The organism is Bradyrhizobium sp. LTSP857 (assembly GCF_000938285.1).
GTDB lineage: Bacteria > Pseudomonadota > Alphaproteobacteria > Rhizobiales > Xanthobacteraceae > Bradyrhizobium.
Genome location: NZ_JYMS01000026.1, coordinates 115,344 through 173,014, shown reverse-complemented (window position 1 = coordinate 173,014; position 57,671 = coordinate 115,344). Strand labels below are relative to the sequence as shown.

Below are 57,671 nucleotides of genomic sequence, written 5' to 3'. Positions count from 1 at the left end.
ATTCGGCCTGCCATGCGTTTCGGTTGTCTTGTGCTGATATCGATCGTTTCCGCTGTGCCCGCGAAACAACGCGCGATGGCTGGATGAGACGGTTTCTGTCGGGGGCGTTGCCGTTTTACGCGCTGGCTGGATTGGCCATGTGCATGTACCTCGTCCTGTACAAGACGAATCTCTTCGACTTGAACGCCATCGTCCAGGATGCGACCGGTTCATCATGGTTTCCGGTTTTCATGTTCGTCTGCGTGCTCCTGGAGTCGGTCTTCCCGTATTTTGGCTATTTTCCCGGAACCGCCCTCATCTTGATGTCCGTGGCGCTGAATCCGAAGCCCGCGGATGTCTCCGTTTTTATCGTGGCGTGGCTGGCCATCATCGCGGGCGCCGTCTTAAGTTACGGACAGGCTCGTTTTTTCAGACCGCTCTTGCAGCGGGTTGCTTCGAAAGCGGCGCTGAACCGGTGTGAGTCCCTCCTCGACGCCTACGGTCCTTACGCGCGCGTTGCCTTGTTCGTTCATCCTAACGCTTGCGCGATGTATTTCACGGCACTCGGACTTCTCGGCCGCAACCTGACGCGAGAGCTCGCCTATCTCTGCGTCGGTGCAGCAGCCTCAGTGGGCATCTTGTTCGTCGTCGTGACCAGGCTTGTGTCGTCCGTGGGCGCCACCGATGACGGGGAATTGCAGGTGCTTCTGGCGGCAGCGCTGGTGGCCATCGGGACCCTCGTCGGCCTCTACGCGGCCTTGCGGCCGGATCGGGCTGCTTGAAGGTTGAGGGATCAAACCTTGGACCTCTCCCGTGTGAACCTCAATCCGTGGCTACCTGAGGCTCACTGCTGTGGCGAATTGCTTGGACACGATCTGGTCCGCTGCCGTTCGCCTCGGACATGTCGCGGTGATCTCGTGACGTAGCTCGCTGACGCCACGCGCGAGAAGTGCATCGCGTGGTGGCGCGCCCTCGCGCAGCGCAAACGCGTTTATGGCAACCGGACCTTTGCCAAGCCCATCGCCTTCGCCGATCTGACGAATCGCTGATCGAACGTCAGGAAGGCATCGCAGGATGCCGCCCGCCCAAGGTGGAGCGAATCGGCAAAATCCATGCCGTCGTCCATCCGATCCAGAGCAAATGCGACCAGCCCGGGATCCTCGAGCACGACGTTGGGAAGCCCGCCGAAACCCCGGAGCGCCTTGCACACGCGATTGGCGTCAAAACCATACGCACTGCGCAGTACCCATTCAGTTTCCAGCATCACAGTCGTGCAGACGAAGACCTCCTCTCCGTCGATGACGGCTTTGGCTTTCGCCGATTGCTGGGAATGATCGCCCGTCAGGTAGCGAACGACTAGATTGGTATCAATCGCGAGCATGACGTCGTCGCGCCTCTGCGGCGATGCCCGCCTCCATCTCTTTCACGCTCTTCGGCTTGCCTCGATAGGGTAGCGACGCGAAGACGTCCCCCGGCTTGGCCGTCGGGAACGGCGAGGACGGCTTCAGAAGCACTCCGTCCGGTGTGCTCTCGATCGTGAGCCGCGTACCCACCCTCCAGCGCTGCTCTTCGCGAATCGCCTTCGGCAGGACGACCTGGCCCTTGGTTGAGACGGTCGTTGTCAACTTGTCGGCAGCCATCAGACATCCTCGGTAAGACGCAAGTAAGATAGGCCGAGCTCACGCGTCGGGCAAGGGCGGAGCTAACTCCGATCGCCGCAGATGATGCCATCCTGCCCCTGTTTTGCCCGACGGAGCAAAGGGATTCGGAAAAGGCGCAACCCATTGATCCGGCTCGCGACGGCTACTGTGCATGGGGTTGTTTTCGACATTTTTGATCGGACATTCTCGAACGCCGACAAGGCGTCGATGACTATCCGCAACTGGTCCAGGTTCAGGAAGATGAATGGTGGGCGCACAAGGGATCGAACCTTGGACCTCTCCCGTGTGAACCACAACCCGTAGACCCGAGTCAACCAAATCCAGCCATAGTTGAAATGTAAAAACCCCTGTAATTGATGGTGGTTATGGCCTTGTGCGGCCATAAGAGCCCATAGGCGACCTTGCTACATTTCGTATGCCCCCGTTGTGCCCGCCGAGGATTTTCCCTCGGGGCACAAAAACGGGGGGCGGTCTGAGACCCGGTTCTGTTCGAGGTTGGCCGCCCTTGTTGCGGGGCACATCAGGGCACAGAGAGAGGGAATGGATCATGACGGAGCCGGCCAACCAGCTGACACTCACCGATGCGGTGATCCGCAACGCAACGCTGCCGCCGGGTAAGGCGCAGCATTATCTCCACGACGACAAGCTGCCCGGCCTTGCCTTGCGCATGCGCGCCACCGGCGGCCGAACCTGGGTCTACCTCTTCACCAAGCCGGGGGTGAGGGGGACCCAGCGCAAGACCCTCGGCGCGTGGCCCAAATATAATGAGAAGGCCGCGCGCAAGGCCGCCACCATCGCCGCAGGCGAGGTCGTCAAGGGCTTGGACCCAAACGACGCGAAGCGCGAGGCGAGGCGGCAACAGGCAGCCGATAAGCAGCGCACAACGCTCGCGGCCCTCATTGTTGAAGATGGTCCCTACCAGACGTCCTTGACCGAACGTCAAGTCGTCAACTGGAAGCCAGCGATGTCGGCGCTGCGGCGCGGGCTCAAGGATCACGCCGAGAGCGGGGTGGGAGACCTGACGCGACGTCAGATCATGGCTGCGGTCGACAAGATTGCCAAGACCGGCAAGCGCGGTGCAGCCAAGGACTTGCGCAAGCACGTGCATACCTTGCTCGAATGGTGCGTCGGTGAGGGCTATGTCGAGTACAACGTGCTCGCCGGCTATCGCGCGCCCAAGGAAACGCGCGCGCAAAGAGTCGGACGCCGAACAAAAGGCCGCGCGCTGACCGATGAGGAAATCATCAAAGTCTGGGATGCGTCCTGCAAGCTCGGGGCTTTTGGTCTCCTGACACGCATATGCCTGCTCGGTGGCCCGCGCCGCAGCGAGCCCACCATGATCGAGTGGCGAAAGCACATCATGGATGACCGTATCACCTTCGATGCGGCGTGGACCAAGATGGGCCTGCACCACGACGTGCCGCGCACCCACCTCGTGGACGAGGTGCTCGCGGCCGCCAAACACTTCCAGCGCGCAACGTCAGACTATGTCTTCCCGTCACCAAAGACCGGCGGCCAGATGTCCGGCTTCACCAAGATGGTCAACCGACTGGTCAAGGAAGCTGGTGTTGCCAAGTTTACCATGCATGACCTAAGGCGCAGCTTACGAACCGTCATGTCTCGCTGCGGCTACGACAACGAAATCCAACGGCTGTGTGTCGGTCAAAAGCCAAGCGGAATCGATCAGGTCTACAATCACGACGAACAGTGGATCATTCGCAAGATGGCGTTCGAAGCGGCTCACGACTACATTGCCGAGTTGGTCGGCGCGAAAAGGGTCGGCAAAATCGTGCGCCTGCAGCGGACCAATCCGCTTGACCCGATCAAGGCCGAGCTCCTTGGACGTCTCCGTGAGCACTACGCGGCCGAGGCGTCCTAGTGGTCTTGTCGCACTTGGCCAGATAGTCGCGCACCGCATCGACACGATAAAGGGGCCGGCCATCGACGTAGCGCCATTTCAGCGGGTGGCTCGGATTGCGCCGCCACTGCTCCAGCGCTCCGGGCGTGCGCCGGATGACCGCAGCTGCCTCTAATGCCGTCAAATTAGAGCTGGCCGGCAACGTATCGATATCGAACGTCGCGGGCGGCGGCATGCGACGGTTCTTGCGATGGCGCTTCGTGGCGGCCGGCATTTCGGTATTATCTGGCGACCCGGACGCCTCGGTCCGGGTCTTTTCGTCCTTGCCGCTCATGCCTCCGCCCCGAACTGTGATCGGTCTGAGGCAACCAAATCGTAGGATGCCGCAGCAGGAAAGGAATCGAGCGCACAACTCTGGCTGTCGGATAGCTTTGGCGTACAAATGGGACGAACCGGTTTGGTTGGCTTAGGACGCGCCGGGAGCTCTTATGGAGTTCATTCCGAATTTGTGAGCCCTTCGGCTTGGGTGAGCTGGTGGAAAATTACGGATTGGCAAACCGGCGTATCCCCACCAAATTAGGACTTGTTCACAACTCAATAGCCATGCGCTCTAGAAATGACTCTTTCCATCCCTAGCCTGGCCTGCGAATCGTCTTGTTGCCATCAAACAGTGAGCCAGTCCGCGGATTTTTTGACCCTCTTCGCCAATGACCTGGAGGTGCAACGTGATCCAATTACGACGCCATAATTCTCACGACTATGCGGCCCTACCGGACATTGACCTTACGAGCGCAGGCCGCCTGTCTGAAGACGATTATATATGCCTCGACGAAGTCGGACGCCGCCTTGTGCAAGAACAAGCCAATAAACGATTTGGCGTCACGTTGTTGCACAGTCACTTCCCGGTCCGTGACGACGAAATCCTCGTCGAGAAGGCTCACACCGACCAGCAGCTCGTCACACTGCGCCCCTTGGCCGAAGAATATCCCGGCCTGGTGCCGACGAGCGTGTGCTTCGAGAAATCGGGCGAAGCTTTCGGGCTTGTCGGCCTGGAATTTACGTCCGAAGAAGCTCTCGCTGGCGTTCGCCCCTTGGGCGCGCACGATCGTGATCTGCTCGCTGATGTCCACGAAATCGTCCTGCGCCACGAAAAGATCGAGCGTTTCGGGATTCGTCTGCTGCACGATCCGCTTGGGTTGGGCGAACGCGTTCTACTCGAAACATGCGACCCGCAAGGCCGAGTTTTGACGTGCAGGACCACGACCGAAGCTGACCCCGATTTTGCCGAGGCAATTCCGACCCTGTTCCAGTGGGATGCTGTATTGTTAAACGGCAGTCTGTCGGCTGCTCAGGGGTGCATGCAGTTCTGCAAGAGCATCCGAAAATGCTCCATTGGGCGCAACGGCCACCAATCCAGCTCGAGTCACGAATCCAGCCATGACGACAGGTATTGATGGGCTTAGGCCATGATTCGCTTTTGGGCGGTTTTGGTCAGACCGCAAATCCGGCGTAACCTTGCGCTCATCGAGATGCTCCGAATTTGAAATGCGCATCAACATTGAGGCCACCCGGCGAGATGTGATCCCTGCCTTCGATTGGATCGGCGGATTGATCGGCAATGTGCTCGACACACGGATTGCAGCTATCCGGCAGCAAGAAGACAAGAACCCGCTTCTTGCGCAGCATTTTCGTGACCAATATTCGCTCGAATTCGCGCTTGCCGGCGCTAGGAAATACCGCAAGAACACGGGACGATTGCCCAAGGGCGATGAGTTCGATGCGCTCTATAGTTTTCTTATCTCCGCTTATCGAATTCATCAGGCTTTGCCGCAGCAGGCGATAAGCGCATTTGGGGGCCAACTCGCGAAAGCGGCCAACGACGCGAACGGCTTACGTCCATTTGCCTATGAACTCGCTATCGCCACCCATCTCATGGGCAAGGGCTGGGACGTCGAGATGACCGATTACGGCGGACTTGCCCAATTTGACTTCCTGGCCCGTAAGGATGACGTCGAGATTGAGATCGAATGCAAAGCGACCTCAAATGATCGGGGAAGGAAAATCCATCAGCAGGAGGTCAATCGGCTTGCGGACCTTCTTCTTGGCACCACCGAGCGGCTTGCCGAAACGCCGAGCTGCCATCTAATCCGCGTTACCGTTCCCGATCGGCTTGGCAGCTCCAATGAAGAACTCAACGGCATCGCCGCGTTAGTCGCGAACGCCGCCGAGCAGCGGAGTTCTGCCGCTGACCCGCTTGCAAACGTCGATTATATCCCTAACGACATTGCATCCTGGCCGGAGCCGACGAAGGACGCTGGCAGCCGTCTCTTCTTTGAACAGCAATTTGGGCTCGTGAATTGCCATCTCCTCTTTCACGGCCGCGTAGGAGCCTCGATTGTCGCTGTCGCCATTACAAGCGCCAAGCCCGATAGCGTCGTGAAATACATTGCCAGAGAAGCAAAAGACGCCGCTGACCAGTGCAGCGGAACACGCCCAGCGTTAATTGCGCTAAATCTGGTCGACCAGATACCGAACGATGAACTGGAAGAGATGCTGAGAACGCCAGGCGGCTTTCACAGGATCGCAGCCGCCGTATTCGAAAGTGATAAGCGCACGCATGTCGATTCGATCGCTTTCACGCTGCCCCAGCGTGTCCGGACTCACAACGGAGCGACATCGATGTCAGGAGGACTCGTCAGGCTGGATAACCCGCAGCCGAAATTCGAATGTCCGGCGGTCAAAGATATCTTTCGAAGCCCGTGACCCTACGAGCGTGGAACCGCAGTCCGTCTATCCCAGTCAGGCTCTATCGGGTGACGATTCTTCGCACAGGCAGGCGGCCTACCTGAAACCCTCGACTCCAAGTGGTACATTGGTGTCAACATAGATTCGACGATCTCCGCGCTTAGCGGGCCATCGCCACACATCGACGGAATTGGGCGGCAAGAAGATGACCGCGAAGGCCAAGGGAAACATCCTCGAGGATCTCGTCGCGATGCTGCACGAGGTGCCGGGCGTTCGCGTTGCAACCCGGAAGAAGCTTCCGGTTGTGAAGGGCAAAATAAAGCGAAGCAGAGAAGTGGATGTTGTGATCACATCCGATGTCGCGGGTTACCCGGTCGAAGTCGTGTTAGGATGTAAGAACGAAGCTAAAACACTCGATGTAACGGACGTCGACGTCTTCGCTGGCATCTTGAACGAAGTCGGCATCCCTTGGCAGAAGGGAATTCTTGTCAGCGTCAAGGGGTATACGCGCGATGCCCAAGACGCGGCCGACTGGCGTGGGATACGAACGCTCGTTTACGAAGGCCTCAGTCCTGACCGTCTCGGCCAAGAGATAAATGCTGCATTCCAGTCCGTTGTCTATTTGCTCATCTCGGAATACACGTTTAGCAGGTTTCCCTATGTTCCCGACGCTGAGGACGGCCCTCCGGATTTTATCAAAACTTTGCTTGATTTCGAGAACGAGCCATCGGCCGCACAGATATTGACGTGTTTGTGGCAGCTGTGGGTGTCAGACGGCATTCCAGCAACGATTGGCGAACACCACATCTTTATCAGATCAAAGAAGCCGGAAGCGACATGGCGTGTGATTGCTGATGTGAGCGTGACCGGATGGATCGCATCCGTGCCCGGCTCATTTACCCGCAGCGTCTTGACGAATACGGGAACGGGCGAAATTGATCGTCTGCACGTCTCAGCGAAGTTCGATGAGATCAAAGGTCCTTTGAACCTCGAACCCGTCACTTCAGAGGACGCCATGTCGCAGGTTCAGTCCAAAAAGCCGATGACGATCATGATGCGCGTTCGCGTCCCACGCATAGTATCCAACCTCGGTTACTGGCCTCTCACCAACCAAGCCGTGCAAAAAGCCAAGGCTCTTCTTGATGCCGGCAAGCCTGTGACCTTTGAAGATATTGAGAGCTCGAATCTTGCGGAGGCATGGCGTTCTGGTGAACGATCCAAATGAAACTTACTTGAGCGGTCGCCTACGAAAATCCTTGTTGTGGGATACGACGATCGGCACTCTAAAATGCAAAAATGCCGCAGGCCTTTACGCAATGACACCTGTGTCCGACTTCACTATCTTTCGCGATCTGCGCAACAACAGCCGGATCAAATTCACCTGCTTGATCTCGAGAACGCATAACTACAATCTCGGCGCGAATATAGATCGCCAGCATCTCAGCTATTGCTGAGGACGCTCACTGTCGGTTTCGTCAGTCTCCTTTCAGAGACCTCCCGAGAGGTGTGACCAGCGGCGACTTTTGATCTCCCGATGCTCTGGGAGTGAAGCATGCATTCGCCGCGCCAGAATCCCGCTTTCGGTTCAAACGTGTCCATGCCCATCTCGCCCGTTTGGTGATCTTGCTGGAGCTGTCACCTCTGAGCTTTCATATTACCAACTGGCGCGACCCGCTATGCCGGGTCGGGCTGTCGCGAGCCGAGCCCAGGGAGTCTCGGCCCTTCGGGCGTCCATCCCTCGCGCAAGATATAAGGCGCTCCTCGCCGGGGGCGCGATCGCTATCACTGCCCCGTTCCCGGGTGCCGCTAAAGCCGCGCGCTGATAGTCGAACTCCGGCCCGACCACGACCCATTCCAGCCATTGGCCATCACGGTCTCGGCGATCTTCTGGAGCTTGTCGCGGACGATCGGCACGAGCGGCCGTCACGATGGACCGATACGGGCACCTGCTTAAGTCGGACGATCATAAAAAGGCGATGGATGCGATTGCGGCGGATATGTACGGCTGACCGGCTAATTATCGTTAATTTTCGGAACATTGATGGAACAAATGAAAAGAGGAGTGCTTGAATCACAAGCTTCGATTGACGCGATGCGGATCTTGCACGTAGAAATAATGTGAGATTCGTGAATTTCCGCTTCGCTAATTTTTCCTGCTTCGCTAGTACAAGCGCTTCAGCTTTTGCATACCGATTTTACTGATGGAGCAGCATGCCTACTCGTGACCAACCCACGCCTCCAATTGCAGCGGTCCCTGATCTCTCCGCGAGACGTCAGTTCAATCCGACTGATGCGGGATTTTCCCTTCTTGCTGATGAAGACACATTGCTCGAGATCGAAAGTATTCAAGACGAAACAGTCAAAGCTGCGCACGAGACATTAAAGTTTGCTTGGCGCTAAGTAGGATCGCTGGGCACCATTCGTCTTGCCGCATAGGTAACCCCTTTTCATTGACCGGCGATGAATGTCACTTTTCAAATCGGAGCACTGTTAAACGACACGGACTGGAAGCAACTGGGCTCCGTGCTTGGTGGGCCGTCTACAGTTGTAAATAGCGTCATTCGTCATTTGATGCTGTCAAATGTGACTTCGTATCTTCTTGAAGACCGATACATCGACCGGGACTATTCTTCAGACTATCGCCACTTCTACGCTCAGACTTTCAAGACCTATGATCGTCACTGTAAGCGCATTCATTTCTTTGCTGAAGACATCAGCAAACTGTTTTCGCTCCCTCATTGGAGCAATCGTGTCAAGGCTCTCGAATATACGTCGCAACGGAGCTATTGCGGATTTTGCGTCATTCGTCCGCTGGCCAATGCTTCGATAGGGCGTACGGCCCTGAAGATGCGCGGCCCCGAAGGCAAAGATCTGGAAACGGTAATTACCTGTCGGGCCGATTTTCGCGCCAATCTCATGGGCGCGGAACTCGATGTATGCGGCGCTACATTCATGCAACAGGATTCTCGTATCGGTGCCTGCGCGCAGATTGCTATCTGGATGGGCGCGAGACATATGCACCAGCGCTACAGATACAATTGGCTTTCAGTCGCGGACATCACGAAGCTTGCGTCACCTACGACGTCGGACGAGTCGACGACTTTGCCCGCCGGCTCGGAATTTCTGACATCCGAACGGATGATCCGGGCGGTGCATGAGATGGGCTTTCAGCCGCTTTGCTTTAAAGGCCCAAACATCGGTGAGCAAATCTTGCCGTACGTGGAATCAGGCCTGCCAGTGATTTTAGGTCTCGATATTCCTGGAGCTAACATCGGGCACGCGGTTACGGTGATCGGCCGCGTATTCTCAAAATTAGACAAAGCAACGTCTCGGCCGATCGACTTTATCTCCGGTTTTATTGTACATGATGATCAGGCCGGACCGTACAAGGTAATTCCAGCCACACAAACGTCAGCCAAAGAAGTTGGCTTTGCACCGGAAGATACCGTGCTGTTGAAGACGCGTACGGGTAATCTCGAATTCAATATCAAGGAACATGGTGTTTTCGCTATTGCGCTCATGCCGATCAGAGCCTTTTCGACTGCGCGCGCTGCTGAAGTAACAGCGCATCGGCGTATCAATGATGCTTTCTTAAAGATCGATCTAATCAAGGCCGAGATTCAAAAGTCAGGCAATGTCAATCCATTACTCGACGAACTGATAGCGGCACACCAAGCTGGGGACATTGTTCTAAAAACTTACCTTACGTCAACCGACGGTTATCGGAGGCATATCGCGAATGGAACGGCCTGCGACGCTCTAAAGGACGTATTGCTTGGAATTCATCTTCCTCATTTTACTTGGATCACAGAGATTTCGAGCAAAGACTCCTACAACAATTCGTCTGCCGGACTCCGCAGGATATATGGACATAGCGTTATTGATGCGACTTCCTCCGGCCGCGATGCGGCGGGCCTTTTGATACTTCACCTTCCGGGCGTAATCTTCCTGCGTGATGTAAACACTCAATCCCAGACCGCAGTCATGATAGACAACGATAATCTTTATGAATGCAGGGAGAAGCGTTAGGCTATTTTGAGCGGGTCGGGAGCGGAAAGAAATCTCCTCGGCCCAGCCTGCTCTCGTCTACTCTAGAGCATTCAAGGCACATTGCATCACTTCTCGGGCGATCATACCCCGCCGTGCCTTTGCGTGAATTCCAGCGAAACCACTCCTCTTGCGCATCTGAGTTCTTGAGACCCGTGACGTGAAAGAGAAATTCATCGGCAGCATGAGCGCAAGCAATCGCGTTGAGCGTAATCACGCTCGGTGCTGCGACTTGAGGGTCGGCAACATAGGCAAACCCGCGCCGCGTTTCGTCCGACGTGGCCTCATCCTGCAAACGCGAAGGATTTATCAAGCCGTTGCACCATAAACAGCCCTGTCCTGGTGTAACCTTGCGCGCAACGCAGAACACGTCTCCCACTTCTCCAGTTGAGGAGACGGGAACTTTCGCACCGACCTGTACGCCCGGTATCCCATGCTGGTGGACGATGGCGTTGAAGAGTAATCGCGCGCCCATCGTATCTGCCGCTAGGAACAGATAGTCGCAGCCAACGAAGTGTTTGGCGACTTCGGGATCGAGAAAATTCGAATTCAGTGTAGTAGTTGTGGCAGACGGATTTGCACGACGAATGTTTCGTGCAGCCATGTCTACTTTGAAACGGGCAAAGCGCTGCTGAAGACCTCTAGGCAGCCACTCAATGATTGCGTCCGTTGTGCGTGCGCCAATGAGGCGAGGGAGGTTTGTCACCTCCGCACGATCGGGATCGGCGAGAACAAACTCGCCAACCCCAAGCCGACCAAGCAACTCCGCCAAAATTGATCCCGCGCCGCCGAGTCCAATAATGCCGATGCGGAGCGACCGCAGAATGTCTTGCCCTCGATCGCCGAACATTCTGGATTGCCGATCATATTCGGGCCTCTTGATATGCGCCTGCTTTGATGGTGCCGGATAGAGTAGTTCACGGCGCTGCCCGAGGACGATAGCTTCTTTGAGTGGTGCTCTTTGCCCTCCCTCAAACCATAAGTCGCCTGCTACGGCTGACTGGGCAAAGACAAGTGCGCCAACCGGCATGCCACGAGAGATGTCGACTAGTGAAGGGTAGCCGCGTTCATGCGACGCGAAATCATCTGACGAAAATCCGACCGAAGTCGTGCCGCCATGGTTATGGATGGCGAGATAGGCAAGCTTTAGATCCCGCGCGCGAAGAATGCGGCTCTGAATGAACTCGCCCTTCAGCATTCGGTAGCCGCGCCGTCCCGGTACATAATTCTTGCCGTCGATGGCCAGGTGGAGTTCTCGCGCGACCAACTTTAGCCCGCGGTCGGTCTGGCAAACCCCGGCTAGAATGATTGCGCCGTGCTCATCGTTATCGCCGGGAAATAAATGGCCAAACAGTTCGGCCTTCATTGCTTCCGTGAGCACCAACCGCCACGGAGTTACTGCGATCGAAGCCATTGCATCACCTTGAGAAGCTTGAGAACGGCCGTGTCCGTCGCGGGATTGAGCCTGTTCGATTTGCGAGAAATTTGGACGGCCGGCTGATTGCGAAACTGCGCCTGGCCAAAACCGACCCCAAGCGGTTGCCGATCCAGACGAGAAAGATCGGGTCGAACGAAGTGCGGATATACGTCTGCGTATGGATACTGAAACGTGATCTGAAAACTGATCCACGTATCTGCTTGCGCCCATGGCGGCCCAAGCGGGAGGTTTCTTAGCGTCACAAATGCGCCGCCGCTGCCATCCGGAGAGGTTTCAAGCGGGCAGTCCGGGAATGAAACCCTAATCTGCTCGATGGCCTTTTGAACGATGAGCGTGATCTCGCTCACGAGTTGTCATCGTCCGGAATCGCGAGAAACCGGTCGCCTTCCTTCACTTTAATCTTGTCATCGTTGCCGATGACCTCGGTTTTGCCGCCGCCAAGTTCGATGCTGAGAATGAAGTCAAGCTGGATCGGAACTTTTTGCTCTATGGCGGCCTGCTTGAGGCTGAGGCCCGTCTGTTTCTTGTCGTGGACTTTAACGGGATATTTCTCGTTAAAGATCACGTCGATAGCTTTCTTGTTCTCCAGCTCTTCAGCTTCTTCTTCGAGTTTCTTGGCCTCTGCTTCCAGCTCTTCGGCCGTTTTTTCGATTTCCTCGGCCTTCTTCTCAAGCTGTTCGGCTTCGGCTTCGAGCTTCTTGGCGTCCGCCTCAAGCCTTTTGGCCGAGTCTTCGTCATCTTTCTCGGGATTATGCTGCGACATCGCCAATTCTCCAGTTGCAATTTTGACTAGCAATTGCTAGAGTGAAATTAATATTGCACCATAGATGGAGAATTGCAAGAGTGAAATCGAAGAAAGTTGAGCCCCCTCAATTTGACGTTTCAGCCCTCCACGCCGCTTTGGACTCGGAGCGGGTATCGCGACGCCTAACCTGGAAGGATGTGTCGGCCGCGTCTGGCGTTAGTGCGTCAACCTTGACCCGCCTGTCGCAGGGCAAGCGGCCTGACGTTGACAGCCTCGCCGCACTTACGGGTTGGCTTGGAATGTCGGCTGATCGATTTATGGGGCAAAGAACGGTGGCATTCGGCAGTGCCAGCCCTCTCACTCAAATCTCATCCATTCTGAGGGATGATCCTGATTTGAACAAGGATGCCGCCGCCGCGCTCGACGAAATGATCAAAGCTACATATGCGCGATTACGCGGGACCAAAAAGACCAAGGCGTAATTTTAACACATCAAGGAATGACATCGATATGAAGAGCGGCATCGACAATTGAACGAGTACCTGGGCGGTATCTTCCCGGTCCGGGATGGTGCTGCCCTGATCCCAGTTGCGGGAGGCATTGCCGACAAGATTGACCTCCGGCAGAAGGCTGCCTTTGTTGGCATCGACATCGGCATCCGCCGCTTCGACGCGGAAACGGGCTGCCACCCCGGCCGGGTTCTCGGTTTCGGCGCGGTGAAACATCTCTTCCACCGTAGCTTAAGACAGCGTGCCAATTGTGCTTTGGAGCAAGGCTTCGTCGTCGAGGGTTGCGCCATAGTCCAGGACCGTTTGCATGAATTGGCGCGAGTAGCGTTCAAGTGGGCTCGTGTAGAGATATTCACCGAGGTTTGTGAGCTCAAGCCGGTCGAGCCGATCACTCGCGCGCGGGTGAGAATCCATCGCATCACGCAAACGAAGTTTTCCTTTTAGCCTTGTCTGCAGCAATTCCCCCGCCCGCTGAATGAAATCCATATAAACAAATAGTAGATAGACGCCCCCAAGCGAACTTTGGTAATCCCGCAGACCATCCGTGACGCGTTTTACGCGCGCATCGTCGGCGCGATCGGGCGCTTCCGTCGCGATCCGGGTGTTTGCAACGAGCTTTGATCGCATCAGGCCGAGCGCAAACGCATCCGCGGCGTATTCAAATTCGTGACGCACGATCTTGATGTTGAAACCGGAATCTCTTTCGGCTTTCAGCCGCCGCGGATGATCAAGCACGACGTGCCCGAGTTCGTGCATCATGATGAAGTCAAGCTGATCCACCGTAAGCCGATGCGCCATAGCCTCCATGGGCTCGTCGTAAAGCGTGGTTGTTGATTTGGTAATACGCGTCGCATCTACGTCTGACCAGAAATGAAGCACAGTGGGCACTCCAGTGGCGAAACTCGAGTCGAAGAAAGTCGTGGCCGCGATGGCGGCGGCCGTTTCCCTGATCGTCCCGTCGAATGCTCGGGCTCAGAATGCCGCGAGCATCGACGACGGCGATCGCCTTGTCGTTCCGTATGACTGGAAGGTCGAACATCGGGCCAGGAACGCGATCGATAATTTCGTCCATCAGCTGGGCACGCCCGAGGGGCGAGCGATCCGCGGAGCGGTCGGTGCGGCCGTCGGCTTCGATTCCGCCGTCGCTCGTATGGTTTCGGCGAATATTCCCCTGGCCGACAGTGAAGAGGCGAAGCCAAGCATGGCGGCAGCGGCTTTGACAGCCGGGAGTCGAAACACCCCATCATTCAGCCGCGCCACATGTACATGCCGGATTTGCATATCGATGCGTTGAGGGTGAAGATGCGGAATTCCGGTGAAGAACCGCCGCTAAGCCAATGTATATAAGAGACTTTAGCCCTCCGCACGAGCTCTGTCTCGACGGCTTGCCGCAATTGGGTTACAGCTTCCGGTAGCAAGGAAGCAATGACTAGTACCGAGTGATCCTTTCCCAATTTCGCCGTTTGGACCCGCATGGCCGTCCCACTTCGCAAGTTGAAAGACGGGGTCTTGTATCAGCGCAGGCTGCTGATTGAGAACGCGATTGATGATCTCGTGACGGTGTCGCGTTCGGATCGAGCAGATCGCTGTAAGATCGCCGACCCATCTGATCCCCGTTATATTCCGACGGAGTGCCTACTTCATTTGATCCGCGGGTGTCGCTCCGACAACTCCGACCATTTCTTTGCAATGATATTCCGCACACTAAAGCGACGAGTCCTCGCTCGATTACCGAACCCGGCGATAAAGGGGGGCAGTGAGGGTAAGTCGTTGGTTTCGCAGCGGAACATAGCGATCAACGAGTATGTGGTCGATCGATTTCAGGCGATGCTTGTCCAGGATCGGGCCGGATATGATGAGCGGCTCGATTATTACGAAGTAAATTTTGATGCCGCTTTGGCTACCCTTCGTCTGGACGGTCGAAAAAAGGCCTTAAGAGAAGAAAAGCGCTCGGAATCCATTGGCTACGACGATGAAACCAGTGAACTCAATGCTGAGGTGGAGAAAGCAGCGGCAGCCCAGAATCCAGTATCCGAGTCAAAACTTGATGATCCTGTTTACCGGTCACGGCTTTACGCCGCGATTGAATCATTACCGGACAATCAGCGCCGCGTGATCGAGCTATTGCTACGCGGAATCCAGATAGATTCTCAGGAACCCAACGTTCCTACGATCGTCCGATTCCTCGGTTGCACGGAAAAGACTGCCCGGAACCGCCGCGACCGAGCGTATGCAGCGATTCGGAAGGCTCTCGAAATGGAGGAAGACGCATGAGCACAGCAGATACGGACTCCCTTCTTGAGCATGTGCTGTTGGCGTTCGCCGTCGAGCCTTCTCACGATAAATCAACTCTTGAACGCTATCTTTCGCGTTATCCGCAATACGCGACCGATTTGGTTGATCTCTTGAGCGAGCTTAGGCTCTCTTCCGAAGGGATCGTTCATACCACAGATGATGAATCTGCAGCACAAAAGGCATGGGATGCGTTTACGGCCACGCCGCCTCGCGCCGAACGTCCCGGCTTAGTCAAGAATCCCTTCGCACTGTTTCAGGGGCCCGCCTTTGTTGCCTTAGCGACCGAGCTTCGTATTCGCCGTTCTATCCTGATTGCACTAAGGGACCGGATCGTGATTGCGACATCAATTCCCAAACCTTTCTTAAAGCGGCTAGCTATAGCGACCCGTTCAACGACCGAAGTCCTTCTTGAATATCTCGATCAACCCACGACCGTCGCTCCCGGAGCGAGCTATAAGTCGGACGGGAAGCCCGAAGCACCCGCCAAGATCGAATTCGAGCGACTCCTCATCAACTCAGGTGTCACCTCCGAGGAGAAAGACGATATTTTCGTATCGTCTACGTAGATGGACACGATCGAAATCACACGCCAGACAGCCGAACGGCTGCATTATGCGGCCGCGCAAAGGGGGGCCGATACCTGGCAGCCTTACGCCTTCGCCTGTGCCGAAGCTCTTCGCCGGTCGATTGCCGTCGAGAAGCTTCCCACGGGAGATCCCCGCTTGCGCGGCGCGCGTGCTTCATACGACCCAGGCGGACTGACCATTCTGCACGAAGATGCCGGCAACGATTTTATGAATGCGTTTCTTGTCGCGCATGAGATCGGGCATGTTGAATTTGGCGGGGCTGGAGAGAGCACGCTCTCCTATGAGGTGAGCCCAATGCGCCCGGCGGAGGCGGCGCCCATTGGTGTTGATCGGGTTATTGACTATGGACGCCGCGAACGCCGCGAGGTCCAGATGGACCTGTTCGGGCGAGAGCTGCTCTTGCCTCGATCCGTTGTGCGCAAACTTCATCTCGACGAAAATTTGACGGCCACGGCCATTGCGCAGCGGCTCGGTGCGCCCTTCGATGTCGTGGCACAGCAGTTACTCGATGCTCTTCTACTTCCTCCCGTTCGCTTAGATAAGGACGTCCATGCGGAGAAGCCGCTAAACCCTGAGCAACGTTTTGCGGCAGAACATTGGGGCTCACCTTACTTGCTTGAGGCCGGTCCTGGTACTGGAAAGACGCAAACCCTAGTAGGTCGAGTGGAATGGCTACTCAAGCACAAGAAGATTCCTGCAGACCAGATCCTTGTGCTGACCTTCTCCAACAAGGCGGCCGGTGAACTCTCGGATCGTTTGGCGGCCCGAATTCCTGAAGCCGCCGTCGCGATGTGGATCGGTACATTTCACTCATTCGGCCTCGACATTATTCGCCGCTTTCACGAGCGCCTCAAACTTCCCGCGAATCCCAGGCTGATGGATCGCACGGAAGCCATCGACGAACTGGCCGATCAGTTCCCACGCTTGGACCTCAAACACTACCGTGATGTATGGGACCCCTCGCGTGCATTAAGCGACATTTTAGCTGCGATTTCGCGAGCGAAAGATGAGGTGACTCCGCCCGAACGCTACGCCGAGCTTGCCGACGCCATGTGGGAAGCGGCAGCACCGGGTGAGACGAGAGAGGCCGCCGAAAAATGTCAGGAGGTCGCCAAGGTTTATGCAGCATACGAAAAGTTGAAAATTGAGCATCAGTGCCTTGATTTCGGCGATCTCGTCGCGCTGCCGGTAGGACTGATTGAAACGGATGAGGAGGTGCGTGCGCAACTCCGCGCTCGCCATCGCTATGTTCTGGTTGATGAATTCCAAGACGTGAATCGGGCCAGTGTGCGCCTTCTTAAAGCTCTGTGCGGGGACGGGACAAACCTCTGGGTCGTCGGCGATGCCAAGCAGTCCATTTATCGCTTCCGGGGCGCGTCGTCCGTCAATATTGCGCGGTTTGCCACTAAGGATTTCCCAGGTGGTCAAACCGGTCGCCTCAAAGTGAACTACAGGTCGACCGAAGAGATCGTGAGCGCGTTTGTCGCGTTTGCGGAGCATGGCATGAAGGCGGCGGCGGGCGCAGACGTGAAATTAACGGCGGAGCGCGGTCCGTCCGGTGTGAAACCGGAGTACTCCGCCGTCGACATGGTTTCGGACGAAGTCGCGGCCATTGCCGAAGCAATCGAAACTCAGCGGACTGCGGGGATTTCCTATCGAGACCAAGCCCTGCTCTGTACAGGTAATGAGCGCCTTGGACGAATGGCGGCCGAGCTGGAGAGCATGGGAATCCCGTTGCTGTTCCTTGGCAGTCTCTTTGAGCGAGACGAAATCCAACAGCTGCTGTCTCTACTCTCTTTGTTGGTCGACCGACGCGCAATGGGGCTTGCGCGTGTGGGAACAATACCGGAATTCCGGCTTTCGTTAGCGGCTACCGCAGCGATTATCGCCCACTTGAGGGAATATGAGGGTGAGCCGCTCGCTTGGCTGAGGGAAGGTACACCGTTGAGCAGCGTCTCCGCAGATGCGAACCCCGCGTTGACGCTGCTGCGAGATGTTCTGAACGGGTTCGGCCGTGCGTCGCCTCCTTGGCAGGTGGTATCAACAATTCTCCTCGATCGCACGCGGTTTGCGGCTGCTATTGCGAGTTCTGACGATGTCGCAGCCCGCGCGCGGGGTGTAGCGATCTGGCAATTCATGAATTTTGTCCGCGCACAGCCGGCGGCGCCCGGGCTTCCGATTTCGCGTCTTCTCGACAGGATACGGCGACTGGTTTTGCTCGCTGATGAGCGGGATCTCCGTGAGCTGCCGGGGGCGGCACAGAGCATCGATGCTGTCCGTGTCATGACGATTCACGGGAGTAAGGGTCTCGAGTTTCGCGCTGTCCACCTTCCGGGTATGAATGCTGATACAATTCCGCGTTCGCCCAACCAGATGCGCGGTTGCGTACCGCCGGATGGCATGATTGAAGGTCTGTCGGGCACCGCTCTCGACATTCTGAGGAAGGGTCACGTCGAAGAACAAGAGTGCTTATTCTTTGTTGCGATGTCCCGGGCGAGAGACCGCCTTCTTTTCTATTCGCCGACCAAGGCGAAGAACGGGCGGCGGCGTGATCCTTCGGAGTTTCTGAGTCGGCTCGGGTCGACGATCGTCAGCGGGCACGTTCACCCGAGCCGGTCGGTTCCGCCAGACGCGGATGCTGCTCCCGTTCACCTCATTTTCCCATCTGGGATCGTGCTCACGGATCACCAGCTTGCCTTGTTCCAGCGCTGTCCTCGCCGTTTCTTCTATACGCATATTCTTGAGATCGGCGGAAGGCGAACCGAGACTCCGTTTATGCAGATGCACAATGCCGTTCGGTCGATCGTCGAATGGTTGACTGCGGATCCAACGCTCACGCCGTCCGCCGCTGAGCTTGATGCCCGCCTCACTGAGGCATGGGATTCGCGGCGGCTCACGGACCATGGTTATTCAGAAGATTATCGCCGAATCGCCAAGCAGTTGATTGATTTTTTTGTATCTTCCCGCACTGGCTATGCCCGCGCCATACCCACCGAGATGCGCTTTCGCGTTGGGGCCAGTGAGGTCATCGTTCGTCCCGATGAGGTGCTTACGGCACCGAACGGCCGGAAGCATATCCGGGCGATCCGGACCGGCCATGCCGGCTCCAAGGATTTTGAGAACATTTCGGCGGGCGTCTTTACGCTAGCGGCGTACGAGGCCTTTCCGGGATGTACCGTTGAGTTCGTCCATCTCGGTGACGGCACACTTGGTGCCGTAACCATGACGGACCGGGTCTTAAGCAATCGGCTTACGACCGCCGAGGAGCTTATCGCTGAAATCCGCGCCGGGCTGCTTCCACGCAAGGAATCCGCGCGTACCTGTCCCCGGTGCCCTGCTTTTTTCATCTGTGGCCCCGTGCCCGACGGCGTGCTCGAAAAAAACTTTTCCTTGTAGCTCCGGCGGACTTACCGGTCGGCCTTCTTCCCGTCGATTGACCCTTTGAAGGCAGGCGCAGGGCCATGCCTTACGGCGGTTTTAGTGGCCGCCGGGCCTGTCGAGGCGTGCCTAGCCGGGACGACCTGCCAACCTAGAAGGAAAAGTAAGACATGAGTACCGCCACAGCAAAACGTGCGCCGATTGGCACGAAGGCCCGCACCGGAGAAGTCTGCCCGGAGAGTGGCGTTTGGAAGGTCGACGGCTCGCCGAGCACGACCGCACCGATCGCGAAGGGCAACCGGATGCCACCCTACGACGGCAAGGCCGTTACCTGGGTGCTCACCCAATACGCCTAAGTCTGGACGCCCGCTTCGGCGGGCGTCCACCAAAACGAAATGGGCATAACTGGGCTTCCTGCTAGGCGAGAAGCACATTGCTCTCTACTCTAGCGAGAAATTAAGGGGAAGATCGTCTACTATGAAATTCATCCATTCATCCGATCTCCAGATCGGCAAGGTTTTTAGCTATTTCGAGCCGGAGGTTGCTAGCGCCCTGCAGGATGCGCGTCAGGCCGTCGTTCGGACCCTTGGCGAGGCTGCGGTTAAATCCGGCGCGACGTCGATCCTCATTTCTGGCGACATTTACGAAAAACAACAGATGTCTCAACAGACCCTGGCACGGGCCATTGAGAACATGCGCGCGTTCAAAAGCGTTCAATGGCATCTCATGCCTGGAAACCACGATCACTTCCGTGAAAACGGACTATGGGATCGGATTGTCCGCATGCAGCTCCCCTCAAATGTGACCGTGCATACGCATGCGGGTGCGGTGCAGATCACGGACGAAGGTGGCGCTCCTGTCTTTGTGTTGCCTGCGCCCCTTCGTTTCACATCGAGCGCGGACGATCTCACGGCCTATATGGAAAAGGAGGCCACGCCGGAAGGCGCGATCCGTATCGGCATGGCGCACGGCTCCATTCAAGGCTTTGGATCAGAGGGTGAAGCCAGCAACTACGTGGCGCCAAGCCGCGCGGACAGCGCGGGCCTCTCCTACCTTGCGATGGGTGACTGGCATCGGCAGATGCGGGTGAACGACCGTTGCTGGTATAGCGGCACGCCCGAGGCCGACCAGTTCAAGCTTCCGCCAAATCCCATATCCTCGCACTGCAACGGCGGTTCGGCGCTTCTTGTCGAAGTCAACGGTTCAAATGCATTGCCGGTGGTCTCGCCGATCCCGACAGGCCGTTACCAATGGCACAGGATCGAGAAGGTGCTGACCGAAGATGCACAGGTGGATTTGCTCGAAAGCGACCTTCGTGCGCTCGATTCAGACCTCAGTAAAATTGTCGTCGATCTCCGTGTTACGGGCGCGGTGTCTCTCGCCGGCCGTAAGAAATTTGAGGAACAAATCCTCCAGAGCGTCGGGGCTGCGCTTCGCGGCCTGCGCTTTGACGAGGCCGGCCTTGTTCTCAATCCGACCGACCAGGATCTCGATGAGATCGATCACGCCGGCTTTGTACGTGTGGCAGCAGACCGCCTCAAGGCCATGGCGGCGGTCTTGTCCGATCAAGGCCAGGCGCCGCTTGCCGCCCTTGCTCTCAAGCGTCTTTACATCGAGCACCTTCGTCAAGGGACACGGTCATGAAGATCCGATCGATTGAGCTTACCAACTTCTGCAAATTTGTCGGAACCTTCCGCGTCGACAACATTGGCGACAACGTCAATGTCTTGGTGGGGCGAAACGAGTTGGGCAAATCGACCCTGCTGAAAGCCATCAACGGCGCCATCTTCGAAAAGGCCAAGTCGACGGCTGCGCACGTCAAGGCGTTTCGCCACTTCGTCAACGGCACTGTGCCCGAAGTGAAGCTCGCCTTTGACATCGACGGCAAGAGCTGGACCATTCACAAGCGCTTCGCGGGACAAGCTGGTAAGTCAACCTTGACCTGTTCGGATGGCCGGCTGTTCGAGGACGACGCAGCAGAGGCGGAATTGCAGCGCCTTCTCGGCTTTGCCGGCAGTCGCAGCGGCGGCGAGCCTGGTATCTGGGGAACGCTTTGGGTTCAGCAGGGGCAATCCTTCGGGGATGCGGCGCTTGACGAGCATGGCCAGCGCACCATGCAAGGCTGCCTGGAAGCGCAGGTAGGCCTTGTGACAGGTGGAACGCGCGGCCAGAAAATTCCGAAAGCCATCAAAGACGCTCTTGAAACGCTAAGGAGTTCGAAAGGGCCGCGCGGGAAGTTCAAGGACGCAATGGATCGGCTTGCCCAGAGCAAGCAGGAGACGGCCGACCTTGAAGCGAAGCGGCAGTCCGTGTTTCAGTTGATGGAAGATCTTGCGCGAAATAAGTGCGAGCTTAAGCTGGAAACGGATAGCTGGGACGACACGGCGCACCGCAGGGAGGTCGAGGCAGAACGGACTAAGCGCACGGTTGCCGCGACGCACGCTGCCGAACTTCGAAGTGCGACGGACGCGGCCAAGCTCGCGCGCGAACGCGCAACACAAGCCCGAAGATCGGTTGATGATCGCGCCAAAGCCGTTGCAGAACTGGAATCGCTCGAATTGCAACTCAGCGATCTGAATACGGCAAGCGCCGGCGCTGTTGCCGCGAAGGCCGACACCCAGGCCTCCGTCGATACCGGCGAAGCCAAGCTCTCCGATCTTCGCAGTAAAACAAGCCGGAACGCCGAACGGGCGCGGAATCTTGAGCGTATCCGTGCCATTGTCTCGCTGAATTCGGAAATCATCCAGCACCAGCTAACCCTCGATAAGGCTGCTTCGCTTGAGTGCGAGGCGGGGAAGCTTTCGGAATTGATCGGCGGCATTGCGACGACCGATGCCGCCGTAACGAGGATTGAGGAGGCCGTTACGGAGCTATCGGCTGCGGATGCAGCCATGAACGCTGTCGCAACCACCGTTTCATTCGCCCTGGAGAAAAGCGCGCTGCCGAGTGTTTCCTTAGATGGCAAAGCGCTCGATGCATCCGCAACATCGCTCCCAATCCTTGGCAAGACAGTAATCACCATTCAAGACGTGGGCGCAATCACGATAGAGCCTCAAATCAAAGATCGCGCAGCCTTGATTGCACGCCGGGACGCGGCCCATGAGGAAGTGAAAGCCGCTTTGGAGACTGCAGGCGTCATGGATCTAGCCGCCGCGCGCACGGCGGCGGCCCGGCGCAAGGAATATCTGCGGCGTTCGGCAGACGTCGGCAAGGAGCTGGCAAATCTTGCTCCCGGAAATCGGACCAAGAAGGTTGCGGCCGGGCTGGAAGCTCTCAAGGGCCATTTGGGCGAGTTGCGCGGCCGGCTCAGAGTTGAGATGGAAAAGTGCGGACTTGCGGAAATTCCCGGCGAAGATGATTTGACAAGCGACATTGCCAATAATCATGCAGAAGGCGCGCGGTTTGCTGCCGAAATCGAGACAGCTGAGGCTGAATTGGCAGGGCCTCAGGACGCTCTCGCCCAGGCCGACAAAAAACTCCTGAGCGCGCGCGAACGCCTTGCTGGGTTGAACGGCACGATCGAGACCAAGAAGGCGGACCTAGCAGCTGGACGTGCCGGCGCCAGCGACAAGCATCTCATCGCAAACGCGGAGAGCGTCGAACTCGACGCCTTTGCGAAGGACGAGCACCTGACGGCGAAGATGCGCGGCCAGGGCGAAACAGTGGAGGCTATCGACGCCCGGATTAAGCGGCTCGAAGGCGCCGCCGCTAACCACCAGCGGTCGGTCGCAAATCTCGGGATTGAGGTGACACGCCTTACCGCGCTGATCGAGGCTAACGAAGGCGCTGGCGTCGAAGAAATGCTTCTTGCCGCCGAGGCTGAACGTGATCGCCTCACGAGCGCCGTAGCCGAATTTGAGAAGGAGGCGGCTGTCCTAAAACTCCTTTCGGAGACATTAGAAGCAGCCGAAGGTGAGGCAAAGACCCGCTATCTCACGCCGGTTATCAGCCGTGTAGAGCCCTACCTGAAAATGCTCCTGCCAGGAGCCAATATTGTTCTCGACGAGGATTTGCGTATCGCCGCGATTCAACGTGCGGGACAACGCGAGGATTTCGATGTACTGAGCGGCGGTACGAAGGAGCAGCTTGCCGTCCTCACGCGGTTGGCGTTCGCCGAGCTGCTGCTTGGGCAAGGCCGGCCGGCCACGGTCATCCTCGATGACGCACTCGCGTTCTCAGACGACGACCGCATTGAAAGCATGTTCGATGTCCTGATGCGCGCTGGCGACAAAGTGCAGATTATCGTTCTGACCTGTCGAAAGCGGCTTTTCACCCGGCTAGGTGCTGCCCCGTTGGAAATTCGGGAGGCGGCGTGAGGTTTGGGCTGTGCCCGGTGCCAACTGAATGGCGTCGGCTGTTTGCGTGAGGTATGCGGGAAGTGGATAGTTAACGGGCAAAATGACCTCGCGAGAGTTGTGGTGCTACGATTATACCAGTTGAAGGGGCGCTTAAAATCCGCAACCATTCGCTCTAAAGCTGTCCGTAACTTTTAGGGGTCCCGCTCGCCGTGCCCGCCCAAGTAAATGTAGAAGACGAACTGGCCGCACGGCGGTTGACGGGCTTGCTTGATTACGTCGAGGCGCTCGTCAAGCTGGATGAGCGTGTTGCGACGCGACTGTCGCAGCACAAACTCGCCGATGGATCCCAGTTCGCTCTTCACCAACACGAAATCGCAGGACTTCCCGCGATTCAGTGCGATACAAGTGACGCTGATGGCCCGATCTGGTTGCGGGTTCAACGCTTGCAGCGCACGACGCCGCCGGCGTTCGACGAAGACGGCAAGGAGTGGATCGACGTCTCTAATGATCCGCTTCGTGTTCCGGTTATACGTGATCCACTCCATGTCCGCGTGCCTGAGGCTGAACAGCAGCGGCTAATAGCGACCGGCGAAGCGCGTCCGGAAGATTGCGTCCCATCACTGAAAACGGAGAAATCAGATACCCCCAACCAGAAATTCTACGATGTTATGTTGCGCCTTGAGGATCGGCCCGCGCTTCGCGACGCTCTTGAACAATACTGTGCCGGCCCCTGGTCGCTTTGGTCCGAGGTAGAGAAGCCGCGAAGGCGATCCATCGCCGTTTATCAGCGGCTCTTCGAGATCGCACAGCGATTACTCCAGTCTGGCGGCAGTGAATCGATCGAGTTGGTGTGGGGAATCGGTCTAGCGCGATGGAAGCACCTTTCCGAGCTCATCGACCTTCCAATGATCGAATGCGGAGTTGAAATTGAAATCGCCGAGACCGGCAATGCCGACATTACCGTCCGCCCGCGCAGCGGCGTGACGCGTGTCGAACTCCGGCCGTTCGAAAAGCTCGCCGGTGCGCGATTTGTGCTGGCGGAAGATGCGGCGCGGCGCTGCCTTCGCTCGTTAGAAGGACCGGATAGTGAAGGTATCTCGCCGTTCCGCGCGGAAACCTTTGAGCCCATTCTCAAGATTTGCGGTGGCCAGCTTGACCCCGAAGGCCGATTTCTTCCCGATCACCGGCCGCTGCCGGCATCTGAGCCGGTTCCGGAGCCCGAGGGAGAATATCTGACGGTGAGCGACCGATACGTGCTGTACGCGCGCCGCCGGTCGAACAATTCGGTACTGCGTGATATCGAACGTCTCAAAAAGGAAGTGTCTTCGGAGGACGACAAGCCGATTAAGATTGAAGGTGCGACCCGAACGCTGGTCCTGGGTCCGACCGACGGTATTGACGACACGTTCAGGCCGTTGGGAGACCGCTTGGGCGCAGCCGGAGAGGTTCAACTGGAGGCCGACGAGGGGCCGGTTGACCCGGATCACGGCGACCTGTTCTTTCCCAAGCCGTTCAACGACGAGCAGGTCGAAATAATTCGCCGCCTGGAGAAGTCGGATGGGCTCGTGGTTCAGGGGCCGCCAGGCACCGGAAAAACCCATACCATCGCGAACATCATTAGCCACATGCTGGCGACGGGGCGGCGTGTCCTTGTCGTTTCGCATGGAGAAACGGCGCTGCGGGTCATTCAGGACCAATTGCCCGAAGGTGTACGCGACCTTGCGATCAGCGTGACAACATCCGAACGGGAAGGGATGAAGCAAGTCGAGAAGGCAATCGGCCTTATGCTGGGAGTGGTCAACACGATCGACATGAACCGATCTCGGCAGGTGAAGATTATTCGAGACCTTGAGTCCAAGATTGTTGCGGACAGAAATCACCTTGCCGAAATTGATGTGCGACTTGCAAAGATTGCGACCCAACATCTCTCACCGATACCTGGCTCTACCGAACTGCCTTTCGAGGCCGCCAAAAGGGTGATTGAGGACAAGGCGCGTTACGCGTGGTTCTCGGATCGACCCGTGCGGCCGTTTTCTGACACGGGCATGACCTCCGCCGAGATCGATGCACTTTTCACGGCGCGCAGGACGGTCAAAGGCGACCTCAAGTATCTCGGGGAACAATTTCCCAGCCCAGCCAACATGCCCGATCCCGAGATCGTCCGCGCCTGGCATCTCGATTTGATTGCCGCACAAGACCTGACGGCTGAAAGCGCTGCTTCCGAACCGCTAACCCGGCGCGTAATTGCAACGCTTGGCATCGACAAAGCCGCTTTACTGAGCGAGAGGCTGCGGCATCTCGCGTCCAGTATATCTGCCCTGCTGGACCAGTCCTGGGCCTGGGCGTTGACCGAGGCGATCCTCGGTCGAACGGTAATGGCCAGCCGTCTGGAGCCTCTCGCCCGCGCATTTTTAGCCGACGCACACGACCTGGTCGCGCAGCGCGCGCCGTTTATTGCGAAGCCAGTCCAGCTTCCAAAGGAATTGCCACCTGCGAAGCAGCTCTTTCAAATTCTGGCAACCCTCAGCGCCGGTAAGAACCCGTTTGGAATGATGGCCTTCGGTACCAAGAGCCATCAACCCGTTTTTGAAGCGGTGAAAGTTGCGGGTCTGCGGCCTAGCGTGCCAAACGATTGGCAGCACGTCCAACAGTTCATCGAGTTCTGCGGTGAGGTGACGAGCCTTTCGGTGCGTTGGGAGGCGCTCAAGGTAGAGCTATCAGCGCCAAACGATCTCTCCTTTGCAGTGGAGTCGTTATTCCTGCTCGATGCGCTGTCCGACACGCTCCATGCCTGCCTGACTGACGTACCCGGCCAAATAGCCGAAATGTCGGAGCAATTATCGGCGGCCCTCGGAAATCGCGACGAGGCCAGCGCGATTTTGCGGCATCCCGCCGCGACTGCTGCCTTCTCTCAAGCATTATCACGTCACGTATCGTCCGTAAGGCTGGCGGCTGTCGCGAAAAACGTGGCAGAAGCCGTCGCACAGTTCGACGGCAGCAATACCGATCTTGCGGGCTTCGCACGGCAAATCTTGACCGAACTGGTTGGAAAGCCGAACGCGGATATCGAGCGACTGACCCGCGTATGGCAAGGTATCCTCTCCAAGTTGGGACAAGTTCGCGCGTTGGCGCCTTTCTTCGATCGCATAACTTACACCTGTAGCGAGCTTTCGAAAGCGGGAGTGCCAGCATGGGCTGAACGCCTAAGAAGCGAGCCTGCCAGCGAAGCGACAGATCCAGCGGCCCCCAACGACTGGCGGGAAGCGTGGGAGTGGGCGGCACGGCTGACCTACCTCGAAAAGATCGGGGCCAGCAGTCATCTGGCCCAGTTGCACCAGGAACGCTTGGAAATTGAAAAGGCTCTTCGCGACGGGTTCGCCACGCTCGTGAAGGAAAGAACCTTCTTCAATCTTGCCGCCACAATGAAGGGATCCGCCAAATCCGCCCTTCAAGGTTTTGCCAACATTATCCGGCGTTTGGGTGCCGGGACCGGGCAAAGGGCCGTACTGCATCGTCAGAACGCACGTCTGGCGATGGAAAATTGCTACGAGGCGGTACCCTGCTGGATTATGCCTACATGGCGCGTCTCCGAGCAGTTGCCTGCCACACTTGCCAGTTTTGATCTCGTGATCATGGATGAAGCGTCGCAGTCCGATGCGCGCGAATTGCCAGCGCTCTTACGTGGCAAAAAGGTGCTCATTGTCGGTGACGACCGCCAGATCAGTCCCAGCTCGGCTTTCCTGTCGATCGCGAACATCGCGCGTCTGCGACAGAACTTCCTTAGCGAATTTCCTTTCCGCGCAGAAGTTGAACCAGGGGCTTCGATTTATGATCTTGCACGCGTGATGTTTCCGGCGAAGTTTGTGATGCTTAAGGAGCATTTTCGATGCGTGGAGCCCATCATACGTTTTTCGATGCAGTTTTATAATCAAGACTTGGTGCCGCTTCGTATTCCAAAGCCGAGCGAGCGGTTGGACCCGCCGTTGGTCGATATCTACGTTGAGGATGGGCAGCGTCGAGGAAAGTCCAAGGTTAACCCGCGCGAGGCAGAGGTCATCGTCGAGGAGATTGCCACGATCGTCGAGCAAGCGTCGAGGGTCGAAGGTCCGGCGCGGTCAATCGGAGTGATATCCCTTGTCGGTGCCGATCAGGCTCTGCATGTTCAGAAACTTTTGATGGAGCGCATCGGCGAAACCGCCATGATGCGTCATCGCGTTGTGTGCGGCGACAGTGCATCCCTCCAGGGAGACGAGCGCGACATCGTCTTCATTTCAATGATTGCCGATCGTGCCCGCAAACAGTCGCAGACATCCATTCAGTATCAACAGCGATTCAATGTAGCATTGTCGCGGGCACGGGATCGGATGGTGCTTGTGCGGTCCGTGAAAGAGGAAGAGCTAAATCCAAAAGACCTGAAATCAAAGGTGATCGGGCACTTCCGCGAGCCGATGCCAAACGTCGTTAATCCTAGCTTGGACCTTATTGATCTCTGCCAGTCCGAATTCGAGCGGACTGTGTTTATGGCACTTGTCGAACGGGGATACCGCGTTATTCCGCAAGTGGGATCTGCGGGGTTTTCCATCGATATGGTAGTCGAGGGAGAAGGGGGAAGGCGCCTTGCCGTCGAATGCGACGGCGACAGGTATCACGGCCCGGAGCGTTGGGCGGACGACATGCGCCGGCAGCGCATCCTGGAGCGCGTAGGTTGGAGTTTTTGGCGCTGCTTCGGTTCCAATTACCAGATCGATCAGCAAGGCGTTATGGACGATCTAATTCAGACGCTCGATCGTATGCAGATTAGGCCGATCGGACTCGAACCGGTTAATCGAAGCTATTCCGAGCATCGCGTCATTTCGCCTGCTGCAGAAAGGTCAGGCGATTTTGCAGCGACAAAGGTAGACGGGACGATCTCGGTGGCAGCCTTGCGAAATGAACTCGGTCCCACATCGAATGACGCTGAACCGGAGTACCGATTAGCTCCGGGCGACCGCGTCGTCATCCGGTATCTCGACGTGGAACCGTCGCGCCCGGAATTTCTCACAATAAGCGATATCGCGGATGATCCGATCAATGGCTATCTGATGTTGTCCTCACCACTTGGACAGGCGCTGTCGCAGAGCTCGCCAGGAGATGAGTTAACCTATCAGGCAGGCGAAAGAGAACGCGGTGTTCTGTTTGTTTCATTGGAGACCGTGTCGGCTCAGGCAGCTTAGCGGACATTTCTCGCGTCGGTCTTGTCGTATTAAAACGAGACCCAGCGAATTCCCGGTCGAGGCGGCTATTCTCTCGATGAGATCAAGGGCGCTTCACTTCCACCAACGCCGTGTCGCAGACCCGACCGAGCCGGGCGAACTAAAGCTGATTGATCTTGAGGGCATGCGATGAAATGGGGAGACAACGCCCGAGATTTTGATGCCGCACTGGCTGTGTGGCCGTATTATCGCCCACTGTTCGACAACTGGCTGATGCAGGAACTGGTGGAGCACGGTGACAAGGCTCCGGTCTGGCGTGACCGCAGGGTGCCGACCGACAATGGACGCGTGCGCGGCGACGTCTATCCGGATCGCGAGACCGCACTATCCTCCGCCGCCACGCTCAATCAGACGCTCCACGACACGCTCGCAGCGCGCGAGATGGATTCCGTGAGGAAACGGTCGCTCCAGCTTAAGGTCGCGAAGAACCTGCAATCCAAAGAGCGCCTTCGCGACGAAGAGGAGCTTATGCTCGTCGAGGCACGCCGCCGGCACGCCAATGATCCGCGACCAGACCCTTCCGCAATCGCGCTGCCTGCGGAGTCGGCTCCTTTCCGTCAGCAATTGAGCGAACAGCTTTCCGACATGCCCTATCTGACGGTCGTGATCGTGACGGTCCGGGAGACGAATCGCAGTTGGCACCGTTCCATTCTTTACATCTCGCACGACAATAAATGGTCCAAGCCTTACATCGCCGGTGAGCGATCCGCGGCAAAGGCCATGCGAGCACGAATCGCCAACGGCTTCGGCTACGGCGCCGACGACCATTGGGGAAAGACCAAGGCCAAGATTCGTCAGATAGTGTTGCCCCGCGCCAACCTGCTGCTGCAACTCGCAAGCGTGCAGCGTATGCTGGCGGAAGCGTTGTCCAATGGTCAAAAGGTGCTGGTCTCGAACGGCATCGTCTTCTGGTACGAAGAATTTGGCGGCATCGGTTGGCAGGTCAAACAGACCACGTCCACCAAAGAGTCCGAGGGAAGCACCTTGTGGAAGGAAGGCACAATCCGCTCGATCAACCACGGGCGATTGGTCATTTTGCCTTATATCAAGGAAAGCGGCGAGCAGGTGCGCGGGCACACCAGGAACGGACCGAATGACGGCAGAGCCAAACCACGGCACCCCCATCACTACGTCGATATTTCGTTTGCGCAACTCGACGGTGACCTCATGATCGGTCTCTTTGGCGAATTGCCCTACGAATAGCTTGGATCGCCGCGCTAGCGTCACTATATAGCAAGCGCGCGCATGCTCGCGGTGGAGGCCCGTAGAACCGCCCCATCTCGACTGGCTTCCTTGCTAAGCCTGGCGCGAGGGATCGTCACCTTATGGCCTGCAACGGCTTGCGCAGTGAGCGCAAGCGAGTAGAGCCCGACTGGCTACAAAGCCGACGCATCCTGTGCTAAGGAGATATCCATGAAAACCGAGACAATCAGCTGCCGCTTTATTGGCGACTTCAAGGTCGGCGACAATATGGTCTACAACGCCGGCCTGCTCTGCAAGCTCGCGGAGTCCGGCAGCACATTCAACAAGCTGATGCTCTTGCAGGCGGGGGCAATTACCGAAGCGGCGCTCTGGGAGATCATTTACCGTGCGCAGAATTTTAACCGCGAGGGTGTGCCGAACATTTCCGAGGAGGACCGAGCGGAAATCGAGGGTAAGAAAGTCGAACGCTTCAAGGCGATCATCGACGTGATGAAGAAATACAAGATTCTCAATAAGGCCGGTGCCGACATCTACGACGAGTTGGATAAACTGCGTGAATACCGCAACAAAGTGCATATCCAGCTCGATGTGAAGCTGGAGGGTGTGCCGCGCGACGAGGACAAGGCCTTTACCGATCCGGTGCGTGACTGGGCGCTGAAGCTCAATGTGAGGGTACTCAAGTTCCTGACCGAAAACTTTGCGCGCCCCGCAGATCTGACGCAGTTCGCGCATAGCATAACCGTGTCCAGCCCCTGACTTGCGGGGTTAGGCACCCGCTTAGGTCCGGATCAGATCGCGGCCGACATTCTCAAGGTAGGAATCGCTTTCTGAGCTAAGCTTATTCCAGAGGATGTGGGCCTGGTCTACGCGATCGGCGCGCATCACCGGTTGATCGAGTTTTTCAAACTGATCGAACTGTGCGGTTGGCATCAGGCCGTTCAACCGCCCGCTCGCGAACAGAATATAAGCGGATACCGCTTCGGTAACGCGCGCCAGCGCGTTAATCGCGTTGGTTATCCTATTCGTTGTAACCAGCAGATGAGCCACTTCTTCACGTTTCTGCGGTGTGCCGGCGTGGGCAAGATACGCATGGCTCCATTTCGCGAGTTCGTCCGCGCCGCTATTGTTCAGCCAGCCTTCAACCGTATCGATGAGGGCTAACGGCAATCGATCCTCGCGGTTACGGTTGGTCGACGCAATGCCTGAAAGTCTGCCGAATTGTTCGTGGGCCATTTGCGAGGTGCCCCACGCCTTTGGGCCCGATGTATGGCCCCAAAACGCGCCGGAGCCCACGCGCTCCAGCATTTCGTTGTGTTGGACCGCTGCATAGTCGTAGGGCAGCCCTTCGTGGCAGACGTAGTTTTCCCGCGTGAACAGATTGAAATTTCGCCGCACATCCTTGATGAGGCGGCGCAGGGAAATAACATCGGAGCCGCTATCGACGAGACGGCGTATGGCCAGCACTTGCGTCGCGACGTGGCCGTTTATGATGGCCTCGGCAACCAGTGAATTGCCAAGGCAGCTGGCCTCATCATCGATGGCGAATTGCGTCAGCGTCCGGAATGAGACATCCGTCCACACCATTGCAGATAGGGTCTGCCGGATCGCGTGATGTTCGTCCGTATCTATCCAGCTCAGCCATACCCTGCGCTTGCCACGATAAGACTCCAGAGCCGGTCTTCGCTCAGGCGGAACATCGCATTGCGATAGCGGCGTCTCATTGTCTTCGGTCATCGGGGCCAGCATATAGCGTCACGGTGGAATCAATCCACAGGAAGACCTGCTCGTCGATGTTGCGCCCGAATAAGCAACCGCGATCGATCATCTCTTCATCGCGATATTCCAATCGATATCGAATCCGGCGGCCTGCAACTCACGGCTTAGGGCCTGTTTCCACGCCCCGCCGGCATCGAACGGTTCATAGACAACGCCTCCAAAGTCGGAAGGCACTTCGATATCGCCGCGCTTGAGCGCGCAGACGCGTGCTCGTCCAAGGCGGCCGATGAAATACCCCAGTTCGAGTAAGACGTTCTGACGCGCGCGGGGCTGAAGATCATCGCTGTTCTTCATGCCGCCGATGTCATCTGGCGTCAGCAGGATGACGGCAAATCCGACTTCTCCGTGTGCTTCAATCTTCTCAATGATGGTGCGGCCTTGGTTGGCCTGTTCGTGCAGAATGATCGCCTCGAACCCGAGCTGTTCAAGAAATCGGGCGACGGACTCGCGCGCGCCCTCATCATGGCCGTGGACGATGAAGACCTTGCGTGCAGCCGGGCCAGAGCGGACCGGCAGCATAGTGGCTTCTGTCGTGCCCGTGGCCGTCTTGACGTGCTCGATGTAATCCCGCGCAAACGGCACGATCATCTGTGCGGCCATGTTCTGCACATTGGCCGTCAGCTTGTTCCCGGCATAGTAAAACGTATGCGAAAAATCCATGGCCGCGTCAGGGATCTGGGCGAATCTGTCGATCAGGAGGATAACCAGGCCTAGCTCTTTCTGCGGATCGCTCGGCCATTCCAGCGTCGCGCTACCGACCATGCCGCCTTGTGTCGCTTCTCCTGACTTGATCCAGGCATCAAGATCGACATCCGCAATCAGAGCGCTCGAAATCGGTTCGAGCGTTTCCGAATGAAGCAGGCGCGACAGCTTTTTGATGTGCCGGTCGAACGTATTGAATTCGGCTGAGCGCAGGTCGTTCACGGTGTTTTCGATCTGCCTGAAGATGCCTTGGTCCACATTTCCGCCCACCGTCTTGTCTCCGTCCGTCAGTCTCGCGGCTGCAGCACGCGCTAGAATGTCTTCTTCATATTTCTGCTTGAGCTCAGCCACGAGGTTATCGACCATGGTGCTGCTCCGAAAGCCGCTCACCTTTTGGTCAATCGCCAGTTTCATGTCGGCGATGGCGCGCTCGACGCTTGTTTGATCATGAGGATCAAAGTTGACGGTCGTGAGCTTGCCGTCGAGCGCTTCGGCGAACTGGCCGAGAAGCGTCATCTCGCGCTGAAGGTCATCCAGTCCTTTGATCTTGAACCCCATGGATGCTCCTGCGAATCACGCCGCAGCATGACCTGATCTCGATATTGAAGGGAGATATCAGCAACTGAGTAAGTGAAGGTTTGGTGTCCCTGGATGATCTTACGCTGGCGGGACGGGCCGTCCTCTGATCGTCGTCTTCGTCGGTCACGCCGCCGGCCCGGCCGGATCTTCCTTGACGCCGCGGGCGACGATCCGGAGCGTGCCGTCGGCAACCGGCCGCTGCAGCTTCAGGGCCTCGTCCAGAGGGGCCGTCATCCAGCTCTCGACTTCGTCCGGCGTCGTCAGGATCACCGGCATCGCCTTGGGGTGGATGGCGCCGACCTCGGCGTTCGGCTCTGTCGTAAGGAACGCGTAGAGGTCGTTGGTCGTCTCACCTTCCTTGACCTTCCGAACGGACGTCCAGTTGGTCCAGATGCCGGCGAAGCAGGCGAGGGGACGGGTCTCATCGAGCGCGAACCAGATATCACCGCCCTCAGCCTTGTTGAACTCGCTGAACGAGTTGAACGGCACGACACAGCGGCTTTCGGTCCCCAGCCATCTCGTCCAGTGCTTGCTCTTCACGTTGCGGATGTTGGTCGTCCCGCCGTCCGGCTCCAGCCGGAGTAATTCCTTGAAATCAACGGTCTTGCCCTTGGCCTGAAGCTTTTCGGCCCGTTTCTTCGTGGCGTCCATCAGCGCCTTCGACGACGATGGCATGCCCCACCGCGCGGTTGTGAGTTCGCGGCCCTCGGCTCCGTAGCGCACGATCGGTGCCTTATAGTCGGGAAAAACCCCCGGCATCGGCGCCAGGTTGCCGACGTAACGGTTCACGACGCGAAACAGCGCGCTGATGGCGGCTTGGTTGGTCGTGATCGAATAGAGATTGCACATCGGTCAGGCTTCGGTCCGAGGGTGGGGCGGCTGCCACGCCAACTGTAGCAGAGTCGCGGAAGGACGCCGGCCCGCCTTGGCGCATTTGCGGCAGCGCAGCCGGCTGGCGAGATCGTGCACGAAGGTGGTTGGTGGATGTTTCATCGCCGCGAGGTCAACGTCGCTCGGCGTCTTGCAGCGCGCGCACTGGATCTCCAGCCAAGGGAAGCCGCCATTCACCGCTTGATCGATTGTCGGGGATGGATCAATCGGCTCTCCGTCTGACCACATGCGCTCGTTCCAACTCTCGCATAGCAGCTTGTCGGCCCGCTGGATGAGCGCTTCCCCCTTCGGGGCCATCCGGACATCCACGCGCAAAGAGATCGGATCGGCAATCCGGAGCGGGCTACGGCGTCTCGAATGCCGGCCAGCACCCATCTTCTTCATGCCTGCCGGTACGCTGCTGGCAGGTATTGTCGAGCAACCGCTGCGCAACGTCCTTCCAGATCGCGTTGCCGCCATACAATCGGACTGCATCGGCGGTCTGGATTTCCACGATCCGCTCGCAGCGGCGGCAGGAGATGCGCAGGACGTGGCGTTGAATCTCGGAAAGACGTCGCTGCCGCATCTGGGTCCCGGTCGCGCCGGCGCGCGGGTCTTTCAGGACTGATTCCCAGTATTCGGCCGGGAGGGGCGCGTCCGGCGCCGCAGCGGAAGGGCCCGGCCTACGGGCGGCTTCAGCCGCCAGCTTTTCCATCTGCTTTGAGGTCGGCATGCGCCAGCTCGCGGGTCGATCGGTCATTCTGAATTAGAACATAAAGTGAACAAAAGTCGAGTCCGGCCAAGTGGTCGCGGAGAAAAAATCGTCCTGTTTGGAAGGCCGCGATGTCGGAACCAAGCCGGGCCATTCGTCTTGATTCCAGCGTCAGTATTGGAGTTCCCTAGTCATGGCCCCCCGCGCTAACTGGAAAGGCTTCCTGCGTCTTTCCCTCGTCACCTGTCCGGTAGCGCTCTATCCGGCCACGTCGGAATCCGAAAAGGTCTCGTTCAACCAGCTCAACCGGAAGACTGGCCATCGCATCAAGTACGCCAAGGTGGATGCTGATACCGGCGAGGAGGTCGACAACGAGGACATCGTCAAGGGGTACAAGGTTGACACCGATACCTTCATCGAGGTGACGAAGGAGGAGCTCGAGAACGTCGCGCTGGAATCGACGCGGACCATCGAGATCGACGAGTTCGTCGACCGCAGCGAGATTGATCCGCGATATCTGATCCGGCCCTACTACCTGGTGCCGGACGGAAAGGTCGGTCACGACGCCTTCGCCGTCGTCCGCGAAACGATCCGTGAGATGAACAAGGTCGCCATCGGGCGGGTGGTGCTGACCAACCGTGAGCACATCATCGCCCTCGAGCCCATGGACAAGGGCCTGATGGGGACGCTGCTGCGCTATCCTTACGAAGTGCGTTCTGCAGACGAGTATTTCGACGATATTCAGGACGTCAAAGTCACCAAGGACATGCTCGATCTCGCCAAGCACATCGTCAACCAGAAGGCGGGTCACTTCGAGCCGGATAAGTTCGAAGACCAGTACGAAACCGCTCTCATCGATCTCATCAACCAGAAACGCGCCGGTAAACCTATCACCGCGAAAGCGCGTCCCCGCGGCGAGAACGTGGTGGATCTGATGGATGCGCTGCGCAAGAGCATCGGGGGAGACGTGGCGGCAGCGACAGAGGCGCCGAAGAAGCCAGCCAGGAAGGCGCGCAAGGCGGCGGCCGGGCAGAAGGAAATGCTGATGCCGATTGCCGGAAAGAAACCGGCCAAGGAGGCCGCGAAGAAGCCGGCGGCTAGATCGCAGCGGAAGTCGGCGTAGGGTGTCCTTGCGGTGGATTCACGGAAAGCTCGCTCGGATCCGTCGAGATGCTTCCCAGGCCGGCTGCTCTGTTCGCCCGCTTTGGAAAATTCTCTGCTCGCGAGGTAGACAGCAGAGCTGATCGCATGGCGGCGGTCAGTGGGCGGGGAAGCGTCTCATGGCCAGAAAACTGAAGACCTACCAGACTTCGCTGGGCTTCTTCGATTTGGCGATCGCCGCTCCCTCCATGAAAGCAGCTCTGGAAGCGTGGGGCGCAGACAGCAATCTGTTCCACCAGGGTGCGGCGAAGGAGAGCAACGACCCGGACGTCATCGCCGCGACCACGGCAAAGCCCGGCGTCGTTCTCAGGCGCGCGGTTGGAACCGGCCGACCTTTCAGCGAACATGCCGAGCTGCCCACCGATCTTGGCAGCGGCGGACCAACGAAAGCCGCCCGCAAGTCGAAGGGCCCAAAGGCGAAGAAGCCTTCCTCTCGCCCCGTCGACAAAGCTGCGGAGCGAAAGGCCGCTCTCGCTTTTGAAAAGGAGCAGAAGCGGCGCCAGCTTGAACAGGCGAAGAAAGAGACTGCCAGGCAGAAGGACCGTGAACGCCGTCAGCAGGCTGTCGACAAGGCGCAGGCTGCGCTGGACAAGGCTGAGCAAGAGCACGCGAAGCGGGCCGCCGCCATCCAGGCCGCGGTCGAGGCTCTCGAGAAGAGATCGCAAGCTGAAAAAACCCGCTGGGATAAGGAGAAGGAGCGCTTGGAAGCTACGCTGCGGCGCGCGCGGGGTTAGTTTCCGTCATGCTTGGCGCCGGTCCTTCTAATCAGGAGGGCATTCTGGGCAGGTATCACCAATCGAGTTCAGTACGTCGCGAACCTCTGCCGCCGCTGCATCAGGCGAGACGCCCGCGGGCGGGTCTACGCGAGCGATATCGAAGGCCCGCTCCCTTGCATGCGGATCGGCGCGATCCTGCATCCAACCGTGCTCCTCACATTCGCGGATGGCGCCCGCTTCCTGGAGCACGTCAATCGCCCATCCGCGCATCGTCCGTATCGCCGGTCTTCGTTCACTTGTCATCAGCATAGGAATAGCTCCTGATACGGCGAATCGTTTTGTCCGTCATTCGTTCCGGCTGCTAGCACATGGCTGGGATTCGCAATGGCGGGAACTCAAGCTTTGGAGTGCTACCGCCCGCGAACCCGCAAGGAAATCCAAAGCCCCCAGCTGACGCTTCATTTCCGTTTGTGCGCGTCCGGCAAGTGCCGGACCGGGCTCTCGTGAACCGAGCCGCGTAGCGTCTCGGCCGTGCGGCTTCGATCCCTCGCGCAGAATAATGTGTCGCTCGCCGGAGGCACTCGCCCTCGGTCCCGCCGTCATTTCATGCCGGCGTCGCTATCACTGCCCTTCGTTCGGGTGCCTTCTTAACCGGTCTCGCGACTGCACTCGGTCCCGGGTCCCGCCGCTATCGCGTCGGCGCTATGCTGACCCTCCTGCGGGTGCCTTTTTCTCTGCCGGGCACGGGTTGCACAGCCAACATGCCCGTCCTCTAGCTCTAAGGGGCTCCGCCCCTCGCGCGCGCCAGGGTGAAGCGCCGGTCATGCCGGCGCCGACCCGAGCGGTCTCCCCGGTCTTCCGCGCTTTCTCAGATCCTCAACAGCCGAAATCCTGGCACGCGCTTGTGCAGACCCGCTCTTCGAGCGGCCCTTTTGGGCGGGTGATCCCCCTCCGCCCGGGTCGCCCTGGCACTTGCTACCCCCGGCCTCGCCGACGGGCAGGGGCGCAGGCGCGGAGTGCGCCCTGCACCCATGAACGCAAAAGGAGATCGACCATGTCGGCCAAGCACGTTGAACAACTCCCTGAGAACGGAACGCAGATTCTCATCCCGCTCAACAAGCTCAAGAAGTCCCCGAAGAATGCGCGCAAGACGCCGCACAGTGATGCGGCGATCGAGGCCTATGCGGCGAGCATCGCCGCCAAGGGCATTCTGCAAAATCTGGTCGTTGAACCGGAGATCGATGAAGAAGGCGCGGCCACCGGGTTCTATTTCGTGACCATCGGCGAGGGAAGGCGGCTTGCCCAGCTCCTGCGGGTGAAGCGGAAGGAGATCAAGAAGACCGAACCGATCCGCTGCATCGTGGACACGGCGAACGATCCGCACGAGATCAGCCTTGACGAGAATGTCACCCGGGAGAACATGCATCCCGCCGACCAGTTCGAGGCGTTCAAGAAGCTGGCGGAAGAGCGCGGCTTCGGTGCCGAGGAAATCGCCGCCCGCTTCGGCGTGACGCCGCATGTGGTGCGGCAGCGTCTCCGGTTGGGCGCGGTCTCTCCGAAACTGATGCAGGTCTATCGCGAGGGCGATCTGGCCCTTGAGCAGTTGATGGCCTTTGCCATCACCGATGACCACGCCCGGCAGGAAGGTGTTTATGAGCGGCTGTCCTACAACCGGGATGCCAGCACCATCCGCCGCCTGCTCACCGAAACCCATGTGGCCGCAACCGACCGACGCGCGCGCTTCGTCGGTATCGAAGCGTACACCGAAGCAGGCGGCTCGATCCTTCGCGACCTCTTCACCGAGGATCGCGGCGGCTATCTGGAAGACGTGGCGCTGCTTGATTTGCTGGTCACGGCAAAGCTTGGTCGCGAAGCCGATGCGGTGCGGGCGGCCGAGGGATGGAAATGGACGGAAGCCCATCTCGATTTCCCGCATGCCCACGGTATGCGGAGGACCTACCCGCATCCGGTCGAGCTTTCGGCGGAAGACAAATCCGCCCTTGAGGCGGCACAGACCGCGTTCGATTGTCTCACCGAGCAGCACCAGACGGCTGATGAACTGCCCGATGAAGTGGACGCCCGGTTCGGCGAGCTTGAGGCCGAGATCGAGCGGCTGGAAGCGAAGCGGCAGGCCTACGATCCCGACGATGTCGCGCGCGGCGGGGCGTTCGTGATCCTCAATCACGACGGTGCCGTGCGGATCGAACGCGGTTTCATCCGGCCCGCGGACGAAAAGCCTCATTCCGAAGCGGACCAAGCCGCGGAAGCGGCAGCCGATCCGGAGGGAGCAGATACTCTGGCCGCGGAAGATGAGAGCAGGGAAGTAGAGGGTGCCGCCGATGAAGAGGAGGACGACCGCCCATTGTCTGATGTTCTCGTTCGTGACCTCACCGCTCACAGAACTTTGGGCCTCCGGCTCAATTTGAGCGAACAGCCGGAAGTCGCCATCGTTGCGGTCACCCATGCCCTCGCTTCGCAAATCTTCTATTTTGGCGCGGACGCCCATGTCGTCGGTATCCAACCGATCAAGACGGATTTGGCAGGGCATGCGGACGGGATCGAGGACACGCCCACCGGCAAGGCTTGGGCGGACCGCCACGCCAATTGGGCAAGGCAGATTCCGCGCGACGTCACGAGCCTGTGGGCATTTGTGGCCGAACTCGATTCCGACAGCCGCATGGCCTTGTTCGCCCATTGCGTCGCGCTGACCGTCAACGCGGTCAAACTGCCGTGGGAGCGGAGGCCCCGAGCCTTGGCAACAGCCGACCGGTTGGCGGAAGCGGTTTCCCTCGACATGACCGGCTACTGGCGGCCGACCGTGCGCAGCTATCTCGGTCGCGTCACCAAGGCGCGCATTCTGGAGGCCGTCTGCGAGGGCGTGAGCGGCGAGGCGGCCGAGCGAATGGCCGATATGAAGAAGGTCGATATGGCGGAAGCGGCCGAGCAGTTGCTCGCTGCGACCGACTGGCTGCCCGCCGTGCTGAGGACGGCCAAGCCGCAAGAGCAATCCGATGCGCCCACTGCTGGGCGTGATGATGCCTATTCGGAGGCTGCCGAGTGAGTTTTGGCCGGGGCCGCGCATGCGGCCCCGGCCAACCACCCAAAATTTCGGCCGCGCGCCTCGGCGCGCGGCCGATTTAATTGATGCAAAGCGACGACTCTCCGACGCAAGCCCGCACCTGGACGACGGAATGCGGGACCCTCCGATCTGTGCCGATCGTAGCGAACCGCGAACACAGGATCGTCGTCTGGCCCGCTTCATCAGCGGCGATGTGCCGTTGGCCTGGTCCTTGATCAGACGAATGACTGCCGCCATTCGGATCGTCTTTCGGCGGGGGCTTCTTCCAGCGGCGCCCCGACGCGCCACGACAGCATGCAAAATTGGTCGCTCATCGTTCTCTTTTGCGCGTTTCTATCGCCGTTGATGCGCTGACGTCAGCGTGTGTTCGACCGATCAAGCAGGGTCCTTGTGCTGTTCGCATGCCGGCAGCCATGGTTGTCTCCGTCAGTTCGTTCATGGGCGGCGTCCAACGCAACCTCGAATGGGCTGATCAAGCCCGAGGGACGGCAAGAGCCTCGATCGCCTTCCCGCAACGGCTACGCCTGCTTTTTTCCCCTGCCGCAAAGAGGCGGCATTCCTCGCGGAAAACAAAAAAGCAGGCTTACGCCGTCCTCCGCTGCGCTGCGGGCCTGGCGGCTGCGGGCCGCTCGCTCCCCGGGCCAAGGATCGCCATCGAGGCCGCGATGGGCGCGGCCCGAGCAACCAACGGAGACCACCATGGCTACCATCGGCACCTTCACCGCTTCGGACAACGGCTACGTCGGCTCGATCAAGACGCTGACACTCAACATCAAGGCAAGGTTCGCCCCGTCCGAGAAGGACAACGACAAGGCGCCCGACTATCGCATCTTCGCCGGCACCACCGAATTCGGTGCCGCCTGGAAGAAGACCGCCCGCGAGACCGAACGCGAATACCTCTCGGTTAAGCTCGACGATCCGAGCTTCCCGGCGCCGATCTACGCCTCGCTGGTGAAAGTCGAGGGCGACGAGGGTTTCACCCTGATCTGGTCCCGCCGCAACGGCGACTGATCCATCCGGATCATCCGCCCCGCCTCCTTCCGGAGGCGGGGCCTTTTACGTGTCCGGTGCCGCCTTGCAGGAAGCAGGAAGAGCATTGTTTTTTGAAAGTGAATCGCTAAGGGCTCCGCCCTCGCGCGGGCAAGGGTGAAGCACCTGACGGTGCCGGCCGGAGCGGTGTCCCCGGTCTTCCGCGCCAAGGATCTTCATGACGACCAAAGTCGTCAGGGCGCGTGCAGACGCGCGCTCATCGAGCGCGCCCTTGTCAGGCGGGTGATCCCCCTCCGCTTCGGCCGCCCTTGCCCTTGCTACCCCAGGTCTCGCCGACGGGCAGGGTTGCAGCGCAGCGCTGCGCTTCAACCTCAGCCCATAGGAGAAACGACCATGAACGTGATGACGTTATCGCAAGGCCAACAATCTGCTTCCGGCGGTTTTCGTGTGGATGTATCGCGCGGCCAGCGGATTGGCCGTGTGTCATCGGAATGGTTCTCGCGACCGGATGACGAACGTTATTTGAACCTGCCGGACCTCTACGACGCCGTGCGCGGTCGCGCCGAGCGCGCGCACGCGCGGACGGTGGAAAGCCGGGCCATCCGAGTAGAGGCTAACAGCAACCATCCCGAGCGACTTGCCTTGATGGTCCCCGGCCGTGAGGAGCTGGTCGCGCCCACCCATTGGAGCTTTGGCCAGTTGTGCACGCTGGTCGGCGCGCCGACGTCGTATTTGCGGCAGCTTCCCGCGGCTCTCTCTGGCATCAACCTGCAACACGGCTTGCTGACACACCGCGCCGAGCTCGTGAAAACCCTCGAAGCCGACAACGGGCAGGTCGAGCTTCGCGCCGTCACTGGGCCGGACTATGGTCGCATCTGGGACCATGAATTGGTCGCCGCCGTGATGAAGATCGCCGGCAACGGCACTGGCGACACGCGCTGGAAGGTGCCGGGCGTGCTGGATTGGTCAACGATGACCCACAATCCCTTTGTCGATGTGACCAAGGACACGACCACGCTTTACGCCAGCGACCGCGACGTGTTCCTGTTTCTGGTCGACGACACCAACCCGATCGAGGCGGGGCGACTACGAGACGGATCGCCGGATTTGTACTTCCGGGGATTTTATTGCTGGAACAGCGAGGTTGGCAGCAAGACGCTGGGCATTGCGAGCTTCTACCTTCGCGCTGTCTGCATGAACCGTAATTTGTGGGGCGTGGAGAATTTCGCGGAGATCACCATCCGGCATTCGAAATTCGCGGCGCAGCGTTTCGCGCATGAGGCGGCGCCAGCGCTGGCGAGCTTTGCCAATTCCTCACCTGCGCCATTCGTCGCCGGGATCAAGGCAGCACGGGAGCGGATCGTTGCCCGCACCGACGAGGATCGCGAAAGCTTTCTCCGCAAGGGCGGATTCTCCAGATCGGAGACGACGAAAATTATCGAAACCGTTTTGGGCGAAGAAAACCGTAAGCCGGAAAGTATCTTTGATTTCGTGCAGGGGATCACGGCGCTTGCCCGGACGAAGTCGCATCAGGACGCGAGGCTTGAACTTGAAGGGAAGGCAAAGCGCTTGATGGAACGCGCCATCTGAAGACACGGGCCGCGTAACCGGGCGCCGGTTGCGCGGCCTTGCTGCGCTAGGCCTATGCGCTGCCGCCGATCCGGCTTACCGGATCGGCGGCGGTGACGCGTGCCCGCGTCCGGNGCCGGGCCTTCGGCCCGGCTCGCGAAAGTCACGGTCTACGATTGTTCAAAATTGGCTTCGCACCCGATCATTTCCGCTTTGCAGGTTTTGATCGCTCGCTTCGTGCCTCTTCGTCTGGCAGGACGAGGTCGACATGACTGACGCCCAATGTGCTTGCCAGTTCAAACAGTGTTACGACAGTTGGATTGCGGCGGCCACGCTCCAGGTCACTGATATATTGTTGGGTAAAGCCGGACGCTTCGGCGAATTTCTCCTGCGTGAAGCGCTTCTGCTTCCGCAGTCTTGCGAAATTCCGACCGACCAGCTTGCGCATGTCCATCGGCGCAAGTTGCGGCTTTACATACTATGAGGTTTATCTCCTATAATATGTATTCAACTATCACGTGCTGGCCCCGTCGGCGGAATGCGGCTAAATTTGGACGCGCTCACCACTCTGGCGGCCAAGCGTCTAGAATCGTTGTAAGTGGATTGGAAGCCATGAAGAAGCAGCCGCTCGATCCTGACGTCGCGGACGTTGCGCCCACCGATTCGGCGCTAACGGTCTACGATGAGCAGCATGTTGTGACGTACATGCGCCTTCTTGCCGCCGAGTCGGAGGGGGCCGACTGGCGCGAAGTCGTGCGCGTCGTGCTGGATCTTGATCCCGACAGTGAACCCGTTCGCGCGCGCAATGCTTTTGAAAGCCATCTGGCCCGCGCCAAATGGATGACTGAGCATGGTTATCGCCATTTGCTACGCGGTGGGGCGACCAAATAGAAAAATAAGCCACGCGAGCTTTCATTTGAGAAACCCAATTCTCGTCGCTGCAGTGATCACTTTGAAGCATCACCTGCGATGCTCAATTGGGGACTTCCTGCAACCTCTTGGATCGGAATTTATTGCTCCGCAATCTTTGATAGGTTTGTGTGGGATCAGAGCAATGCCTGAATTCGACTGGCGATCACCGGAGTCGTACAAACGCGTACGAGATGCCGAAACCACCGCCATCGCCTGGGAATACCTTCGTCGCAATCCGGACTATCGGCGTGACTACGAGGAGATGGTCAAGGCAGGGCGCGTCCATAATGTGACTGCCGGATTCAGGAGGAGATGGGGCCTCTGCTTTCGCTCATGATCCGCAAGGGTCCTTCAACGAACAGACGATCTTCTGGGCGCCGGAGGCTCTGCCGACGGTGGTGCCAATCGGTCGGTCTGCCTCGTCTTCGGATCTTGTCGGCGTAGGCCAGTCGCTCGTCGATCTTGCTGCGGGCGATTTGCGCCGAGCGTCCGACGGTTGGCACGCGGTTCTACGCATTCGTGGAGCTGAGCATCGTCTGTGGCTAACTGAGCCGCCGACGATCAGCATGCCGTATACGGCGGTGCTGCCGCTAGACTCTGACTTCGAAGTTCGCGCGCATGCCGCCCGTCGGCTGTGGCGGGCCATCAATGGGCGTGCGCCCGGTCCGGCATTTCACGAGTTGTCTGCTCAACGCCGCGAACGTTTGGTTCTGGCGGTTCGCGCGCTTGATGGACGAATGGACGACGGTACCTATCGGGCGATCGCCGAAGTGTTGTTCGGCAGGAAGCGCGTCCCCGAGCGTGCCTGGAAAACCCACGACCTGCGCAACCGGACCATCCGTCTCGTGCAAAGCGGCGTTGCGCTGGTGCGCGGTGGCTATCGCGAACTCCTGCGCCAATCACGTCGCAAGAAGTAGCTGACAATTTCGAGGGGTATCGCAGACGCACCCCCTGATCATCGGCATCCCCCTTCGCGGCCTTGCTCCGCCATCGTGACCACCGACGCGCAACGGTTCTCGCCGACGCGCGGCGTTACCACGGAGCCTTCAAATGCCCGATCCTTTGGCCGGCTTGCCGCCGCGCTTTCTGCGCACCCCCGAGGCCGCGCGATTCTTGGGTCTCTCCGGCCGCACGCTGGAAAAACACCGCACCTACGGCACCGGTCCAACCTACCGGAAGATAGGTGGCCGCGTCGTCTATGCGCTCGACGATCTGCAGGCCTGGGCCGATCGCGGTGCCAAAACGTCAACGTCCGATCCGGGGAAGGGCACCGTGCTGCCCGCCAAGAAACACGAGGCGGTGCTGCGTCCGTATGCCGGTCAAGAACGACGCTGATTGTCACGGGAGCGCGTCGTGACGAGACATCGGCATAAATCGGAGCGCGAACAGCTTGATCTCTTTCGCGCGTTGACTGGTGATCTCGCACCGCGCGATGCGCAGGATCTGATGGCATATCCGTTCTTTTCGCTTGCAAAATCCAAGCGTGTCGTACCGATCGATTTTCGCGCGGGAACCATCACCATTCGTGTCGAGGCCGTGCCCGAACATGGCATGGCGACCATCTGGGATGCGGATGTTCTGATCTGGGCCGCCTCGCAGATTGTCGAGGCACGTGACGCCGGTTTGAAGACATCGCGTCTGATGGCTGCAACACCATATGAAATTCTGACCTTCGTCGGCCGCGGCACCGGTGCACGCGATTACGATCGGCTGAAGGCCGGTCTCGACAGGCTGCAATCAACGACCGTGCTGACCTCGATCCGTCAGCCGACCGAACGGCGGCGGCATCGCTTCTCCTGGATTAACGAGTGGAAGGAGACCGCAGATGCGCATGGGCGACCATTTGGCCTCGAGCTGATCCTGCCGGATTGGTTCTACGCCGGCGTCCTGGACGACGCGCTCGTGCTGACAATTGATCGGGCCTATTTCGATCTGACCGGTGGACTTGAGCGCTGGCTTTATCGGCTGGTGCGCAAGCATGGCGGTCGCCAGGAGGGGGGCTGGAGCTTCGACTTTATCTACCTTCACGCCAAATCCGGCAGCCTCTCGCCGCTCAAGCATTTTGCCTATGACCTGCGCGAGATCGTGCGTCGCCAGACGTTGCCTGGCTATCGGCTCACTATCGAGCGTGACCGCCGCGGCACCGAGCGTCTCATCTTCGCACCTCACCCGGTCGATCCATTCGCCGAGCGGCTGCGCAAGCGCGGGCTCGTTCCTCAATCGGAGGACGGCCTGTGAATCAACTCGTGCTATCGGGGACCGCAACCCTCGTGCCATCAGGGACCCAATCCTCGTGCTATCGGGGACCGAAATCGGGTCTAAGGCCTTGTTGCTCAACGCTTTGCGTCGCCCGTAACTTTCCTAACCTAAAATCCTTCGGATTTTTTCTAACGGACCCGGCGTTCGTTGCTGCTGGGGATGACCAGCAAAGGCTCAGCGCGAGCACAGTTCTCGTCTCGCTCCACTCCGATTCAGAGCCAACGCTTTGGTAAAACGTGGCTGCGCCAACAGGTGCCCTCCGCGCAAGACTGGGTCGCGACGGCATTGCGGCCGGTCAAGCGTCGCCGTCGATTGCCAGGTTTCACCCCACGCGATCACTGTCTGCGATCCGAAACGCATGGCCGACGCGCAGCATCGCCGTCGACCGGCAATCCGATTCATCTTTTCAAACATGGAGGAGGTTCATGAGCGATCTCACGCAGGTCGAGATTCTGTGGCTTGAGAAGCGTATCGAGAACCGGATTCGCTTCGGCCGCATTGTCGAGGAGAAGATTCTCGATCGCCGCCGGCGTGTCGTGTCATTTGCGCCCGGCAGCATCTTCGCGTTCGTCCGCTGGACCTCAAGTGATTTTGGCACGGTCATCTCGCGGATAGATATCTTGCGGGCAGTCGCAGTCGGTCAGCGTTGTTCAACGGTGCCCTATGTGAAACCCGGCGGGGAGATTTTGCTGCGGCTCTCCGGTTGGCCAAAAGTCGAACGGGTACTGCAGATGGTCGACGCCATCGAAGTGCTCGGCATTGATCCCGCCGACGTCGCTCCTGATCATTGGCATCACATTCATAATCGTCTGTCCGTCAACGAAAATCCGCGCCCCTACACGAGAGCCCGCCACCAGGCATGGCTTCACCGGCAGAGGGTTATGCGATGACACCGCGGCTCAAGACGTTGACCACGATGCTCTGCGGTGCCGTCGCACTTATCGCGCCAATCGTTCTGGAGATCACACCGCTCTACATCTGGAATGCATCCGAGAGCGTACCGGTTGGCCTCTATCGTTTGCGACCGGTTGACAACCTGTTCGTCACGGAGCTCCTCGCCGTACAGCCACCGGAGCCGCTTGCGACCTTCCTAGACCTGAATGGCTATCTGCCGGGCGGGTTGCCGATGCTTAAACGCGTGTTGGCGCTTCCCGGGCAGACCGTCTGCAGAAGCGGGCTCAAAATTTCCGTCGACGCGATCGAAATGGGCGAGGCCAGAGATCGCGATGGTCGTGGTCGACCGCTCCCGAAATGGCATGGCTGCCGCGTCGTCGGCGAGGACGAACTCTTTGTCATGAACTGGCAGTCCGCGGACTCGCTGGACGGCCGTTATTTTGGGTTCCTACCGGTATCGGCTGTCATCGGCCGTGCGCTGCCAGTGTGGACCTGGGAGGGCTGATCGTGCGCATCTTGGGAATCCAATTTGCTATTCCTCTGTTCGGCCACGTGCTGCACCATTCCTCCGTCCCGACCAGCGGTTCCGCAGCCGTCGCGCGCAGCGGCGGTCCAGGGCGGCCGAAAGGCCGGCGCGAAGCGGCTTTACCCTGGACGGGCGCGAGCACGGCGGCACGCTGGCGTTTGTTCGGGAGGAGCCTGTGCGCTGTCGTACCATTGTTCTTTGCGCTGACGATGATTCACGCTGCTGCTGTTGCCGAGTCGCGCCCTACGCAACCTACGGCCAGTTATCGATCTAGCGATCGATTTACGGCTTTTGTCGAGGAGGCCTCGCGTCGCTTCGGGGTCCCGGTGCACTGGATACGCGCAGTCATAGAGGTCGAAAGCGCCGGAGACGTGCGTGCCAGGTCACCGAAAGGCGCCATTGGGCTGATGCAGATCATGCCAGAGACGTGGGCAGAGCTACGCCTGCGATACGGCCTCGGCAACGATCCCTACGATCCCCATGACAACATTCTTGCGGGGACCGCGTACCTTCGCGAACTGCGCGACCGCTACGGTTCACCAGGCCTCCTTGCAGCCTACAATGCGGGACCTGCTCGCTACGAAGAGCATCTCGCCGGCCGTCCATTGCCAACTGAGACCCAGGTCTATTTGCAGAAACTTGTGCCAATCGTCGGCAGCGATAGTGCGGCTTCCAGCACGGTTGTGAGTCTGCGTCCATCGGCGGGATCGCTCTTCATTGTGCGGTTTGAAAGCTCAATAGCCGCAGTCCGCCTGCAGGCTGTGCGCCCTCCGAACCCGGCACCGACGACCGCTTCCGTTCACGACATCTCGGCCATTGTGCCACAGGCAACAGGGTTGTTCGTCGCGAGATCTGATGCGGGAGGCCCGCGATGACCGAATGCGCAAGCTCGCATGCGTTGGCGTGCTCTGGAGAGGAATGGAGGGGATCGGGAGAGCAGTGGGGAAGCACGACGTATGCGTCCGGATCCTGCACATGAGCTCAGGCCTTGACAGGATGCTGAGCGTTCCAAGCCCACGGCAGCAGTTCGTCCAGACGGTTGATCGGATGTCCGTCGACCATTCGCTGCAGCACGTCACGCAGGTATGCGTAAGGCTCGACGTCATTGAGCTTGCACGTCTCGATCAGCGAACAGAGGATTGCCCATCGTTCCCCGCCGCCGTCGCTACCGGCAAAGAGATGGTTCTTGCGGCCGAGTGCCACAGGTCGGATCGCTCGCTCGACAGGGTTCGTATCGAGTTCGATACGGCCGTCGTGCAGGAAGCGGGTCAATCCATCCCAGCGCGACAGCGCATACCGGATTGCTTCGGCGAGATTGCCGCGGCCGGGCAGTTGCGGGAGCTGCACCTCGAACCAAAGGCGAAGGCTGTCAATGATCGGCTTAGCGAGTGCGCGCCGCGTGGCCAGCCGATGCGCTGGCGATTGACCACGCACCTGCGCTTCGACGGCATAAAGGCTGGCGATGCGACGCAGGGCCTCGTGCGCGCTGGGCGTGTCCTCGGCTTGCGCAACCTCATAGAACTTGCGCCTGGCGTGCGCCCAACATGCGGCGAGAGTGACGTTTCCGCCGTCGGTCAACCGCTCGAATCCAGCGTAACCGTCGACGTGCAGAACGCCCCTAAAGTGCGTCAGATGCGCTGCCGGGCGCTCCGCTTTCCGGTCGGGCGCGAACACATAAACCGCAGCCGGCGGCTCAGGCCCAGCCCAACTCCGTTGATCGCGGGCATACACCCACAGCCGTCCGGTCTTGGTGCGGCCTCGGCCCGGATCGAGCACAGGGATTGGAGTGTCGTCGGCAAACAAGTGATCCGACGCGAACATGTGCTTGCACAGCCGATCGTGCAGGGCCTTGAACCACCAGCAAGCGCCGCCGACCCATCCGGCCAGTGTCGAACGCTCCAGTTCGACGCCATGGCGTGCAAAAATCTGCGCCTGTCGATAGAGCGGTGTGTGATCGCAATATTTGCTTACCAGCACCTGTGCGAGCAGAGCTGGCGTGGCCAAACCGCCGGCGATCGGTCGTTCGGGTGCCGGTGCCTGCGTGATCGTTCCGCAGGCGCGGCAGGCATATTTCGGGCGGCAGACGCGCACCACCCGCAACTGCGCCGGCACCCAGTCCAGCATCTCGCTGACGCTCTCACCCATCGCATGCAGCGCGCCGCCGCAGCACACACATTTCTCACTATCGACGTTGAGCACGACCTCTTCGCGGGGCAGATGGCCCGGCAGAGGTTTGCGCTTCGGCTGCAGTTTCTGCGTCGGCGCAGACGCCTCCACGGAGGCTTGATCTGCCTCGACAGCCGACAGATCGACGTCCAGGTCTTCCAGTCCAAGGGCGAGTTGATCGGCGTCGAGACGCTCGGAACGACGCCCAAACTGTGCGCGCTGAAGCTGTTTGATGATTGCCTGGAGACGCTGGATCTCGCTGTTCCGATGCGTGATGACCGAAGCAATGTCGCGCACCAGGCGATGCAGAAGCGCAGTATCCGACGGCAGATTGTCGAGATCGAGCTGCATGACCGATTCTACTCGGACACGCTGATTCGACGAAGCAACTTCGCTATATTCTATGCGTGTTTTTGCGATTCAACCCGCGATGACCGGGCGCCATCGACGCTCGGGTGTGCGCCAATCGATGCCTTCGATCAGCATGGCAAGCTGCGCCGGGGACAGCGTCACCGTGCCGCCCGGATCGCTCATTCTCGGCCAGATGAAGCCGCCTTGGTCGAGCCTTTTGCTGAACAGACAAAGGCCGTTGCCGTCCCAGAACAGGATCTTAAGCGTGCTTGCCTTCTTGCCTCGGAAGGCAAACAGGTGGCCGGAGAATGGGTCCTTCTTGAGGTGTTCCTGAACGAGAGCGGCGAGGCCATCCAAGCCCTTCCGCATGTCGGTATATCCCAAAGCCAAATGCACTTTCACGCCGGCCGGCACGATCATCATCGGGCAGTCTCCTGCTCAATGACGTGGCGACGGACTGCATCCGGATCACTGCCGATCGGTGCGAAGACGCGACGCCCATCGTCCAATTCGACAACCGTCATGCCGTCAGGCGGCTGCAACAGATCGTTCAGGACGAGCGTTGCGGATTGTGCGCCGGCGACCCTCACAGCCGCCAATTTCGCCGGCACTCGCTTGCTGAACCCGAACTGTACCCGCCACCGGAACAACATGCTGGTGACGATGTCGTGGCGCCGGCAAACCTCGGCAGCGGTGGCACCGGGGAGCTCGGACTGGGTCACAATCGCGAGCTTTTCCTCCTCACTGAAGCGACGCCGGTTGGCGCGTTCGTCGCTCGGCGGATCGACGGCTGGTGCATCTGTCAAGCGGCTTCTTGCGCGAGACCCCTTAGCAGCGCTGCTAACACTAGTGCTTATTAGTGGGCGGGCACTCGGATGAAGTTGCGTCCGCCAGTCGATTTCCACCTCATTGGCGTCGATCAGATCGCGCCACCGTTTCAGGCTGTGCTGCGATATGCCATGTGCCCGGGCATAGGCTTGCATGCTCAGTCCGCACCACCTCATCGCTTCAACGTGCATTGTCCAGAACGCTTGGACGGCTCTGCAGCGCTGGTCCTTCGACACTGGACTCCGCTTCTTGCGAAGCCGCTCCCGACGTTCCTCGCGACGCAATTCCGCACGTACTTTCAGCGTTTCGGCGTCAATCAGATGCCGCAGCCAGCGATCGAATGTGCCGCCACTGAGACGATGCTGACGACAGTATTTGCGCTTGCTGAGACCGCTTCGCCGCCACGCCTCAACGTGTACCGACCAAAAAGAGCGACGCGCTTCGTTCTTGAAATATTCCGTACCCACCGGAGATCCTCCAATGCAGCAAGGAACCCGATATGGAACGACAACGCACTCTCGGAAAGTCGTGCAGGATTCGGACGCTTACAGCACGACAGCAGGACGGCGAGATAAAAGCGGCTCGCCGGTCGAACCTCAAGCCATTGGAATGGCTTGGGTTCGGCCGTGCCGGTCGGTCGGGGCGCGTGCCGCGCCTGATGCTTTCGCCAATGAATTCAATTGTCTTTTCGGCACTGCGCCCCATTCCGTATTCGTGGAGCCCTTGCCGTGAGCGTGGGTGACAGCGATTTACGAGTCCGGCCTGGGCGTATCCGCGGCACGCGAGCGCCAAAGCCCAAGAGCTTCATCAACCAGGTGCTGCGTGCGGCGAAGAAGGCCGGTCACACCTCCAGTCTTTCCGCTGCGGGTAAGCTCTCCCTGCGCTACGGGCGCTCGACCTTCGGGCGTGGCCGGATCAGCTTTGGCCGCAACCGCCTGTTCAGCCCGGCGCGGCGCGTGGTGGTGAAGGCACGTGTCGTTCGCCATCAGGGCCGTTCGTTCCGTTCCGCGCCATTGACCGCTCATCTTGCCTATCTGAAACGCGACGGCGTCACCCGCAACAGCGAGAAGGCGGTGATGTTCGATGCCGGTGGTGACCGCACCGACGACGCGGCCTTCGCGGATCGCTGCAAGGACGACCGGCATCATTTCCGCTTCATCATCTCGCCCGAGGACGCCGGCGAGATGACCGATCTCAAAGCTTTCACGCGCGATCTTGCCAGGCAAATGGAAGCCGATCTCGGTACTCGGCTCGATTGGGTCGCCGTCGATCATTGGAACACGGACAATCCACATGTTCATCTGCTCGTGCGGGGAGTCGATCAGACCGGCGCCGACCTCGTGATCTCGCGAGATTACATCAGCCGGGGCCTGCGCTCGCGCGCTGAGGAATTGGTCTCGATCGAACTTGGTCCGAAGCCCGAGCACGAGATCCGCAACGCCTTGGAAAAGGAGATCTCGGCCGAACGCTGGACGCGGCTCGACGTCGAGATCCGTATGGCCGCCGATGAAGCCGGCGCCATCGACCTGCGCCCCGAAAACCCGGGCGCGGCCGACCCCGAAATCCGCAGCCTGATGATCGGACGGCTCCAGCACCTGGAGAAGATGGGCCTCGCTGCGCCTGCCGGCCCCGGCGAATGGATGGTCGGGCTGGAGGCCGAGCGCAATCTCCGCGACCTCGGCATGCGCGGCGACGTCATCAAGACTATGCACCGCGTCTTCACCGACCGGGGGGAGGCCCGTGGCGTCGGTGACTATGTGATCGATGGTGAGAAGCCGGGATCGCCGATCATCGGCCGGCTGGTCGACAGGGGACTCCATGACGAACTGAGCGGCGAGGCCTACGCCGTGATCGATGGCACGGACGGACGCGCCCACCACGTTCGCTTCCGAGGCATCGAGGCATTCGAGCACGCCCCGCCGATCGGCGGGATCGTCGAGGTCCGCCGCTTTGCGGGGCCGGACGACCGGCGCCCGATGTTGGTGCTCGCCAACCGCAGCGATTTCGACCTCAACCAGCAGATTACCGCTCCCGGCGCGACCTGGATCGACCATCGCCTCGTTGAGAGCGATCCCATGCCGCTCTCCATGGGCGGGTTTGGTCGCGAAGCGCGCGACGCCATGCAGGCTCGTGCCGAACATCTCGCGGGCGAGGGGCTCGGCCGGCGACAGGGCCAGCGCGTCATCATACAGCGCGATCTCTTGAACACTTTGCGTCGACGCGAACTGGACGCGGTGGGTGCAGAACTCTCAGCCACGACGGGTTTGCCGCACATGAAGGCCGCGACCGGCGAGCATGTGGCCGGCACCTATCGTCAACGCCTGACGCTCGCCTCCGGCCGCTTCGCCATGATCGACAACGGCCTCGGCTTCCAACTCGTGCCCTGGTCGCGCGAGATCGAGAAGAAGCTCGGCCAGCACGTCGCCGGCGTCACCAAGGGCGGTGGCGGCATCGAATGGACGCTTGGTCGCAAACGAGACCTTGGCTTGTAGCTCCATTGTTTCCACGAGGCTTAATCACAAGAAGGACGTCCGCCATGTCCGCGACCAAAATCCTCTGGGGCCAGATCACCGTCGTTTTCCTGATCGTGTTGCTCACGATCTGGGGCGCCACCGAGTGGACGGCGTGGCGGCTCGGCTTCCAGCCGGAGCTCGGCCGGCCGTGGTTCGAACTCGCCGGGATGCCGGTCTACTATCCGCCGGTCTTCTTTTGGTGGTGGTACATCTACGACGCCTATGCGCCACAGGTCTTCGTCGAGGGCGCCTTCATAGCTGCGTCCGGCAGCTTCATCTCGATCGCGGCGGCGATCGGCATGTCGGTCTGGCGAGCGCGTGAGGCGAAGAACGTCGCGACTTATGGTTCGGCGCGCTGGGCCCAACCGCGCGAGGTGAAGACAGTCGGGCTTCTTGACGCCGATGGCGTCGTGCTCGGCCGGCTCGGCCATGACTATCTCCGTCACGACGGCCCGGAGCATGTGCTGTGCTTCGCGCCGACCCGTTCCGGCAAAGGAGTCGGTCTGGTCGTGCCGTCTCTCTTGACCTGGCCGGGCTCGGCGATCGTTCACGACATCAAGGGCGAGAACTGGCAGCTCACCGCCGGCTACCGCTCGCAGCACGGCCGCGTGCTGCTGTTCGATCCGACCAACGCCAAGTCGTCGGCGTACAATCCGCTGCTCGAGGTCCGCCGCGGCGAGTGGGAGGTGCGTGACGTCCAGAACGTCGCCGATGTGCTGGTGGACCCGGAGGGATCGCTCGACAAGCGGAACCATTGGGAGAAGACCAGCCATTCACTGCTCGTCGGCGCTATCCTGCATGTCCTCTATGCCGAGGTGGACAAGACACTGGCCGGCGTCGCCGCGTTCCTCTCCGATCCCAAGCGGCCGATCGAGACGACGCTGCAGGCGATGATGACCACGCCGCACCTCGGCGAGAAAGGTCCGCATCCCGTCGTTGCCTCGACCGCACGCGAGTTGCTGAACAAGTCCGACAATGAGCGGTCGGGCGTGCTTTCGACCGCCATGTCGTTTCTCGGCCTCTACCGCGATCCCGTCGTCGCCGAGGTCACCTGCCGCTGTGATTGGCGGATTGCTGACCTGATCGCCGATCCGCGGCCAGCGACGCTCTACCTCGTGGTACCGCCGTCCGATATCTCGCGGACCAAGCCTCTGATCCGCCTGGTGCTGAATCAGATTGGCCGCAGGCTCACCGAGGATCTGCACGCGAAGGATCGCCGTCACCGCATCCTGATGATGCTCGACGAGTTCCCGGCGCTCGGCCGCCTCGACTTCTTCGAATCCGCGCTGGCCTTCATGGCAGGTTACGGCATCAAGAGCTTCCTGATCGCGCAGTCGCTGAACCAAATCGAGAAAGCCTATGGCGCCAACAACTCGATCCTCGACAACTGCCATGTCCGCGTCAGCTTTGCCACCAACGACGAGCGCACGGCCAAGCGTGTCTCCGATGCGCTCGGTACGGCGACCGAAATGCGAGCCATGAAGAACTATGCTGGTCACAGGATGAATCCGTGGCTTGGTCACCTCATGGTCTCGCGGCAGGAGACGGCTAGGCCGCTGCTTACCCCGGGCGAAGTGATGCAGCTCCCGCCCACTGACGAGATCGTCATGGTTGCCGGCACGCCCCCGATCCGGGCGAAGAAAGCTCGCTATTACGAGGATCACCGTTTCACCGAACGGGTGCTGGCGGCGCCCGATCCCGCGAAGTCCGGCCGGTCGTCACGGACGGACGGATGGTCGGTGCTGAAGCCGCAGGTGCCGGACACGGTATTGCTCGCAGAAATCGAGCGGGCCGAAAAGGATGCCGCCAACAGCGGCTTGCGCCGCGAACCCGAGCTCCCCGACCATGTCGCCATCGCCAAGGAGACGACCGAACCGAGGCCGGCGGACGAGTTTTCCATTGTACTCGACGACGAGTCGGAGGATGCCGCCAGTCAGGCCCGCATTCTGCGCCAGCAGATGCGTGGCATCGCTCGCCAGGTCTCGCTCGACCCGAATGATGGCATGGAGTTGTGAGACCATGCGGGACCGGATGAATGTGTATTTCCCGCCGGAGCTTTTGAGGCAGATCGCCGATCTTGCCGACCGCAAGAAGCTTTCTCGATCGGCGATCGTGGAAGCAGCCGTCGCCTCGTTCTTATCTCCCGACGGAGAGGACAGGCGCGAGGCGGCGTTTGCGCGCCGTCTCGACCGCCTGTCGCGACAGATGCAGAGGCTGGAGCGGGATGTAGGCCTTACCGCCGAGACACTGGCGTTGTTCGTCCGCTTCTGGCTGACGATCACGCCACCCTTGCCGAACGATGCGCAGGCTGCCGCCCAGATCAAGGGCCGCGAGCGTTTTGAAGGTTTTATCGAGACCCTTGGCCGCCGCTTACAGAAGGGTCAGAGCTTCTTGCGCGAGATCCCGGACGACATAGCAACCCAAAAACCGGATGACCGGGTCTGATGGACTTCTCAGAAGCCTGAATTCTCAGGGCCGAGACGTCGATAGCAAAGTCTTCGGGATCACTGATCTCGCCGAGTCTTTCTGTTTCTACGCCAATCTACGATCGCCTTGGGAGGGTTGTTGCGCCGGCCAGTTCCTGCCTTTTCTATTCATCCCCATCAGAGGGCGCTTCTTAAGTGGCCTCTTTGTTGGGGGCGGCGGTGGCAATTCATTCGACTCAAGCAGAGGTGATCTCGCGCGGCGCGCGCATGCTCCGCAGCGCGCTTGGCCCAGCTATTGCGCGATACCTGGAGGACGCCTCGATCGTCGAGGTGATGCTCAACCCCGATGGCCGGTTGTGGATCGACCGGCTGTCGAGTGGCTTGACCGACACAGGAGAGACCCTTTCGGCCGCCGATGGAGAACGCATCGTTCGGCTGGTGGCGCACCACGTTGGTGCCGAAGTGCATGCTGGTGCGCCGCGCGTTTCCGCTGAACTGCCCGAGACCGGCGAGCGCTTTGAAGGCCTGTTGCCGCCGGTGGTCGCGGCTCCAGCCTTTGCTATCCGCAAGCCAGCGGTTGCCGTCTTCACGCTCGACGACTACGTCGCCTCCGGCATCATGACCTCGGAGCAGGCTGAGGCCTTGCGCAGCGCCGTCGCCGCACGCAGGAACATTCTGGTCGCTGGCGGTACCTCCACCGGCAAGACCACGTTGACCAACGCCCTTCTTGCGGAAGTCGCCAAAACCTCCGACCGCGTCGTACTGATCGAGGATACCCGCGAACTGCAGTGCAAGGCGCCGAACCTCGTGGCCTTACGCACGAAGGACGGCGTGGCCTCACTGTCAGACCTCGTGCGGTCGTCGCTTCGTTTGCGGCCGGACCGCATCCCCATCGGCGAGGTGCGCGGCGCCGAAGCACTCGATCTGCTCAAGGCCTGGGGCACCGGCCATCCCGGTGGCATCGGCACCATTCATGCCGGGACGGCGCTGGGCGCACTGCGCCGGCTGGAGCAGCTCATTCAGGAAGCGGTCATCACCGTTCCGCGCGCCCTGATCGCTGAAACCATCAACATCGTCGCCGTGCTAGCCGGCCGCGGCACGGATCGTCGTCTCACCGAACTCGCCCGCGTCACCGGGCTCGGACCCGCCGGCGACTACAGCCTTTCATCAGCAGGAGACCAAATATGAGACCTCGATCATCTCTTTCTCTACGTGCCATGTCGCTCAGCGCATCAGGCATGGTTCTATTCGCTGCCGCTCCGGCTTGGGCTGCCGGCTCCAACATGCCATGGGAGCAGCCGCTCAATCAGATCCTGCAATCGGTCGAGGGACCGGTCGCCAAGATCATCGCGGTGATCATCATCATCGTCACGGGTCTCACGCTCGCTTTCGGTGACTCCTCCGGTGGTTTTCGCCGGTTGATCCAGATCGTGTTCGGCCTGTCGATCGCCTTCGCCGCATCGAGCTTCTTTTTGTCATTCTTTTCGTTCGGTGGCGGGGTCCTGATCTGATGGACGAGCCTGTCGCTGGCTTCGTGGCGCCCGTGCACCGCGCGCTGGCCGAACCGATCCTGATGGGTGGCGCGCCCCGGGCGGTCGCCATCGTCAACGGCACCCTCGCAGCCGCCCTTGGTCTCGGTCTGCGGCTCTGGATCGCGGGTCTTTTGCTGTGGGCGATAGGCCATGCGGCCGCGGTGTGGGCTGCCAAGCGCGATCCCGCCTTCGTCGATGTGGTGCGCCGTCATCTGCGCATTCCCGGTCATCTCAGCATTTGAGTTCTTGGTCATGATGAATCTTGCCGAATACCGCCGCTCAAACACCCGCCTCGCGGATTTCCTGCCGTGGGCCGCATTGGTTGGGGAGGGCGTCGTCCTCAACAAGGACGGTTCGTTCCAACGCACGGCAAGGTTCCGCGGACCGGACCTCGACAGCGCAGTCCCGGCCGAACTCGTCGCCGTCGCTGGCCGCCTCAACAGCGCCTTGCGCCGTCTTGGCTCGGGCTGGGCCGTTTTTGTCGAGGCTCAGCGCCATGCTGCATTCCGATATCCGGCAAGCACGTTTCCGGATGTGGCGTCCGCATTGGTTGATGCGGAGCGCAGAGCCCAGTTCGAGGAGGCGGGAGCTCACTATGAGTCGAGCTATTTCCTCACATTCCTCTATTTGCCGCCGGCCGAGGACGCCGCGCGGGCGGAACGGTTTCTCTACGAGGGCCGCGATCGGACTGAGAACGCCGACGCCCGCGAAGTGTTGCGCGGATTCGTCGACCGCACCGATCGGGTGCTGCAGCTGGTCGAGGGCTTTATGCCCGAATGCGCCTGGCTGGATGACCCGGAGACGCTGACATATCTGCACTCCTGCGTGTCGACGAGGCGCCACCGCGTTCGGGTGCCCGAGATCCCGATGTATCTCGATGCGCTGCTGGCGGATCAGCCGCTGACCGGCGGCCTCGAGCCGATAGTGGGTGCGTCGCATCTGCGCGTTCTCACTGTCGTCGGGTTTCCGACCGCGACGACGCCGGGAATACTCGACGAACTCAATCGTTTGGCATTTCCGTATCGCTGGTCGACGCGTGCGATCATGCTCGACAAGACCGATGCCACCAAATTGCTGACGAAGATCCGGCGGCAATGGTTCGCCAAGAGAAAGTC

At 59.5% G+C, this 57,671-nt stretch carries 54 protein-coding genes and 1 pseudogene (1 of these 55 only partly in view); 35 read left to right on the top strand and 20 right to left on the bottom strand.

Annotated elements, in window-relative coordinates:
* The first annotated feature begins 83 nt into the window (after window positions 1-83).
* Window positions 84-761 carry a membrane protein gene (locus UP06_RS14915; RefSeq protein ID WP_045003444.1) on the top strand — a complete coding sequence of 226 codons (678 nt, stop codon included), beginning with the start codon at window positions 84-86 and terminating at the stop codon, window positions 759-761.
* A 209-nt stretch (window positions 762-970) separates the two neighbouring features.
* Here UP06_RS14915 and UP06_RS14910 read toward each other — a convergent pair whose 3' ends face one another.
* Window positions 971-1,360 (bottom strand): type II toxin-antitoxin system VapC family toxin, encoded by a 390-nt coding sequence (locus tag UP06_RS14910; protein ID WP_045003442.1) that lies wholly within the window; start codon window positions 1,358-1,360, stop codon window positions 971-973.
* Complete coding sequence (locus UP06_RS41500; RefSeq protein WP_045003440.1) at window positions 1,347-1,622, bottom strand: AbrB/MazE/SpoVT family DNA-binding domain-containing protein; 276 nt, start codon at window positions 1,620-1,622, stop codon at window positions 1,347-1,349. Before UP06_RS41500 ends, UP06_RS14910 begins: the two co-directional genes overlap by 14 nt.
* Window positions 1,623-2,187: 565 nt before the next feature.
* On the opposite strand from UP06_RS41500, the gene UP06_RS14895 reads away from it, so the two are divergent.
* Window positions 2,188-3,519, top strand: a complete 1,332-nt coding sequence (locus tag UP06_RS14895; protein ID WP_045003436.1) for a tyrosine-type recombinase/integrase — start codon at window positions 2,188-2,190, stop codon at window positions 3,517-3,519.
* Here UP06_RS14895 and UP06_RS39905 read toward each other — a convergent pair.
* On the bottom strand, window positions 3,464-3,832 hold the full coding sequence (locus UP06_RS39905) for a hypothetical protein (protein ID WP_082081436.1): 369 nt from the start codon (window positions 3,830-3,832) through the stop codon (window positions 3,464-3,466). The two genes, UP06_RS14895 and UP06_RS39905, sit on opposite strands and share 56 nt — an antisense overlap.
* A 433-nt stretch (window positions 3,833-4,265) precedes the next feature.
* Window positions 4,266-4,682: a hypothetical protein gene (locus UP06_RS14890; protein WP_045003434.1), complete on the bottom strand. Its 417-nt coding sequence runs from the start codon at window positions 4,680-4,682 to the stop codon at window positions 4,266-4,268.
* A gap of 361 nt (window positions 4,683-5,043) precedes the next feature.
* Between UP06_RS14890 and UP06_RS14885 the strand changes: the two genes are divergently transcribed.
* Together UP06_RS14885 and UP06_RS14880 are read left to right on the top strand one after the other, a co-directional pair.
* Window positions 5,044-6,261 (top strand): hypothetical protein, encoded by a 1,218-nt coding sequence (locus UP06_RS14885; RefSeq protein WP_045003432.1) that lies wholly within the window; start codon window positions 5,044-5,046, stop codon window positions 6,259-6,261.
* 187 nt (window positions 6,262-6,448) lie between these two features.
* Window positions 6,449-7,468: a restriction endonuclease gene (locus UP06_RS14880; protein ID WP_045003430.1), complete on the top strand. Its 1,020-nt coding sequence runs from the start codon at window positions 6,449-6,451 to the stop codon at window positions 7,466-7,468.
* 58 nt (window positions 7,469-7,526) lie between these two features.
* Here UP06_RS14880 and UP06_RS40785 read toward each other — a convergent pair whose 3' ends face one another.
* Window positions 7,527-7,682, bottom strand: coding sequence for a hypothetical protein (locus UP06_RS40785; RefSeq protein WP_156162980.1), 156 nt, complete (start codon window positions 7,680-7,682; stop codon window positions 7,527-7,529).
* Window positions 7,683-8,703: 1,021 nt separating this feature from the next.
* On the opposite strand from UP06_RS40785, the gene UP06_RS14870 reads away from it, so the two are divergent.
* On the top strand, window positions 8,704-10,272 hold the full coding sequence (locus tag UP06_RS14870) for a hypothetical protein (protein ID WP_156162979.1): 1,569 nt from the start codon (window positions 8,704-8,706) through the stop codon (window positions 10,270-10,272).
* 1 nt (window position 10,273) lies between these two features.
* On the opposite strand, the gene UP06_RS14865 is transcribed toward UP06_RS14870, so the two are convergent.
* The 5 genes from UP06_RS14865 to UP06_RS14845 all read right to left on the bottom strand — a co-directional run bounded on the left by UP06_RS14865 (window position 10,274) and on the right by UP06_RS14845 (window position 13,870).
* On the bottom strand, window positions 10,274-11,704 hold the full coding sequence (locus UP06_RS14865; protein ID WP_045003427.1) for a ThiF family adenylyltransferase: 1,431 nt from the start codon (window positions 11,702-11,704) through the stop codon (window positions 10,274-10,276).
* Window positions 11,686-12,075: a hypothetical protein gene (locus UP06_RS14860; RefSeq protein WP_197087248.1), complete on the bottom strand. Its 390-nt coding sequence runs from the start codon at window positions 12,073-12,075 to the stop codon at window positions 11,686-11,688. Before UP06_RS14860 ends, UP06_RS14865 begins: the two co-directional genes overlap by 19 nt.
* Window positions 12,072-12,491: a multiubiquitin domain-containing protein gene (locus UP06_RS14855; protein ID WP_050031679.1), complete on the bottom strand. Its 420-nt coding sequence runs from the start codon at window positions 12,489-12,491 to the stop codon at window positions 12,072-12,074. The genes UP06_RS14860 and UP06_RS14855 overlap by 4 nt, the downstream gene beginning before the upstream one ends.
* 434 nt (window positions 12,492-12,925) lie before the next feature.
* Window positions 12,926-13,198 (bottom strand): TolC family protein, encoded by a 273-nt coding sequence (locus UP06_RS14850; RefSeq protein ID WP_045003426.1) that lies wholly within the window; start codon window positions 13,196-13,198, stop codon window positions 12,926-12,928.
* Between the two features lie 15 nt (window positions 13,199-13,213).
* Window positions 13,214-13,870 (bottom strand): phage exclusion protein Lit family protein, encoded by a 657-nt coding sequence (locus UP06_RS14845; protein WP_245305486.1) that lies wholly within the window; start codon window positions 13,868-13,870, stop codon window positions 13,214-13,216.
* Between the two features lie 4 nt (window positions 13,871-13,874).
* On the opposite strand from UP06_RS14845, the gene UP06_RS14840 reads away from it, so the two are divergent.
* From UP06_RS14840 to UP06_RS14795, 10 genes are all read left to right on the top strand, one after another.
* Window positions 13,875-14,276, top strand: coding sequence for a hypothetical protein (locus UP06_RS14840; RefSeq protein WP_045003424.1), 402 nt, complete (start codon window positions 13,875-13,877; stop codon window positions 14,274-14,276).
* Between the two features lie 179 nt (window positions 14,277-14,455).
* On the top strand, window positions 14,456-15,256 hold the full coding sequence (locus UP06_RS14835) for an RNA polymerase sigma factor (RefSeq protein ID WP_045003422.1): 801 nt from the start codon (window positions 14,456-14,458) through the stop codon (window positions 15,254-15,256).
* On the top strand, window positions 15,253-15,843 hold the full coding sequence (locus tag UP06_RS14830) for a hypothetical protein (RefSeq protein WP_045003420.1): 591 nt from the start codon (window positions 15,253-15,255) through the stop codon (window positions 15,841-15,843). Before UP06_RS14835 ends, UP06_RS14830 begins: the two co-directional genes overlap by 4 nt.
* Complete coding sequence (locus UP06_RS14825) at window positions 15,844-19,260, top strand: ATP-dependent helicase (RefSeq protein ID WP_045003419.1); 3,417 nt, start codon at window positions 15,844-15,846, stop codon at window positions 19,258-19,260. It abuts the gene before it with no gap.
* Between the two features lie 152 nt (window positions 19,261-19,412).
* Window positions 19,413-19,598 (top strand): hypothetical protein, encoded by a 186-nt coding sequence (locus tag UP06_RS14820; protein WP_045003417.1) that lies wholly within the window; start codon window positions 19,413-19,415, stop codon window positions 19,596-19,598.
* A 121-nt stretch (window positions 19,599-19,719) separates the two neighbouring features.
* Entirely contained in the window at window positions 19,720-20,886 is a 1,167-nt protein-coding gene (locus UP06_RS14815) for a metallophosphoesterase family protein (protein WP_045003415.1), read from the top strand.
* On the top strand, window positions 20,883-23,558 hold the full coding sequence (locus tag UP06_RS14810) for an AAA family ATPase (protein ID WP_045003413.1): 2,676 nt from the start codon (window positions 20,883-20,885) through the stop codon (window positions 23,556-23,558). Before UP06_RS14815 ends, UP06_RS14810 begins: the two co-directional genes overlap by 4 nt.
* A 245-nt stretch (window positions 23,559-23,803) precedes the next feature.
* Entirely contained in the window at window positions 23,804-28,753 is a 4,950-nt protein-coding gene (locus UP06_RS14805) for a PDDEXK-like endonuclease domain-containing protein (protein ID WP_156162977.1), read from the top strand.
* 168 nt (window positions 28,754-28,921) lie between these two features.
* Window positions 28,922-29,995, top strand: coding sequence for a hypothetical protein (locus UP06_RS14800; protein ID WP_045003410.1), 1,074 nt, complete (start codon window positions 28,922-28,924; stop codon window positions 29,993-29,995).
* Between the two features lie 210 nt (window positions 29,996-30,205).
* Entirely contained in the window at window positions 30,206-30,751 is a 546-nt protein-coding gene (locus tag UP06_RS14795; protein ID WP_045003409.1) for a hypothetical protein, read from the top strand.
* 21 nt (window positions 30,752-30,772) lie between these two features.
* On the opposite strand, the gene UP06_RS14790 is transcribed toward UP06_RS14795, so the two are convergent.
* From UP06_RS14790 to UP06_RS14770, 5 genes and pseudogenes are all read right to left on the bottom strand, one after another.
* Entirely contained in the window at window positions 30,773-31,729 is a 957-nt protein-coding gene (locus UP06_RS14790) for a hypothetical protein (protein WP_156162976.1), read from the bottom strand.
* Between the two features lie 87 nt (window positions 31,730-31,816).
* A complete protein-coding gene (locus UP06_RS14785) occupies window positions 31,817-33,031 on the bottom strand; it encodes a YuaX family protein (protein ID WP_245305485.1) in 1,215 nt (404 codons plus the stop codon).
* A 144-nt stretch (window positions 33,032-33,175) separates the two neighbouring features.
* On the bottom strand, window positions 33,176-33,901 hold the full coding sequence (locus UP06_RS14780) for an SOS response-associated peptidase (protein WP_045003405.1): 726 nt from the start codon (window positions 33,899-33,901) through the stop codon (window positions 33,176-33,178).
* A gap of 3 nt (window positions 33,902-33,904) precedes the next feature.
* Window positions 33,905-34,240, bottom strand: a pseudogene (locus UP06_RS14775) (hypothetical protein); the annotation flags it as partial.
* Between the two features lie 46 nt (window positions 34,241-34,286).
* The gene (locus UP06_RS14770; RefSeq protein WP_197087246.1) at window positions 34,287-34,682 is read right to left on the bottom strand and encodes a hypothetical protein; all 396 of its coding nucleotides are present in this window, start codon (window positions 34,680-34,682) and stop codon (window positions 34,287-34,289) included.
* A 145-nt stretch (window positions 34,683-34,827) separates the two neighbouring features.
* Between UP06_RS14770 and ku the strand changes: the two genes are divergently transcribed.
* Together ku and UP06_RS14760 are read left to right on the top strand one after the other, a co-directional pair.
* On the top strand, window positions 34,828-35,757 hold the full coding sequence (gene ku, locus UP06_RS14765) for a non-homologous end joining protein Ku (RefSeq protein WP_045003402.1): 930 nt from the start codon (window positions 34,828-34,830) through the stop codon (window positions 35,755-35,757).
* A gap of 157 nt (window positions 35,758-35,914) precedes the next feature.
* On the top strand, window positions 35,915-36,529 hold the full coding sequence (locus tag UP06_RS14760; RefSeq protein ID WP_045003400.1) for a hypothetical protein: 615 nt from the start codon (window positions 35,915-35,917) through the stop codon (window positions 36,527-36,529).
* Window positions 36,530-36,556: 27 nt separating this feature from the next.
* On the opposite strand, the gene UP06_RS42075 is transcribed toward UP06_RS14760, so the two are convergent.
* A complete protein-coding gene (locus UP06_RS42075; protein WP_082081432.1) occupies window positions 36,557-36,820 on the bottom strand; it encodes a hypothetical protein in 264 nt (87 codons plus the stop codon).
* A gap of 745 nt (window positions 36,821-37,565) precedes the next feature.
* Between UP06_RS42075 and UP06_RS14755 the strand changes: the two genes are divergently transcribed.
* From UP06_RS14755 to UP06_RS14745, 3 genes are all read left to right on the top strand, one after another.
* A complete protein-coding gene (locus UP06_RS14755; protein WP_045003398.1) occupies window positions 37,566-39,572 on the top strand; it encodes a ParB/RepB/Spo0J family partition protein in 2,007 nt (668 codons plus the stop codon).
* Between the two features lie 717 nt (window positions 39,573-40,289).
* Window positions 40,290-40,601 (top strand): DUF736 domain-containing protein, encoded by a 312-nt coding sequence (locus tag UP06_RS14750; RefSeq protein WP_045003395.1) that lies wholly within the window; start codon window positions 40,290-40,292, stop codon window positions 40,599-40,601.
* A 372-nt stretch (window positions 40,602-40,973) separates the two neighbouring features.
* Window positions 40,974-42,170, top strand: a complete 1,197-nt coding sequence (locus tag UP06_RS14745; protein WP_045003394.1) for a hypothetical protein — start codon at window positions 40,974-40,976, stop codon at window positions 42,168-42,170.
* Between the two features lie 181 nt (window positions 42,171-42,351).
* Here UP06_RS14745 and UP06_RS14740 read toward each other — a convergent pair whose 3' ends face one another.
* Entirely contained in the window at window positions 42,352-42,603 is a 252-nt protein-coding gene (locus tag UP06_RS14740; protein WP_045003392.1) for a helix-turn-helix domain-containing protein, read from the bottom strand.
* Window positions 42,604-42,761: 158 nt separating this feature from the next.
* Here UP06_RS14740 and UP06_RS14735 point away from each other — a divergent pair, with 158 nt between their 5' ends.
* From UP06_RS14735 to UP06_RS14705, 8 genes are all read left to right on the top strand, one after another.
* On the top strand, window positions 42,762-43,040 hold the full coding sequence (locus tag UP06_RS14735; protein WP_045003390.1) for a DNA -binding domain-containing protein: 279 nt from the start codon (window positions 42,762-42,764) through the stop codon (window positions 43,038-43,040).
* Window positions 43,000-43,398 (top strand): transcriptional regulator domain-containing protein, encoded by a 399-nt coding sequence (locus tag UP06_RS42555; protein ID WP_156162975.1) that lies wholly within the window; start codon window positions 43,000-43,002, stop codon window positions 43,396-43,398. Before UP06_RS14735 ends, UP06_RS42555 begins: the two co-directional genes overlap by 41 nt.
* 229 nt (window positions 43,399-43,627) lie before the next feature.
* On the top strand, window positions 43,628-43,978 hold the full coding sequence (locus UP06_RS14730; RefSeq protein ID WP_349509932.1) for a DUF2285 domain-containing protein: 351 nt from the start codon (window positions 43,628-43,630) through the stop codon (window positions 43,976-43,978).
* Window positions 43,979-44,111: 133 nt separating this feature from the next.
* On the top strand, window positions 44,112-44,396 hold the full coding sequence (locus UP06_RS14725) for a helix-turn-helix transcriptional regulator (RefSeq protein ID WP_045003387.1): 285 nt from the start codon (window positions 44,112-44,114) through the stop codon (window positions 44,394-44,396).
* Window positions 44,397-44,414: 18 nt separating this feature from the next.
* Window positions 44,415-45,299 (top strand): replication initiator protein A, encoded by an 885-nt coding sequence (locus UP06_RS14720; protein ID WP_045004171.1) that lies wholly within the window; start codon window positions 44,415-44,417, stop codon window positions 45,297-45,299.
* A gap of 446 nt (window positions 45,300-45,745) precedes the next feature.
* Complete coding sequence (locus UP06_RS14715) at window positions 45,746-46,210, top strand: DUF2840 domain-containing protein (protein WP_045003385.1); 465 nt, start codon at window positions 45,746-45,748, stop codon at window positions 46,208-46,210.
* Entirely contained in the window at window positions 46,207-46,719 is a 513-nt protein-coding gene (locus UP06_RS14710; protein WP_045003383.1) for a S26 family signal peptidase, read from the top strand. Before UP06_RS14715 ends, UP06_RS14710 begins: the two co-directional genes overlap by 4 nt.
* A 179-nt stretch (window positions 46,720-46,898) precedes the next feature.
* Window positions 46,899-47,615, top strand: coding sequence for a lytic transglycosylase domain-containing protein (locus UP06_RS14705; RefSeq protein ID WP_045004169.1), 717 nt, complete (start codon window positions 46,899-46,901; stop codon window positions 47,613-47,615).
* Between the two features lie 106 nt (window positions 47,616-47,721).
* Here the strand turns inward: UP06_RS14705 and tnpC are convergent, their stop codons facing one another.
* The 3 genes from tnpC to tnpA form a co-directional block, all read right to left on the bottom strand.
* Complete coding sequence (gene tnpC / locus UP06_RS14700) at window positions 47,722-49,257, bottom strand: IS66 family transposase (protein ID WP_045003381.1); 1,536 nt, start codon at window positions 49,255-49,257, stop codon at window positions 47,722-47,724.
* Between the two features lie 69 nt (window positions 49,258-49,326).
* Window positions 49,327-49,680 (bottom strand): IS66 family insertion sequence element accessory protein TnpB, encoded by a 354-nt coding sequence (tnpB, locus tag UP06_RS14695; protein WP_045003380.1) that lies wholly within the window; start codon window positions 49,678-49,680, stop codon window positions 49,327-49,329.
* Window positions 49,677-50,552, bottom strand: coding sequence for an IS66 family insertion sequence element accessory protein TnpA (gene tnpA / locus UP06_RS14690; RefSeq protein WP_045003378.1), 876 nt, complete (start codon window positions 50,550-50,552; stop codon window positions 49,677-49,679). The genes tnpB and tnpA overlap by 4 nt, the downstream gene beginning before the upstream one ends.
* Before the next feature lie 261 nt (window positions 50,553-50,813).
* Between tnpA and UP06_RS14685 the strand changes: the two genes are divergently transcribed.
* The 7 genes from UP06_RS14685 to trbE form a co-directional block, all read left to right on the top strand.
* The gene (locus UP06_RS14685; protein WP_045003377.1) at window positions 50,814-52,577 is read left to right on the top strand and encodes a relaxase/mobilization nuclease domain-containing protein; all 1,764 of its coding nucleotides are present in this window, start codon (window positions 50,814-50,816) and stop codon (window positions 52,575-52,577) included.
* A gap of 44 nt (window positions 52,578-52,621) precedes the next feature.
* Window positions 52,622-54,613, top strand: coding sequence for a conjugal transfer protein TraG (locus UP06_RS14680; protein WP_045003376.1), 1,992 nt, complete (start codon window positions 52,622-52,624; stop codon window positions 54,611-54,613).
* A 4-nt stretch (window positions 54,614-54,617) separates the two neighbouring features.
* A complete protein-coding gene (locus tag UP06_RS14675; protein WP_045004167.1) occupies window positions 54,618-55,043 on the top strand; it encodes a CopG family transcriptional regulator in 426 nt (141 codons plus the stop codon).
* Window positions 55,044-55,291: 248 nt separating this feature from the next.
* Window positions 55,292-56,212 carry a P-type conjugative transfer ATPase TrbB gene (gene trbB / locus UP06_RS14670; protein WP_197087291.1) on the top strand — a complete coding sequence of 307 codons (921 nt, stop codon included), beginning with the start codon at window positions 55,292-55,294 and terminating at the stop codon, window positions 56,210-56,212.
* Between the two features lie 50 nt (window positions 56,213-56,262).
* Window positions 56,263-56,535, top strand: a complete 273-nt coding sequence (locus UP06_RS14665; RefSeq protein ID WP_245305483.1) for a TrbC/VirB2 family type IV secretion system protein — start codon at window positions 56,263-56,265, stop codon at window positions 56,533-56,535.
* On the top strand, window positions 56,535-56,798 hold the full coding sequence (locus UP06_RS14660) for a VirB3 family type IV secretion system protein (protein WP_045003373.1): 264 nt from the start codon (window positions 56,535-56,537) through the stop codon (window positions 56,796-56,798). The genes UP06_RS14665 and UP06_RS14660 overlap by 1 nt, the downstream gene beginning before the upstream one ends.
* Window positions 56,799-56,808: 10 nt before the next feature.
* Window positions 56,809-57,671: the start of a conjugal transfer protein TrbE gene (gene trbE / locus UP06_RS14655; protein WP_045003371.1), read on the top strand. It continues 1,579 nt past the right edge of the window; the window shows 863 of its 2,442 coding nt (coding positions 1-863); it begins with the start codon at window positions 56,809-56,811; the stop codon falls past the right edge of the window.

Excerpts from the sequence above, each read along its gene's own strand:
- UP06_RS14915 (WP_045003444.1), top strand. The coding sequence starts at position 84 with ATGAGACGGTTTCTGTCGGGGGCGTTGCCGTTTTACGCGCTGGCTGGA.
- ku (WP_045003402.1), top strand. The coding sequence starts at position 34,828 with ATGGCCCCCCGCGCTAACTGGAAAGGCTTCCTGCGTCTTTCCCTCGTC.
- UP06_RS14780 (WP_045003405.1), bottom strand. The coding sequence starts at position 33,901 with ATGTGCAATCTCTATTCGATCACGACCAACCAAGCCGCCATCAGCGCG.
- UP06_RS14870 (WP_156162979.1), top strand. The coding sequence starts at position 8,704 with ATGAATGTCACTTTTCAAATCGGAGCACTGTTAAACGACACGGACTGG.
- trbB (WP_197087291.1), top strand. The coding sequence starts at position 55,292 with ATGCTCCGCAGCGCGCTTGGCCCAGCTATTGCGCGATACCTGGAGGAC.
- UP06_RS14855 (WP_050031679.1), bottom strand. The coding sequence starts at position 12,491 with ATGTCGCAGCATAATCCCGAGAAAGATGACGAAGACTCGGCCAAAAGG.
- UP06_RS42075 (WP_082081432.1), bottom strand. The coding sequence starts at position 36,820 with ATGCTGATGACAAGTGAACGAAGACCGGCGATACGGACGATGCGCGGA.
- UP06_RS14825 (WP_045003419.1), top strand. The coding sequence starts at position 15,844 with ATGGACACGATCGAAATCACACGCCAGACAGCCGAACGGCTGCATTAT.
- UP06_RS14865 (WP_045003427.1), bottom strand. The coding sequence starts at position 11,704 with ATGGCTTCGATCGCAGTAACTCCGTGGCGGTTGGTGCTCACGGAAGCA.
- UP06_RS14760 (WP_045003400.1), top strand. The coding sequence starts at position 35,915 with ATGGCCAGAAAACTGAAGACCTACCAGACTTCGCTGGGCTTCTTCGAT.
- UP06_RS14725 (WP_045003387.1), top strand. The coding sequence starts at position 44,112 with ATGCCCGATCCTTTGGCCGGCTTGCCGCCGCGCTTTCTGCGCACCCCC.
- UP06_RS14660 (WP_045003373.1), top strand. The coding sequence starts at position 56,535 with ATGGACGAGCCTGTCGCTGGCTTCGTGGCGCCCGTGCACCGCGCGCTG.
- UP06_RS14830 (WP_045003420.1), top strand. The coding sequence starts at position 15,253 with ATGAGCACAGCAGATACGGACTCCCTTCTTGAGCATGTGCTGTTGGCG.
- UP06_RS14895 (WP_045003436.1), top strand. The coding sequence starts at position 2,188 with ATGACGGAGCCGGCCAACCAGCTGACACTCACCGATGCGGTGATCCGC.
- tnpC (WP_045003381.1), bottom strand. The coding sequence starts at position 49,257 with ATGCAGCTCGATCTCGACAATCTGCCGTCGGATACTGCGCTTCTGCAT.
- UP06_RS14795 (WP_045003409.1), top strand. The coding sequence starts at position 30,206 with ATGAAAACCGAGACAATCAGCTGCCGCTTTATTGGCGACTTCAAGGTC.
- UP06_RS14735 (WP_045003390.1), top strand. The coding sequence starts at position 42,762 with ATGAAGAAGCAGCCGCTCGATCCTGACGTCGCGGACGTTGCGCCCACC.
- UP06_RS14885 (WP_045003432.1), top strand. The coding sequence starts at position 5,044 with ATGCGCATCAACATTGAGGCCACCCGGCGAGATGTGATCCCTGCCTTC.
- UP06_RS14820 (WP_045003417.1), top strand. The coding sequence starts at position 19,413 with ATGAGTACCGCCACAGCAAAACGTGCGCCGATTGGCACGAAGGCCCGC.
- UP06_RS14715 (WP_045003385.1), top strand. The coding sequence starts at position 45,746 with ATGAGCGATCTCACGCAGGTCGAGATTCTGTGGCTTGAGAAGCGTATC.
- UP06_RS14785 (WP_245305485.1), bottom strand. The coding sequence starts at position 33,031 with ATGGGGTTCAAGATCAAAGGACTGGATGACCTTCAGCGCGAGATGACG.
- UP06_RS14755 (WP_045003398.1), top strand. The coding sequence starts at position 37,566 with ATGTCGGCCAAGCACGTTGAACAACTCCCTGAGAACGGAACGCAGATT.
- UP06_RS39905 (WP_082081436.1), bottom strand. The coding sequence starts at position 3,832 with ATGAGCGGCAAGGACGAAAAGACCCGGACCGAGGCGTCCGGGTCGCCA.
- UP06_RS14850 (WP_045003426.1), bottom strand. The coding sequence starts at position 13,198 with ATGTTTCACCGCGCCGAAACCGAGAACCCGGCCGGGGTGGCAGCCCGT.
- UP06_RS14880 (WP_045003430.1), top strand. The coding sequence starts at position 6,449 with ATGACCGCGAAGGCCAAGGGAAACATCCTCGAGGATCTCGTCGCGATG.
- UP06_RS14750 (WP_045003395.1), top strand. The coding sequence starts at position 40,290 with ATGGCTACCATCGGCACCTTCACCGCTTCGGACAACGGCTACGTCGGC.
- UP06_RS14675 (WP_045004167.1), top strand. The coding sequence starts at position 54,618 with ATGCGGGACCGGATGAATGTGTATTTCCCGCCGGAGCTTTTGAGGCAG.
- UP06_RS14745 (WP_045003394.1), top strand. The coding sequence starts at position 40,974 with ATGAACGTGATGACGTTATCGCAAGGCCAACAATCTGCTTCCGGCGGT.
- UP06_RS14665 (WP_245305483.1), top strand. The coding sequence starts at position 56,263 with ATGGTTCTATTCGCTGCCGCTCCGGCTTGGGCTGCCGGCTCCAACATG.
- UP06_RS14680 (WP_045003376.1), top strand. The coding sequence starts at position 52,622 with ATGTCCGCGACCAAAATCCTCTGGGGCCAGATCACCGTCGTTTTCCTG.
- UP06_RS14790 (WP_156162976.1), bottom strand. The coding sequence starts at position 31,729 with ATGACCGAAGACAATGAGACGCCGCTATCGCAATGCGATGTTCCGCCT.
- UP06_RS40785 (WP_156162980.1), bottom strand. The coding sequence starts at position 7,682 with ATGCTGGCGATCTATATTCGCGCCGAGATTGTAGTTATGCGTTCTCGA.
- UP06_RS14800 (WP_045003410.1), top strand. The coding sequence starts at position 28,922 with ATGAAATGGGGAGACAACGCCCGAGATTTTGATGCCGCACTGGCTGTG.
- UP06_RS14710 (WP_045003383.1), top strand. The coding sequence starts at position 46,207 with ATGACACCGCGGCTCAAGACGTTGACCACGATGCTCTGCGGTGCCGTC.
- tnpB (WP_045003380.1), bottom strand. The coding sequence starts at position 49,680 with ATGATGATCGTGCCGGCCGGCGTGAAAGTGCATTTGGCTTTGGGATAT.
- UP06_RS14815 (WP_045003415.1), top strand. The coding sequence starts at position 19,720 with ATGAAATTCATCCATTCATCCGATCTCCAGATCGGCAAGGTTTTTAGC.
- UP06_RS14770 (WP_197087246.1), bottom strand. The coding sequence starts at position 34,682 with ATGACCGATCGACCCGCGAGCTGGCGCATGCCGACCTCAAAGCAGATG.
- UP06_RS14730 (WP_349509932.1), top strand. The coding sequence starts at position 43,628 with ATGCCGTATACGGCGGTGCTGCCGCTAGACTCTGACTTCGAAGTTCGC.
- UP06_RS14810 (WP_045003413.1), top strand. The coding sequence starts at position 20,883 with ATGAAGATCCGATCGATTGAGCTTACCAACTTCTGCAAATTTGTCGGA.
- UP06_RS14740 (WP_045003392.1), bottom strand. The coding sequence starts at position 42,603 with ATGGACATGCGCAAGCTGGTCGGTCGGAATTTCGCAAGACTGCGGAAG.
- UP06_RS14910 (WP_045003442.1), bottom strand. The coding sequence starts at position 1,360 with ATGCTCGCGATTGATACCAATCTAGTCGTTCGCTACCTGACGGGCGAT.
- UP06_RS42555 (WP_156162975.1), top strand. The coding sequence starts at position 43,000 with ATGGTTATCGCCATTTGCTACGCGGTGGGGCGACCAAATAGAAAAATA.
- UP06_RS14835 (WP_045003422.1), top strand. The coding sequence starts at position 14,456 with ATGGCCGTCCCACTTCGCAAGTTGAAAGACGGGGTCTTGTATCAGCGC.